A 51414-nucleotide genomic window follows, 5' to 3' on the forward strand; every position below is an offset into this window, starting at 1 on the left:
ATGACAGATACTACAGAACTACAGCGATCAGTGATACAGGTCCTGCCACCATCGGTCCACGACGACTACGCACTGTCCGAACCGATGCGGGCTCTTGCGGAGGGGAAATATATCATCGTGCTCGAGGAAACAGCCGACGAGAAAGACGGGGCGATTGATCGACTCCGCTCACTTCTCGGGTTTACGACATTGTGTCCGCCACCGAACGTGTTACTCGAAGGCGGCACCGACGACCACGGCGAACCCATCCACGAGGGTGATATCCTCCGGGTTCAGGGCGAAGAAACGCACCTTGAGAACATCTACGACGCCGTCGACGCGACCGTGATGGCGCGGGAGGTAGAGGCGTGACCAACACCGACACCGCCGACTCGAGCGACGATCTCCCGATGCCTGTTGCGTTCCCATCGATTAGTCGCAACCCACGGCGAGCGATTCCGATTATCGTCGCGCTGCATGGTCCGTTGGACCTGATAACAGCCTACTGGATGATGAGCGTCCGCGGGCCGGGCGTCGAGTGGAACGCGATCGCGTCGACGGCCTTCGAAGCCGGGCCGCTCGCCTACGCTGCGTTCGGCGTCAGCGGCACCGTGTTGCTGGCGGCTGCACTCTGGTATGGCCGCGGACTATGGGAGGAACGCTGGATGCCGCCGATCGCCGAGATACTGATTCTCATTGGTCTGTTCGGACTCGTCGGAGGGAACACGCTCGCTGCACTGGGGGTGGCGTTCTGATGTTCGACGTACTTGAGCGCTGCGAGGTCGCCGTCGAACCCGACGCGACGGCAGCCCGAATCCGTGAGTATGCCCGCCAGAACCCAGACGTTCGAAAAGACGAGTACCGAAATCCCGACCACGATGGCACTGTCTACGGCGCGTGTTACGCGCTGAACGAAGCCTATTGGAACGCTGCGGGTGGGAAAAACGCCGACCTCGGGATCTACTGTCTGTCCTGGGCGGACATCTACGACCACGCGGGCGGCACGCACTGGTATCTCCGCGACGAGACGACCGGCCAGTGGATCGATCTGAGTATCGAACAGCCGTCGGAGGGGGCGACGATTCCCTACGAGCACGGCCGAAAGCGCGCCTGGATGTACGGCTACGACCCGGCCGATCGGACGAAACGGATTCTCGAGGCGCTGGAACTCGAGGTGAGTGAGTCGTGACCAAAGACGTCCTCATCTACTCGTCTCGAGACGATGTCGAGCACAAACTCGCAGAGAACGTCCCAGACCACCACGACTACGCATTCTGGACGGTCAGCGGGACGCCACGACAGACCGGTCCCGGCGCGTCAGTGCTGTTCACTGACGGCGATCGCGTCTACGCACGGGGGAGGATCATCGAATGCGCCGAGGGCGAGTTGCGTTTCGAGCCACTCGAGCACGTGAATGAACCACTTCCCTGTGAGTCCGTCGCGTATCAGGGGTTCAAGTACGTCGAACCGAGCGCCTGACCGACACTGACCACTACCAATGACACTCACAACAGCCGTTACCGACGGGTATCGACGCGCAACCGACCGATTCATCGAGACGGACTGGACCCATGCCGCGGGCGTGTTCTTCGCAACACAACTCGCAACCGCGGTCTGGATGCTGTACCTTCTCGTTACCTTCGAGAACAACGCCGGCACTCTGACCTACAACGAGATTAATTTGGGGTTCTCAAGCGGCCTTTCGAACGGTCTTATCGCCGCGCTCTTGATCGGTGCCATTCTCGCGCCGGTCACCTACGCGATTTGCTGGCTGGTCTCTCGGCGCTGGTCGGGCTTTCGTCCGCTCGCAACCACGCTCTGGGTGTTCAGCGGCCCCGTACTGATCTCTGTGGTTATCGTCCGGGCGATCCTCGACCGCGGCCTCGGGGAAACACTCGCCGAACTCCGTGGGGCACCGGGCGAGGTCGTCTTTGTCATGGCACTGTTCTTCGCGTCCGCCGCGTTGCTGGCCGTACTCGTCGGCGGCACCTACGCACTGGCAACGGGATCGGTCCGTCCCTCGAGACGCCAGCGCAGAGCGCTCCTTGTCGTTGTGCTCCTCGTTGTCGCCGTGCCGATCGGCGTTGGTGCGGCGTTCCCGATGAACGACGACACCAGCGAGTACGACCACGACTCGCACACCAACAGCGAGACAGACGCACTCGAGAACGCCGACACCGACACGGACGACGACCCACTGACCGACGAGGAACTGTATGGCGGCTCACTGACCAACCCCGAGACCTACGATAACGGCCACTACACGCCACGAATCGAGAACGCGACTGCGCTCCCGAACGAGAGCGACGACGTGGCGGTGCTCCCGGTCGCCGAGGCTGACCGTCCGGCAGCCAATGAATCGGCCTCCTACCCAATCGGGGCCGTCCACGCCGACGGCACGAACGTTTCGGTCTCGAATATCGAACTCGAGGTTGGCGGTGAGACGGTCGTTCCGAAAGCGCACTATCACATCACGATCGACGGCGTTGATGAATCGACGGCCTACCAGCTTGGGACTGGGTCCTACTGGGCGTACAACGAGACGACGGTCCGCGAGAGCGGCCATGCGTTTGCTGGCTCTGGTCCATACGCCGGGCTCGAGGGTGGCTTTTACGTCACGATGGAACAGACCGAATCCGCACACGTCTACTTTGATGTCGTGACCGAGGACGGGGAGATCCACCGCTACGTCGTGGAACTCGAGCGAACGGACGTCTAACCCCATGCTCGAGACCGTCGAGACGCTCACTTTCCTCGTCATCGTCGCCGTGATCGCTGCCGCCTCTGTCCGCGATCGGCTCTCGAGTGACAACCAGGACCCGATCGCCGACGTTCACGACCAGTTCGCCGCAGGCGAGATCGACGAACTGGAACTCGAGCGCCGTCTCGAGTTCCACGTCGACGACCGAAATGAGAAGATCCGCGCCGTCGTCGAAGACGTCAACGGCGTCGGCAAGGCAACCTCGAAGGCGATCGCCCGAGAGTTCGACTCACTTGATGCACTTCGAGCGGCCGACCAAGAGCGACTCGAGGACGTGCATGGCGTTGGCGAGAGGACAGCCGAGGCGGTGCTCGGGCGGGTACGTGAGTAGTACGTAGGCCCTATCTATCGGAACTGGTAGAACCACATCCACCATTCGTAGTTCCGCTCGAATTCGTACGAGCGTTCGTATGTCCAGTACTGCAGTTTTGATGCTTCCCGGCCACTCAGTTGGCCCGAATGGCTGTGAACACTCGCATCATGGCTCGGTTTTTGGTACTTGTGGTAATTCCGCGCCCGTTTCGCTTTCGACTTTTCTAAAAATTCGCGGTGATACCCGCATGAACTGCATGAACACGAGTACGTAGTTCTTGACGCTGGCATATTATTCACGCACCTCGTCGATACTCTCCGCGACGTTTTCGGCCTGGATATCGCTGTAGGCCTTGTGCGTCGTTTCGATCGACTCGTGGCGCAACGCCTGTTGTGCTAACTCTGAGTGGCCTTTTTCATACAACTCAGCGCCCAACGCCCGGCGTGCGCCGTGGGGTTGCAGATACTCCGCGTCGCCGTCGACGTCGATCCCGGCCTCCTCGGTCAGTTGTTTCAGGATCTGGCGGCCGGCCTCTTTGGTGATCGACGGCGGGGCGACTCGCTTTTCGCGACAGATCGCATCGATATCGCTGCCCGGCTCCGGTCGTTCTCCCGTGGCCGTCTCGACGGCGTCGTACTTGCTCGCAGCGTGATCCGTCGGGAACAGCGGCCACTCATCGGTCGGTGGCTCTTGGACGCGCTCGAGACGCGAGAGCGCGTCGTGAGCGGCTTCAGTTAGTCCGACGGGTTCGCGGTCGCGGGACTTGCCAAACACTTCGAGACGGCCACGCTCGAGGTCGATGTCCTCCCATTGGAGCCCCTCGCGGTCGGCGTCATTCCGGTCGCGAAAGAGTTCCGCGCCCCGAAGCCCGAGTTCGGCGAGCAAGACGACGATGGTGCGGTCGCGATAGGCTCGCTCGAGTGGAACATCGATCACCTCGTCACGGGCCATACGGACCCGTTCGTCGGCGTACTCGAGAAGCCGGTCGCGTTGGTCGGGCTCCCAGAACTGAGTTTCTGCACTGCCCGTGTCCTCGGGTAAAAATTCCTCGGCGCGTTCGGTCTGTGCCGGATTAGTGTCGAGCAGCTCGTCGCGAACACAGAACGAGAGGAACGCCCGGACGTAGGCGAAGTACGTGTTCGCCGTCGAGCCGGCGATCTCGCCGTCGCGGCGACGGTCGTTGAGCCACTCGCCGAAGGTCCGGCAGTCTCCCGAATCGAGATCGGCGACCGAGTCGACGCCTCGGCTCTCACAGAACGCGGCGAAGTCCTCGAGCACGGGTTTCATCGTCGCGCGGGAGCCGCCGGCCTCGAGTTTCTTCTCGAGGTAGCGTTCAACCGTGTCTTCGACGGTCTGGCCCTTGGGGTTGCGGTCTCGAGAGTTGCGCGTCTGGTTATTCGAAGTCATAATCCGTTGATTCTCCCAATAGGCCGCGGAGTATGTGAGTGATTAGTGGAAGCGTTAGAAGGCCACCGACCGCACCCAGTAGAGAGGGGATTGGTGATGGAATTGAGAATACAATCCCGGATGCAACGAGGGCTAACCCGAGGACTGCGACCGGAACTCGGTGCCTCAATGTCGCTATCCCCACTTTCACCGCCAAACCCCCGGAGTTTCCGTTTTGCATGAACCTCACTGTGGGGTACAGCATCGACCCTAGTAAAACTACTTGGTCAAACTGGTATTTAGACAAGTAAGTGGCGTATCGATTCTATCGGCTGTTTGTGGAGGTTTCGAGTGTTCTACCGGCAGATAGAGCAGTGCTAAATCATATAGCGCTATACAGAACCATCGTGGTTTTAGCTAGAAATGAACCTGGAGAAAAGAGCCGTCTCGAGAACGAACAGTACGGTTCATCCGGGGGTTTTTATCCAACGCCAAGCGACGAATCTGTGCTGTATGCCCGAAGTGACACGCGACTACTACCATCGGCCAGACTGTGATAACGACCTCATGCGGATGATCGGTCACAAAACAGAGACACGCCACGAATCGCCAGCGCAACTCGAGGAGAAGGGCTACGAACCATGCCCCGACTGCTATCCTGAGCGGGCAGACTGAAAGGCCCCGAGCGCCGCCTGCTCCGGCTCATTCCCGGCCTCACCACCTTCAAGTGCGGCCTTCCGCTCGGCGTGACACGACCGCACCCGATGCCCCGACGGGCGCTGGCACTTCCGACCGGCGCTGGCCCCACAGTAGGGACAGGGGACCTTGCGGGCCGCCTCATCCTGTTCGTCGTGTTCCCCGTCGATCGGACCGGAGGTTCCGTCGGCGAGGCCCTTCGCTCGCTCACGGACCCGGGCACGCCGCTGCGCTCGCGTGCCGGTGTATTCCTCCGGCGGCTCCCATGGGTCCACGGCGTACCAGCCGTTCGCACAGTCCTCGAGTCGCAGCCACTCCGATGGACTCGGCGCGTTCGCGTCGATGTTCACGAACTGGTCGGGCGTCGGGTGGGGACGCTCGTCGGCCTCCGCGAGCGAATCGTCACCACAGGCACACGCGACCACGAAATCGCCGTCGCCGGATTTCATCACCCGGACGTCGTCGCTCGGGATCGTGTGCGTTCTCCCCGACAGTCGACACTCGTAGGTGACGATCGGGCCGGCGGTCACGGCGATGTACCTCCAGTGAACGCCTCGAGTCCGGACTGGCGACCGCCGTCCTGATTGCGTCGTTCGCGGTCATCCTTCCATTTGAGCATTTCCTCTGTGAACGCGTGCTCGTCGTAATACCGATCTACCGCGTCGTCGACGTCGTCGACACCAAGCCCGGAGAGGATCTCTCGGGACTCCCATCCACGCAACGCCTCGAGCCACAGGTGATGGCCCCGCGAGTGGGGCTGTTTCTCGACGCCGACCATTACGGTCTCGACTTTCTCGGCGAACGTCTCTGGCGGGAGGTAGAAGATCGGTTCAATGAAGTGGTCGCGAAGCTCTTTCCGGAAGGGTTCGAACGCCGGCACGAGCAGCGCCGGGAGCGGAAGGATGAACAGCAGCGTCCCGCCCGGCTTCAACAATCGCATCGACTGCTCGAAAAACGGGACGAACATGTCGAATTGTCCCTGTGCGATCCGGAACCGCTCACGGTACTGGTCGCGTTTCGCCGCGTCGATGTCCTGGTAGCAGACGAACGGCGGATTCGCGAGTACCCAATCGAACTCCCCTTCGGGTGGATCGAGCAGAAAGTCGGCATGGTGGACATCGATCTCCGCGTCCGGATGGCCGGCTTCGAACTCGTCGACCAGCTCGGAGTTAGTCTCGACGGCGACGCACTCCGGCAGCGGATAGTCGAACTTCCGGGCCGTCGACCATCCGTCGCCGTTCGTACAGTAGCGATGAACGGCATCGTAGAGATTGCCCGTCCCGAGTCCCGGCAGCAGGAGTCGCCCGCGGCGATCGTCGTCGCCGACATGGCCGGGACGCTCAGCACCGAAGGCCGTCGACGCCGCGAGGTTGGCGACCGGTTCCGGCGTCGGGACGTAGCCGTTTGCGTCGCTCATGCCGACCACTCCGTGACGGTCGCCTGTTCGCTCTCTGGATCTCCGGGCTTGGGGTCGGGTGACCCGGTTTCCTCAGTTGCCTGCTCGAGCCGATCCAGATAGTGCCAGTAGCCGTTCTGGAATATCGTGGTGGTATCACAGCTATCGAAGCCAGTCTTGTAGGCCCACACGAGACCATCTTTCCCGCCGGGATTCCCGACGTGAGCCCGGAGGTCACGTTCGCGAGCCTCGGCAACGATCTGGTCGCCATGCGCCCGGAGCCACCGCTTCGACCCGCCGACGAACACGCCCTGACAGCCTTCGATCGCTTCGAACTGGTCGGCGATCGGCAGTCCCGGTTGAAGAACCCAGTAGCGCATGATCTCGCCAGCGCCGAGACACATCGGGCGGTCGTAGAGCCATTCCCGGTGCGTCTCGATCGTCGCTTTCGCGTCGCCGGGGACGTCGGGTAGTACCACGAAATCGGGCTCGGTCGGCATCTCGGTCAGTGCCTCCTCGAGCGTACTGACCCAGACGTCGCCGTCGAAGTGACCACCGTACGCGCCGTTGTCGAGAAAGTACGGCCCGTCGTGGGGCGTCATCTTTTGGGGCGTCCATCCGTAGCCGTGCGAGTGCGATGGCGCGTGCTCGCGGGCCTTCCGGAGGTTATCAGGGGACGCACCGGTGTAGTAGAGCCTCACGGCGACCACCCCTCGGGAATATCTACCCGAAGTTCCTCGAGCGAAAGTCGTGGAACCTCAGCATCGGTATAGACCTCGAATGGCGTTCCCATCTTCCGGATTCTGAAAAAGCCACACCGAGTCTCCGCATCGCCTTCGGGCGGCATACCAGCAATGCTGCCACCGTCGAAGACCTGTTCCTGGTAGTCGTAGTCCTCGCCGCCGACGCCGATCGACAGTGTCTCGTGGAGACTCGTCGTGAGCCCAACGACGCGTTCGTCGACGACCTCGCGAGCAGCCATGATGCACGCCTCGGCTGCGAATTTCAGATACCGGTCGTCAACGGCAATCGGAGTCGGTGGTTTCACCGATCCGATTTCCTCTCGAGCGGACAACCACACGCCAGACTCGAGATCGTGTTCGCTCGGCCAGCCGCGTTCGACCGTCTCTGGATCAATGACGATCGAAAATTTGCCCGGAGGAACGAGCGACTGCGAGTTGTAGCACCCGTCTGCAAACGACTCGAGACCGTGCCAGTAATCATGAATCCGATTGACGCGCCGAAGGTGACCGTCTTCGGGCGGGTTCAATTCGACGCCTTCGCGAATATTGTCGGTCGTCCCGTACTCGTCGGCGTACTCTCCGAGGTTGGCCTGTTGGCTCATTTCCGCTCACCACCATCGGCCCGTGCCGGCTCGAGCGCACGATCTTCGACGAGTTCCTGGTGGTCCTCGTAGCCGAGCCGATCGGCGACCTCGTCGAGCGCGTCGTACCCGCGCCGGAGGACGTCGAGCGGGTGTTCGTCACTGCTGTCAGGGATCGCCTGCGTCAGGTCGAACGCGTCTCGGAACGCCGTTTCCGAGTCGGGGACCTCCGATTCATCCAGTTGCAACGCGGCTTCGGTGACCGTCTGGAACGCGTCGCCGGATCCGATCCCGGGCGCTGCGGGTTCGCACGCCTGACAGAGCGTCATCTCCCGGTTGCCGAGGCGCTGGTCTAACTCCCGCTCGGTCGTCGAGCCGTGCCCCCAGAGAACGTAGTCCTCGTAGCTCTCTTTCTTCATGTTCCCGTTGCGGGCCGAATCGATCACGCGAGCCTCGAGCGACTGGATGTACGCCCACATGTACGGCCACTCGTCGTGGATCACGTCGAGTTCTAACCACCGGTCGGCGTAGGCCCCACAGAGACAGTCGCCGCTGTGAGAGAGTTCGTCGACGACCGCAGAGCGCGGGATACCCTGGTCGTCGATGTAGTCCCGCACGTCCGACGGCGTCCACGCAGCTAGCGGCGACGCATACAGGTGGCCGTCTTTAATCTCGAGTCCGTCGGCGTTGACCTTCTCGTATCGGGCCTCGCTTTCCTCGCGAGTCGCACCGGAGATCAACAGCGTCGTGCCGTCGAACTGTTGCAGGAGCGTTTGTAACGGCTTGTCCTTGTTGTTGACCCATTCCCACTTGTGGGCCGTTTCGTTCGCGCCGGGGAAGCCGTAGGTTTCGATCCGTGTGGCGTATTCGTCCTCGTCACGCCGGACGTCTGCCACATGCAACTCGAGTCCGAGATCGTCGGCGAACGCCTCGACGTACTCGGTCGTCTCTCGCAGCCCGATCGACGTATCGATGTGGATGATCCCATCCAGCGCGAACGGCGCGTTGTGGTAGGTGTAGTAGGCCGCAGCGACCGAGTCGTAGCCGCCACTGACCAGCGCAAAGGCCTGGTCCCAGTCTCGAGACTGCGCGTCATGCAGGATTTCATCGGGATCGTTGGTCTCGGGTGTGTCCGCCTCGAGCGAGCCCCACGACTCGGGGGCGTCGTCAGTCCGATCGCCGAGTGACGGTTCCGACGGCCCACTACCGGGGACCGGCGTTGCCGGCTCGGTATCCCCAGCGTCGGCACACGGCGCGGTACGACCGCACGGACAACGGAAACAGTCGGATGGATCGCAGGTCACGCCGACCACCTCTCGAGGGCGGCTTGCCCACTCGCGTCGGTGTCGATCGCGCCGTCGGCGTGCTCACGTGCCCACTGTCGAGCCATCGTAATCGCAACCTCGAGCCCACACTCGCTAGGCGTTTCGACCACAGGCATGACCTCGGGATGCTTCGAACCCGGCCCGTGGGCGTGGGTCCAGGGTGCGAGTGCGACCGTTGCGTTCCCGCTGCCGTTCCACACGTGGATATAGAGGTACGGCGCGTTCTCGGGCGTCAGCTTCTCGAGGTCGTCGCCACGGCCGCGTAGGGGACACTCATCGACGTCGTCGCGGGCGTAGTAGACGATCGTCTCTCGGTCGCCGTGGAAATACCGCTCGAGGTCGTAGCCCGCGGGCATGTCGAACACGGCCTCACAGACTTCGGGATGGGACCACTCCTCAGGAGCGGTCGTTTCCATCCACACGACGGCCTTCTCGACGCCCTCACAGACGGCCGCGCGTTTCGCGTCGGTGTAGGCCGCGCCCGTCACGTCGCCGGTGTCGTACTCGAGTCGGAACAGGTTCTCGGCGGCCCCCGCGCGGGTGTCGATCACCTTCGCGTAGGTCTCGTCGACGAACTCGTGGACGGCGACACACGCCCGGTCGTCGGCGTCGGCCCAGACGTGTGCGTTCCGCGTCGCGTCGGGATCGTAGTGCCAGCCGTTGACTGAGTTGCACAGCTCGTAGCCGTCGGGAAGTGGCGGTTTCGCTGGCATCGGTTTACCCCTCCGAGACGACCTCGCCGATTTCGTCGACGCTCGAGACGTTTTCGGGCCAGTTGAGTTCGTCGTTGCACCAGGACATCCCGCGACCGACGCCGGTCACGAACTCGGACGTCTGCCACGGTGTGAGGACGTCGGCCGGCAGCCGCTCGAAATGAGGCACGAGCGCGCCGACGTAGGTCTCGCTCCCGATAAGCACGACCGCGTCGAAGTCCCCCTCCGCGAGTACGTCCCGGAGATCATCGGCCACGTCCCGGCCCCATGCCCGGACCCGCGTGTCGGTCATGTTGTCGAGCGTGCGGTCGTACTCGGCGATCTCCGTCCGATGGTGGACCAATCCGTACTCGGCGGACATGATGTAGTAGCCGTCCGAGTGCCGCCCGTAGCGATCCTTACAGGTGTGAACCGAACTCGAGTAGAGTTCGCGAGCGGGGACCGTCTCGCCGGCGTCGAGATCCTGCTTGCTCTCGCCACAGGAGACGACGGTACACACGCGGGGCCGGTTCATCGTTCACCTCGAGCGCGGACGGCGTCTTTCCGCGGTGCATCGGCGTAACCGGCGACATGCTCACAACACCACTCACGGGCGGCCTCGATCGAGTCGAAGACGTCGCTGTCGCGGCACGATCCGATCCGGCTCACCGAGTCGACGTGCTCGCCGGCGTGGAACTGCCGAAGCGTCTCGATGTAGGCGTAGTGGCGAATCACGACGTACTTGCCGTCGATCGCCTCGCCGGGCCGGTGGGGGTGGACCTGAACGCTCGAGAGGACACGGTCGTCCGCGTCGTCGAAGTCGGCGAACGTGATCTCACCGGGAAGGCTGTAGCATTCGCGGCCGTCTCGCGGATCGTACCAGATCGTTTCTGGTTCGTCATGTCCGGCGTATCGGGTGTGCGCTCGGTGGGTGTGGTTCTCGAGCGTAACGCCGATCTCCGGCGCGTCGGTGCCGGTCAGGTCGGACGTCGTCTCGAGGGTGGACTGGTCGGCGTTCATCGGCTGTCCTCCGTGAGCCGCCAGCGTGGGCGCTCGCGAAGCTTCACCGTCGACTTGACGACCGTCGCGCCGAAGTCAGGTGCTCGCGGGTGGTCGTTGCCGTGGGTGACGGTCAGCGTCACGATGCCGCCCGAGACGTCGTCGACGAGCGCGGTAAAGCGCGGGTGGTCGTCCCACAGGGCGTCACTATGGGGATCGGCCACGGCGTCAGGGTCGGCCCGCGCTTCGTTGCATCGCCACGTCTGTCCGCGTTCAATCTCGAGTCTGTCTGTCGCAGTCTGTCGTTGCATTGGGGAACACCGGGCGTTTGCCCGTATCGTAGCATAGTTACGATACGTCATAAAAATACCGGAGACCAGCGGGTAGGCGACTCGAGTAACGCGAAAAGAACGAAATCGGCAGGCTATGGTTAGTCGTCGAACGCGAGCGTTTCCGAGTTACAGAGGAAACAGCCGCATTTCTCGAGTGGGATTTCACCCGCGCTCGTCGCGACGCCGTCCTCGTCGATCGCCTGTTTCACACGCTGTGCTCGCTCGACGATCGCCGCGAAGCGGTCCGGGTCAAACTCGAAGTAGCCGTTCTCGGGGTAGGTGCGAACCTCCATGTCCTTTTTCGAGACGTAGACGACTTGGCCGTAGTCCGCGCCGGTCGCAGCCATGTAGACGTGAATCTGGTCGAGATGCCGGTCGTTCGGCGGGTTGAAGTTGTACCAGCCGCCGCGGGACTTGAAGTCCGTGACCGCGTTTCGGTCCGAGTCGTAGCAGTCGGTGTGGCCGACGAAGCGGACGCCGTCGGTTTCGTACTCGACCGGCTTCTCAAATTCGGCGTCGGCGAGCTGTGGGCCAACGTGCTCCTCGATGAACTCGTGGATCAGCGTCCCGGTCTGGAACGTGCCGAGAATGTCGCTGTGGTCCTTGAGTCCGAGTTTGCCGAGATACGCCTGTCGCTCACACGCGGCGATCTGGGATGGGTGGAAGGTCACGGCGTCGCGTTCGACATGGCTTTCGTCGTCGTTTGCATCCTCGAGCGCGGTTTGCAGTCGCGTCTCGAAGTCAATCGGTTCGGGTTCGGTCGTCGTCATAGGTTCCTGAGTCGTCATTGGGGAACACCGGGCCAGTCTCACTGGCCCTAATCGTAGCATAGTTACGGTTAATCATAAAACTACCGGAACGACACTGTTGGCACTCCGAAAGTAGTGAAATCGGCGGCGTCGAGATACCCGGTGTTCCCCAACAACGAGTGTATGCGACGCCGCCGGTCAACCCTCTGCGACGACGGGTGAAAAAGCCCGCGTTCGATCCCCGTAATTCAAATACCCACTCGAGCAGTCGAAATCGATCGCCGTCGTGCGGTTTGATCGGTATCTTTATTATGTATCGTAACTATGTTACGGTTGGGTAGTAGAGAACTACCCGGTGTTCCCCAGATGCACGGCAAACCATCGAATCTGACCGCTGAATCGTACAACGAACAAATCGAAAAACTCGTCGCGCTGAAATCAGCGCTGGCGAGCGCGACGTGTGTTGAATCGTTCGATGTGAACGTCGGTGAAAACGGCCGCATTCGCGGGCGTGTCTCGCTGCGTCACTCCGAGCCGTTCTACCAGTTCAACGAAATCGTTCTCGACCACCCGGTCAGTATGGCCGGCGTCTACAGCGAGGACCGCGTCGAGGATACTCCCGACGGTAGCAAGCGCGAGGTTGCCGAAATCCGCGTTCTCGTCGTCGAGGAGTAAGCGAACCGCCACCTGATTTTTTCGCGCCGGCTCGAGACAGTCAGCGACAGCTATTTATAGGGCGTCGTAGCTATGCTACGGTACGGGCAAACGCCCGGTGTTCCCCATGCAAGCATTAGCCGTGAACGAACTACAGTCGCGCTTCGAATGTGTTGCACAGCAAACGGCCCGGTATGAGGACGGGTCAGTCAGCGTCTCGGTCAAACGCGCCCTTGACGTACTCGGTCAGACCGGCGTCGCACAGGCGATCCGATTCGCCGAAACCGACGACGTCTTTCTCGTCGGCGAGCTGGTCGGCAGCGAACTCGACGGGCGGAAGAATCCGATGGGGCGGAATATCAAAGACCCCGGCCACGACTACCGCGTCATGATCCCACCCGCGGCGTTCGACCACCTCGAGATTGACAAAGAGCAAGTCCAAGCTGGCGAGGCCGATCTCGACGTGTGGGTGTGTACCGACCCGGAGATCGACGAGTCGGTGATTGCAATTAGTCCGCACATCCGACAGACCTTCATGGTCGACCTCGAGCCGCTACTGGGTGAAGACGAATGAGTCTAAGAGGGCGATCCAGACAATTAGCACAAAAACGATTCTGGAAAGAGTACGATCCAGACGAGTACCAGTGTCCCGACTGCAACCGGACGCTCGATGCGATTCCGTCTGACTCTTTCGAGGTTCACCACAAGAACGGTGACGCATTTAACAACTCGATGGAGAATTTGGTCGGCCTTTGTCCGCTATGCCACAATATTCGCGAAGGGAAGCGTCCCGGTATTGATTCTGTCAAAGCCCTCCGGAACGTTGTGTTTGCCGCCCGCGACAGTGGGCCAGTAGATCAAGAAGACCGTTCAAATACAAAGGGTGATGCTATCCAGCCGGCCAGCGATAGATCGGATACATCGGTCAACTCGGGGCACCAACAGGGGCCATCGTTTGAACGGGTGACAGTAGTAACGACACGCGATCAAAAGGGCTCCATCGTGATTCCGGTCGAGCCCGCAGTGAATCAGTCGGGGAATGCCGGCGGCGACGGGATCCGGTTCGCTCGCAGCGACGAGTTCGTGCTAACCGGCGAGGTCGTCGACGAGAAGCCTGACGGCCGAAAGCACAAACTCGCGCGAGCGATCAATCGCTTCGGTGCCGGCGGAACCAAATCGGTCGCGATACCGACCGATGGTCTCGAGCACTTAGGAGTCGGTCGGGATGCGGCCGGCGACGGTGTCGATCTCGAGCTGTGGGTGTGCGCTGACCCCGATGAGGACCGACACCTGATTGCTGTGACGCCAGTGATTCAGCGCGAGATGCAGTTTACGACCCCAGAGCGTGGTTCCGAATGACCGACCCACGCTCAGCCGCCGACCGGCTCGAGGGATTCGCTGCCGAAGCGAATAGTCTCGAGAACGCCGACGCAACGCGCTATGACAGCGAGGTTGCGGTCTCGGTTGTCGGTGACGAGTCAGATCTCGTCGCCGACCTCGAGCCGATTTTCGAGACGGCTGTTCGGTATGGGATGGTCCCCTTCGACGGGAGCGCCGGGTCGAACGTGGCCGATCTCCATTTCAAACCCGCGGACGTAGTCCTCGGGGACGGTGATTCCGAATGAGTCCGCGTGTCGATCTCGCCCAGGAGCAGGTCGATCGGACGTCCCTTCGACTGCAGGAGTGTGGGGTCCACGACGTCGCGGTCCTCGAGACGCTGGCCGATCTTCCCGATCTCGAGTACGGGAGTGGCGAGTTGCCCGACGAGGTCGCAATCATCTGCCGAAAGTGTGACGACGAGATCGGCGACGGCGAAATGATGGGGACGCACTACGGATCGATCTATCACGATGGGTGCGTGCCGGACGTCTCTGAGGGACCGCTCCCGCTCGCGCAGTATCTGGCAGGCGTCACGGACGGGACTCGCGGACCGGAGGCCACCCGATGAGTGACAGCGTCCACGTCGGACCGATCGTCTTCGCCGACGCGATCGCCCGCGGACAGCTCGTCGAGCACGGCGAGGTCGTCACGTTCCGGACCGACGATCGCACGACCGGCGATACCTGGTGGCGCGAATCGCGACTCGGAGAGAAACGGGGCGACTGTCGCGTTGAACACATCGACGCCGTCGATCCCAGCGACGACTCGGCGCTCGAGCCCTACCGCGAACTCTCGGGCTTCGACACGGTCGGCAACTGGCAAGACGCGATCCGGGAGTTGAACGGCGCGATGGACGATGGATACCTGTATCGGGTGACGACCGATGAGTGAAACGATGATCCAGCCCCTCGAGATGCACCCGCTTCCGACCGATTACGAGACCGCCCGCGACGTTTTCTCGGATCATCCCTCGTTCGACGATCGTGAGGGTGTCCCCCATCCCGACGTGCTACGGTCGACGTACATGACCGTCCTCGCGGAGACACACGCGTGGCGCGTGTTCCGCGTGGATCTCTACGGGTTCGGTGGCTGGGTGTTCGTCTGGAACCACCAACGCGGCGATGGGTTCCGCATCCCAAACGACGAGGGGCAATTCGAGATGTTGGCCGAAGCGTTAGCACAGACGCTCGAAGACTGATCGGTTCGTTTTACTTTCACCGCGGTACGGGAACCCTTATTCGTGACACGTTCCTGTACTGGAATGTGGCCCGAGAAGTTGTTTGCGTTACGACCGACGACGCATCGATCCATAACGACTGCCGATGTATTGAGACGATCGGCTACCAGATCATCGAGGATAATACGTGGACAAAAACGCCAGCAGAGGTCCACGAAAGTATCGAGGATGGCAAAGAGTACTACGTCGAGCACAACGGCTCGAAAACCTACCTCGAGCCAGCCGAACGAAACGGGACGAAGTACGTTCGCACAGAGCCCAACGACACGAGCAGGGACAACCTGCTCCAGCAGCCGAGTTGCTGAGCGGCCACCGACTATTCTTCCGGCACGAGCCACTCGTCCAGTTCCTCGAGCGCATCCTCACGAACAACCAGATGATCGTATTCGTAGTCGTTCAACACACCGAGGGCGGGTTTGCGAAGTGTGACGAAGAAATGGGTCTCAGACAGCGGCACGGTTTCGCCAGTGGCCGCACAGACGCGTGAGCCGCTCTGGTTGGTCGTCCGCCGGGCGACCGTCGAGACCTCCCACTCAGCGTCGCGATCGGGCGGCGAGCGACCACGAAAGCGTTTGGTTCGGGACTGCTGGTCAGAATCAGACATAGCGAACAGCTAGGCCTGGATCGTCGTAGTTCCACCGGCACAAAAGCGAGGATGGGTGCCGTTCACCTGCTTTCGGTCAGCCTGAGAGCCAACCAGATGGGCGGTCACTCTCCAGACAAATATTGATTGGGAGACCTTCACACAGTGTGCAACGAGGAGACGGTCGAAGGACTACGACGGCTGATTTCGGATCTCACACGGCACGCAGAGACCCATCTGTCGAAGGTGTCCTTATCCGTATTACATGTCTATTATTCAGATAGGATTCCGGCCCGTGACACATGCGATCCCCGCCGGAATCGGTGATTCGAATGAGTACGGACCGACAGACGACGACTGCGATCGCACAGGCACAGCCCACCAGCGACCCACTGGCCGGCCTCGGCAGTGACGAAGTCCTCCGGTGTCGCGACCCCGAGACCGGATGGACGTGGTTCTACGCACTCGAGACGAACCCCGATCTCGAGCCCGAACCCAACACCGAGTTGGCCCGCTTGCTGTGGCACCATCGCGTCGACGGGCGGCCGGTCCCGGTGCGCTATCACGAACGCGACGGCTTCGAGCCCGAATTGGTGAGTCGGACCGACGTCGCCGAAGTCGTCGGGAGCGAGTACATGCGCGTTGCGAGGGTTGGACAGCGCCACCTGGACCTGCGACGGGGTGGTGACGATGGGTGATGGTGTGGTATCCTCGAGCGGTACTGTACGCGTACCTCGGTACTCGAACGCTCGAGTCAAGGAGTATATCCGAGAAGGGATGCATGAGGACCAAGAGCGGGTCAAGGTCATCCGTGATAGGACGGTTCTGACGGGAACCCTGACCGGCGAAGGAACGTCGGAGATGACGCACGAGCAGACGTTGGCTGACTTCCCCGCGACCCACGCCTACAACGTCATGCACGCCCTCGCAGATCACTTCAACTGCGAGGTGGTCGAACGATGAGCGGTACAGAACGCGACCGCATCGAACTTGAGAATGGACTCTACGACCGTGTGGACCTGCGTCTTCAGGATGTTATCCACGCGCTCAACAATGACGATCCAGAGGGCGCTATCGTCAACTTGCATGAAGCGCAGAACGAACTGCTGAAGAAACATCCAGAGATCCCGAGGGTTCACGTAACCGTCCCTGCTCCGAACATCGAGCGCACAGAAGATTCGGACACTGAACGGGGTGAGACCGATGAGTAGCGAGATCGATCGGCCGGAACGCCGAACCAAACCCGCCCCGAACGGCGACACGATCTACGAGGCCGGCGACTGTCGATTCGTGTCCTCGTCGTCGGGGACTGTCCACGAACGCGCTGCGTGCGACCACGGCGAGTACGAATACGAATATCACCCGAAATGCGGCCAGCGGTTGCCCGCCGGGTCGCTGTGGTCCCATGTCGATGCCGAGAATCCTGCCGAGGCCGTGTTGAAGTACGACCTCGAGCCCTGTGGGAAGTGTCTCAAGAATAGCTACCGGCTGAGTAACTACAGGAGCGCGATCCACAGTTCGCTCGCGTACTCGTCGCCGGCGGACGTGCCCGACGATGTCCTTCGACGGGCAGGTCTCGAGCGGTACATCGACGGGGGTGACGATGAGTAGTCCCGTCCTTGCCCCCGACGCGACGATGACCGCCCACTGTGAGGACTGCGACTGGGAGTACGAACGCTCGCTCGAAGCCGGCGACCTCTCGCCGACAGAGAACCAGGAGATCGCCGAACGCGTCGTCCGCTCGCATCGCTACAAGTGTGCGACGACGGACGACGAGTGGGGCGAGACGGCGACCGTCGAGTTCGACGCAAGCGGAGGTGGCGGGGTATGAGCAACACCACGAACGAAAAGGGCGACCGGAACGAACGCGAAGCGGCCGATATCCTCGGTCGCGTCTACGGTAAGGGCAACGTCGACAAGGTCGACGCCTACTCGAATACGGACCCACTCGGATTCGTCGACGTGCTCGCCGCTAAAGATCCGTGGCCCGTGCGGTTCGTCCAGGTGAAAACAAATCGCTTCCCACCGAAACAGCAACTCGAGTACGCGGCGACGGTCGACAAGTTCGACGAGTCGGTCACACCCGAGGTGTGGGTCCGCGTCGATCGGGACGGGTGGCGCATGTACGAGTTCGTCGGCGAACCTGACGAGTGGAACTGCTATCTCGAGATGGACACGTGCGACTACGAGGAGACGGTCGAAGCCTTCCGCGAGGCCGTCGGCTTCTACGGAGGTGGCACGTAGATGTCCTCGAACGAGTGTCCTGCCGACACACTTCCTCACCGACGCGACCGCCTGCTGGATAGCCCGCCAACCGAACGCGTGACCTACCGGGAACGCACGGGCACGCTCGAGGCGATCGACGCCCTGGTCGATCGTGGAGAGTACCCGAATCGGAGCGCGGCGCTGCGTGCGGCGACGCGACAACTCGTTTCAGCGGAACTGCGGGGTGGTGACAATGCCTGAATTCGAGGACTATTTCGTCGACTCCGAGGCCTCCCGTGAGGGCTATCTCTGGAAGTACTACGACAAGCACGGGCAGCCCCAACTGACGTACAACCCGAATACGGTCACGTTTCTGCACGACGTGTTCGGCCACGAGTATACGATTATCAGCGGTTTCGAGAGTGATTCGGAATGACCGACCGATCCAACACCAAGTACGGCGACCAACTCGAAGACCACGAGTGGGACGACTCCGACAGAGAAACCGAACCGGACGCCCTCGATCGCACGTCGGTCGTCGACCACACGATCGACGTGATCTACACGACCGATCCGAGTGAAACGAGAGGCTACGGTCGCGAGAAGTACTCGGCGACGATTCGGTACGACGACGAGACCGGCGATCCGTACATCCTATTCGTCGTCAAACACCGCTGGAAGGGCAACTACTGGCGGGACGTGACCGATCTGGATTGGCGGGATACGCCCGACCCTGTCCGCGAACAGATTGCGGCCGCCCTGCCGGTCGACGGCCCCGACGCGCTGGATTCGGGGTCGCGGTTGATCGACGAGGGCGGCGAGAGTCGGTGGGAGAAGTACCACAAGCCCCGCGTCGAAGCGACGAGCGGCGGAGAGATGTGGGGCGTGAGTTCGCTGAAAGAGGCACTCGAGCGCGCCGAAGCCGCGGCCGAGCAGTTCGATGGCGGGAGCGACGCCGAAGTCCGCGCCGAGAGCGTCGTTGACGAAATTCGGGATTCAATCGAAGAAATTCAGGTGAGCGACAGTGAGTGAGCGACAAGACCCACTCGACGATCTCGAGCGCCCGACGCTGGCCGAGAAGGTCGGACCCTATCGAGGTTACGGCGACACCGAGTTGGCGCTGTCCCTGCTCGTGTTTCACCAGAAGTTCGCTGTCGCGGTCGGTGCACTCGGCTCACCAGCCGATCGGTTGACGTTCGACGTGCGGTGTCGGCCCGCCGATACCGGTGCGGATTACGTCTGTGAACACTGCGAGGAGGCCGTACGTGGCGTCTCGCGGCCCGATGGTGACGTGTTGTCCTGCCCGCTATGTGGCGAGACGCCGGGAATGGTAACACTTGGACGGGGTGTTGAAAGCGAATGACTGAGCCGAAGCCGATCCGCCGCGTCGAAGACGTCGCGGGCGGCGTCCGCGTCGTCACGCGCAACCTCTCGGACCTGTACGACTACCGATCGGCCAGCATCCTCGAGCGCGAGTATCCAGGTCTGTTCGTGACGTGTGTCCCCGCAAAGGGTGGCCCCGAGAAAGTCCGAATCGCCAGCGCCGCCCGCTACGGCGACGGTTCCGAGTGGCAGATTCACGGCGCGAACGGGATCTATGCAGAGGTGTCGATCGACGAGCGCGAGCTGTCCGACGCCGAACGCGCCTACTGTGACGAGCACACACTCTACCAGGACACCGAGTCGGTAGTCGAATTTTCGATGCCCCACCCCGGGGAGATTCGGGCGGCGATCGCCGACCACGACCTCGCACGAGTCCACTGTCTTGAGGCCGTGATCGAAGACCATGACCGTCGCCACGACGTGCTCAGCGAGATGCAAGAGCGGATCGAGAGCGAGCGTGTGCGAGCGAATCAGTTACACCCACGCGAGGGGATTCTTACTGACGTGGCCCCGGAGTGGGACCCTAAAAACGACCACAACGACGGGAAGACTCGCGAGAGTCTGTACGATATGGCCCGCTCGCGGAAGGACGCTCACAAACAGGATTTCGAGTCCGTCGCCGGCTTCGAATACTGGGCGTTCTGGTACGCCCGTTCGCGGGTGCTTGACTGGTACGAACCCGATCTCGAGCCGTGGGATATCATTGGCCTCGACGTCGTCGGGAAGGGCGACTGGACCTACTGTCGGGAGTGTGGTGCGGTTGCTCCTGGTGAGACGTTCCTGCATGTCGACCTCGAGCGTATCGATCGGACGCGCCGGGTCTGTGAGCGGTGTGCGGATCTGAACGCCGACTCGGACCACTGCAAGACCTACACTCCAGAGAACGTCGCCGAAGCGCGAGATGAGCGGGCACAGCGCGAGGGCGGTCAGCGAAACCTGAGCGGTGAGTACTGAGTCTACGAGTCGCGACGCGCTTCGAGCATGAGTTCGGCGATGCGCTCGGGCTGTTCGATTCCGAGTTTGACAAGCGCGTCATGAAGCTCGCGCGTTTCTTCGTCGACGACGTCCGCCTCCGCGAGCTTCGGGGCGATCGTCGTCCGGAACGTCTTCTCAAATTCGTCCCATGTCTCGCCACGAGCATACAGCGGTTTCTGTCGGACCGCGCTGTATTCGAACGCTGGCCCCGTCTCAGACGGGTCGCTCTCGAGTGTATCGGCGATCTCTCGCTCTGGGTCCGACCCGGCCACATCCTCGCTCTCCGATGGTCCCTTGCGTGGCGTCGTGTCAGGAGCCGTGTCGTCGTCCTCACTCTCGAGGTCATCAAACGGGTTGCTCATCGGTCGATCCCTCCGTTCGCGACGATATCGGCGAGTTCGTCGTAATAGGGTATCTGGTCGCACTCTGGGTCGTAATCCTGCAGTGGCTGATTGTCCTGCAGCGATCGGGAGAGTGCCGCTCGGTGTCGAATTCCTGGTAGTGGTGCCTCAATCTCCTCGCGATCGATCTGTTCGAACTCATCGGCTGTGATTCGAGCGAAATTCGGAACTGTTTCTTGGAGTGGCTGTCCGGGGTTGACCTCGTAGCTGGCCGTGTTCAGGTTCTCGAGCAGCTCGCGATCTTCGGTCTGTTGGTCGATCTGGTCGGAGAGTTTGTTCGGCACAACCGCGAGCACGTCGACATCGATGTACTCGCGTGCGGGCTCGATGAGTCGTTCCATCGTCCGCTTGTAGCCGCCGATCGCACTCGAGCCGGGTTCAATCGGGATCATGACGTTGCCCGTCGCGACGAGCGCATTGTTGTTGAGCATTCCCGGATAGGCCGGGCAGTCGAACACGATGTACTCGTACTCGTCGCCAAGCAGCGGGTCGACGATCTTCGATTTGACTCGTGCGGACCCTTGCATCGCGCCTGCGAGGTCTTTCTCGACATCCTCAAGCGTGTTCGACGACGGCAGGAGATCGAAGCCGTACTCGGTCGGTTGGATGAGGTCGGCGGGCGTCGCCGTTCCCTCGAGAATCACGTCGCCGAGATTTACGTCGCCCTGGTATGCATCCTCGAAGCCGAGGCCGTTGGTCGCGTGGCCGTTCGGGTCGAGATCGGCAAACAGGACATCGCCCCGCTCTGCGAGCTGGCGGGCAAGATTCATCGAGGTTGTGCTCTTTCCAACGCCGCCCTTGAGAATGACGACGCTAACCGCACGCGAATCGTTCGTAGCTACCATATTGTGTGACTCCGCCCACTGCAGTAGGCACAATAGGAACCTATTGTGCCGAGTACTGTTTCAGCAGGCGATGTAAGCATAATTCGGCAGGCCCTTAGTTCTACTGTAATAGGTACAGTAGGTACCTCAGCTAAGGTAGCTACTGTAGCTATTCCACCTATTGTAGGTAGAGTATGTGCAGTAGGCACTCGAGATAGTGTAGGAGTCACAGGCGGCAGAGCCGCCCCAGTTGATGCTGGTATTTGGCAGCCGGTCGAGACCGGCACTCGAGAGTAGGAGAGTCGTAACCAAAGGCGTTGTGTACAGCGGTCGCCCCAACGATTGGTCGGGACGGGAAACCATTCTAAACGACTGGGAATCGGGTAGAAGTTGATAATCGCCGGCCCGAACAAGACAATGTCGTGTGCACCCACGCGACATGCGATCCAATTACCTACCGACACCCTGCGATGATCCAGGCGGCGGGCACGACCCACCCACCCCACCCGCCGCCAGACCATCCGCGATTTGATTCTCGAAATCTGAATAGCGTGCACTCTCCGGCCCAGTTTTGATGCGGTGTGGTGGTGAAATCCTATCTGTCGCGTGATTCCTGTGCGCGACAACCGTACCGAGTGCTCTGTCATCCATGACTGGTCCCACCATCCCACTCGGTATTTTGAGACACTGTATATGAAGTGAAACCACTAGGGGCAACTCAACACGTCTCGGAGACGCGAGTAGGAGCGAACGTGAGCCGTTTTCGCGCCCCGAAAGTCACACCCTCGAGTCGCCACCCGGCGCGTCGCATGAGTGTCAACAGGTCGTTCGTAGCGGTGTGAGACTGCCACGTTTCCTCGAGACACTCGATTTCGATCGTCGTCGGTCGCCACCCCTCATCGGCACCGTCGACGTGGACGAACAGGCCCTCGAGCGAACAGAGCATATTCACAAGCTCTTGCATCGTCGGATCGTCGTTCGCGGCTTCGAGGGCTTGCTCGAGTTTCGAGGGGGCGGGCTTCCACGTGAACAGTTTCGTGGTAGGCTCGAGCGGGTAGACCGGTCGGTCGTCCGATTCGGTCATAGCGGGCTGTCACCCCGCGGGATGAACTGCAAGCACTGTGGGCGGTCGTCACGGTCGGCGTCGGCGAGGATGCCGTAGGCCTGGTCCTCGTCGTAGGCTCCGACATCGGTCGTCTCCCACACGTTGTCGTCGTTGTTGACCTGTACGCAGCCATACCAGCGGCCGTCGACCCATGCGAGATACTCGACCGACCACCAGTACTCGCGGGTGACGCGGGCGACGAGTTGCGGGTCGCTCGAGGTTCGAAGGCGATCGGCCTGCGATTCGATTTCGGGATTCCGCTCGAGGTAGTCCGATTTGGTGATTCGTTTCATGGCTCGTAGGGCGTTGTCTCGAGTCTGATTTCGAAGTCCCACGTCACGGCCTCGGTCGGCCCGAACACGCGCTCATGCTCGGCGTCGGTCGGGCGTTCTTCGATCGGGATCTCCTCCTCGGTCATGAGTGTCGTGACCGACGGCTCGTGTGGGTCGTCGGCTTCGAACATCGGTGTCGGCGATTGGAAGACAAGTCCGCTCGGCGCACCGAAGTCGCCGTCGAAGCCGATCGCGAACTGTTCCCCAGAGAGCGACATCATGAGGTCGTCGTTGAAGTACGCCCGCACGTGCCCGTCGGGCGTCGGATACCAGTCGTCCGCATGGGCGACGTTTCGATCCGCTTCGACCGGCGGGAGGTCGTGCATGTCCCACACCGGCGGAAGGTCGTCGGTCTCACTCATGGCTGTCCCCCATATTCTCGAGTGCGGCCGTGAGCATCCCGCCGCCGAACATTGCGACCGGGAGCGCACAGACGCCGACCAGCAGGCCACGTCTCCAAGTCCGTGAGCGGGTCGCAGCGACGAAGCCAACGCCGAAGGCAAGCCACGCGATTGTGGCGACATCGGTCTCCGAAAGCTCGTCAGTGCTACTCATCGCAGACCACCTGCTCGCCGTTGTTCTTGGCGTCGACGGCTCGTGCGAAGTTGGCGATCGCCTCGGCGGGCGAGAAGCCCCGCGCCTCGAGCGTGGCGTCGTCCTGTGTCGCGACGTATTCCCGGCCGTCTTCGAAGACAGCGATCGTATAGTGGCCGTCGGCGTCGCGGATATCGCGGTCGGCTTGCGGTGCAACGTGGGCGAAGTCGTCGGGTCGCTCGGGGATGGTTTCGGTCATGATTACGCTGGCACCTCCGCGTCCGTCGCGGCCTGGATCTCGACTGTCTCGACGTGATAGACGTCGTCGTAGAGCATATCCGAATCGACGGTTCGCTTCCACTCGAGCGTCGGGTCGCGATTGCGACCCTCGGCTTCGTCGTCTCGTTCCCACCGAAGGGTCCGCGATGGGCCGTCGATTGCTTCGGTGATGAGTTGTCCATCGCCGACCGATTCGATCGGTCCCATGAGTGTCGCCGGCCCCTTTCCGGCGATCACGATTCCGTCGCCGGGCCCGAGTGACTCGAGGAGATCGATGTACTCGGCGACCTGTCGTGGATCGGGTCGCCACCCAGCGCCGTGGCCTTCGAAACACCGTGTTTCCGGTGGGTAGCCCGACGAGCAGTAGACAGCACCACACGTCTTGCACAGCCAATCGATGTTCGGAAAGTCGTAGTCGTCGGTCGTTGCGAGAATCATCCCACTTTCACCTCGCCGACCTGTTCGGATGCTTCGACGCGGCGGACCTCGGGCTTCGATCGAACCCACTCGATCGCCTGTTCTTCAGTCGCGTCGGCTTTGGTGAACGTCTCGTAGCGTTCGTCAGAGGTCGCCTGTGAATCGGGCACGACCGCCTGGATTTCATACTCGGGGAGTATCACGAACGACTCTTGGTCGGCGGCGTGATCGACCGGCACAAACGCCGCGTCCATCAGGTCGAATATCTCGCCCCAGTCGTGGCCCTCGTCGCGGAGTTCCTCGAGCACGCCACGGAACGGGTTGTCCGCGGGGATCTCGTCGAACACCTCCGCGTCGGGGACGGTGATCGCTTCGGCCTCCGTGGTTTCGGGGTCGGGGAGTCGATCGTCGGTGCTCATTCCGAATCAGCCTCCTTGAAATTCGGTGCGAGGACGAACCACATGTGCTCCGTCTCGACTCGCAGCGGGTAGTCCTCGCCAAAGCGCAGCGTCACCTCTGCGCGTGGCGAGAGCGCAGCCGCGATATCGGTCAGGTAGTCACTCGCGTAGCACGCGGCCACATCCGGTCCGTCGACGGTCGCAGTCCCATCCAGATCGAACGTGTACCAGTCGCCGTCCACGCGAGTCGCGACATCCACCCAGTCGTCGGTCGTCGATAGTCGAACGGGCTGGCTCGAGGGACCGGCCACGCCACCGACAGCAGCCTTGAATCGGCTCGCCGGAGCCGTCACGGTCGTCGGGTACTCGGGTTCGTCCGGCGCGGCCATATCTCGGAGCGAAGTGCGGTCCCGGAGTGGCACGTAATCGATGTACGACGCCGCCGAGACAGTCAATTCGTCCTCGCCGTCCCGAAGCGTCAGCGTTTGCGTTTCGGGATCATCGAGTTCGATCACACCGCGGTTGAACGCGCTGTGTTCAACGGCGATCGTGACCGCCTCGTGGTCCGTTTCGTATTCGACCGGGATCGAAACGCCGCCCGCGATGACGTGTGCCGCGTCGGTGATCGTCGCCTCGATCGCGTCGGCTTCGAAGCGGAGTGGGTAGGCGTCGACGAACTGACCGAGCGCACCCGTCGCGCGGGTGAGTGCGTTGGTGTTGACCGTCGCCTCGAGTCGGTACTGGTACATCTCGAGTCCGCGCGAGAGTGGTTTGGTGGCGCTCATAGATGGATTTCTGCCATATGTTCGTGGTGTTGTTCGGGTGTCGCACTCGTCTCGTCGCACAGCACGCAGTCGATCGATTCGGACAGTTCACGCCTCACGGATCGACACCTCGTCAGTACGATCGTCGGTATGCCGGTAGAATGTGAACCAGTAGTCGCCGTCGCCCCACCGCCATTCGCTATCGGCGACGCTCGATCCCATACCCGTACTCGTCTTCATGACGAACCGGACGCCGTCGAGCGTGAACGTCCACGGCAGTTTCTTGCCCGCGGCGAGTTTCTGGCCGAGATTCGGGACCGTGCTGCTCTCGACTTCGACCCGGCCCGCACCCGCGTACTCGGCGGCGACTTCGCGTTGGGCGTCGGTGAGTCCGGGTTCCATCGCGCGGTCGTACTCGGTGGTGTCGATCTCGGCGTCGCCGTCGACGACGGCGAATAGGTTCTCGAGGGCGCTGCCGAGCGTCGGGCCGTCGATGGTTTCGGTCGACATTACGCACGCACCTCCACATCCGGGTTGTCGGTCGAATCATGGTCGGGGTGGACCGTTCGAAGCAGGTCTGCAAGCCCCTCGAGTTCGCCGTCCGAAAGCACAACTCTGTGGTGCAGGCGGTCTTTCTGTATGTCGAGTTCCCACGTGTCCTCTGCCGTCGGCGGGGCGGCATCGATCGCAACCGACCCGCCGTCGATCTCACAGTCAGCCGGTTCGGAGTTGGCCGCGACTTTCGTGACGAGTGCCAGCACGCTCTCGAAGTCGTGGCGAGACAGTCGCAGTTCGCCGAAGCTGTGTTTCGTCGCGACCTGGATTCGTGCGGGGAAGTCGTCGTCCGAGTCAGTCAGCACCGGGCCAGCCGCGTTGTAGTCGGCGTCAATCCGGTAGACGCTCATGCATCCACCTCCGTACCGGACTCGAGATTCGTATGTTCGATCACGGTTTTGTTCGCCCGGAGATAGTGGGTTTTCGAACTGTAGACGAACGGTCGAATCGTTCCGTCGTCGCCGGTCGGCCAGCGCTCGAGCACGAACCGCGTCTCGGTGTCGAGTTGGTCGGCATCGACGCCTGCATCCTCAAAGTTGACTGGGTGGGGCACCAGTGCGGGGAGCACGCGGGCCGCCGTCTCGGATAGGTCCTCGTCGTCGCGCTGGTAGGCCGTCAGCAGGTCGTGGGCGTCACCCTCGAGTTCGATCGTTGCGGGCATTACGCATCCCCTTCCGGGAGCCGTTCGGCTTCCCACTCGCGGCGTTCCTCGAGTGCCTGTCGACCGGCGTCGGTCAGCTCGTAGGAGTTGGTTCGGTCGTCGATCTCCCCCTTTTCGACGAGGCCGTCATCGACGAGTGCATCGAGATTCGGGTACAGCCGCCCGTGGTTGATCTCTTTGGCGTAGTAGGCCTCGATCTCAGCCTGAACATCCTGGCCGCTGGCCGGGCCAACGTCGGCGATCACGAACAGCAGGTCGCGTCGGAAGTGCGGGTATTCAGGGTACTTCGGGTTCTCATCGGTCGTCGTCTCGGTCTGGCGTTTGGCGAGTGCCATGTGTCATCGATTGATGTTATATAGTAAGACCGTCTCGCCGACAGACTGGTTTCTGAGAACGAAGGTCGCAAAACAGCCGCGTGTGACGCTACCGCCAGTCTTCGAGATCAGCCTCAGAACTGGTCCATCAATTCCTCGGTCCGCTCCTTGCGCGCTTGCTGTTCGTGGATTTCGCGGACGTTCTCGAGGTGGAAATCGATTTGCTTCCCCGGGCCGGTCCCGTCGGTCGTCACGATCCCACGCTCGGCCAGTGGCCTGATCCCCTTCTCGATATTCGAGTCCGACTGGATATCGATGTCACGGGCGATATCTTCGCGTGTAACCGGGCCGCCACGACGGAGAACCCCAGCGATGACCGCCCGGACATACCGCGGGGAGCCCTCGTCTTTGGCCTCCTCGATCGCCACTTGGACGTACTCGTCGTCGACGAACGATTCGTAGTCGTCCGGTGCGTCGACGGTCGGCTGGTTGGTCTCGAGGTCCGCGATGCGCTCTTGTGCGGCTTCGTACTTTCGCCGCCACTTGCCCGACTCGTCGCCGGTTGTGACGCCGACGGCTTCCGCGAGGCGTTCGGTCGCTTCGCGAGCCGTCTCGAGGTCGGCGTCGGTCGGCCGGTCGGCCAACTCCTCGCGGAGAGATTCGACTTCAGACTCTAACCCGGCGATCCGATCCTCCCGTTCTGCGAGGTCGCGCTCGAGTCGATTCTTCTCGGCGACGAGCTGTTCGACGTTTTCGCCGGGGCCGTCGTCGGACTGGCCGTTTTGAAGGGCATCGGCCATCTGCCCCGCGAGATCGCGCAGGTCGCGAGCGTTCTCGAGTTCCTGTTCCAAGTCGTCGATTCGTTCCTCGCGGTCCGCAAGCTCTCGCTCGAGGTCAGCGATCCGATCCTGCCGGCGCTGTTCTTGCTCGCTGATTTCCTCGAGATCGGCGACGAGATCGTCACTGATCGATTTCAGTTCGGGACGGTCGAAGTCCTCGAGTCCTGGCGTCGCACCCGCGTCGAACGTGCGCTTGCGTCGGAACTGCACCCGCTCGATGCGCTCGCCCCAGTCGGTTTGGACGAACGCCTCACCATCGTCTAACTCGGCGATCGCGTCGCGGTAGTCGTTCCCGAGAACGCGCCCAGCAACCTTCGTATCGTTATCCCACGTGAGCCGGTGCCAGACGAGCCAGTTGGCCTGCGTAATGAAGTCCTTCTTGACATCGGCGGGCCGCTGGCTGATCCCGACGAGGCCGAGGCCGTGTTTGCGGCCACGCTTGGCGATCTTGACGAGCATCTGCCCCGTCTCATCGAGACCGCCCGATTCGGGGATATACTCGTGGATCTCCTCGACGACCAGCAAGAACGGCTTTTTCAGGCGTTTCTCTTTGGCGAACAGGTGCCGGGCCGTCTCCCGGATCAGGTCGTTCGCGTCGTCGGCATCCAAAAACCCAGAGACATCGAGGATGATCGGAACGTTGTCCTCGAGTGCCAGCATCGCCAGTTTTTCCGCGTGTTCAGGCCCAACGCGGAGGTCACACTGTTCGTCCGCCCCGACATGGAGTAGTTCGTACTGCTCTTTCAGGCCGTAGTACTCGCCGTCCGTATCGACAATCAGTGTTGGGTAACCCGCCTCAAGGAGTTCTTCGATCACGACGCTTGCGGTGTTGGACTTTCCACTCCCGGATTTGCCGGTGATGAACGCACGGCCCGTGAGTACTTCGACCGTCGGAAGCGAAAAGTCGTTCTCGCCGACGGGGAGCTGTTCGTCCATCGAATCGTCGGTCGGCTGTTCGGTTTCCGTGTGCATGGGTTATCGCCACCCCGTGAGGTCGCAGGCGTCGGCAACGTCGATCGTGAGCCACGTCGTGAGCACGCCCGGTTCGGTATCGATCGGCGTCACCGCGTACTCGTCCGGGTGGTGATCGTGTTCGACCAGGGCGTGCTCGAGGGTGTAGTCGGGCAGAGCGGGCTGTTGGGGCTCGAGGTCGTCGCAGCCAGGATACTCGAACGGGTCGGATTCGTTGCTACTCACAGTCAATCGCCTCATGTAGATCAGCTTTCGACCATCGTTTTCGGCCGCTATAGGCAGCGTCCCGGCGGGCAGTCAGTTCCCGCCGGGCGGCTTCGAAGGCCAGCGCCATGCCCCGGTGGACGTCGTCGTCCCGATCGGCATGGGCATCGACCCACTCCTCGAGTTGATTCACGACTGGTGGGAACACCGCGGCCCGGTGGGGATCGGCGTGGCGTTTGCGAGCGCGGATCGCCGCGGATACGTCGTCCCGATCGGGCAAGTCGACCTCGTAGTAGGTCTCGCCGTCGATCTTGGTCGGATCGGCGTACATCGCTCCCACGGGCGCGTAGTTGCAGAACGTGATCTCGTTGCGTCCCGCGCCGTCGGACGTATCGGTCGCCATCGAGACGCCGAGATAGGCGACGTAGCTACCGTCGGGGAGTCGTTCGACTGCGTGGACGTACAGCCGATTCCCGAGTCGAAGCGACGCGATACCGCGGAGTTTCTCGAGGTCGGCGATCACCGGCGGGTCGCCACGGAGATCGACGTGTTCGGGGACGGTCATTCTAACACCTCGCTGGGTTCGTCCTTCCGAACGAACCCGATCGATTCACCACACTTCGAAACTCGCCGAACGCCTCTTTCGCGGTCTCGACAAGTTTGTCGACGGATTCCTCGCGACCTTCGCTCTCGATTTCGAACGACTGACAGCCGTTCGGACAGCCCGCGACGACGACGGTTTGCTTCCGATCGGTTGCGTGACGATGGTCGCTCATTCGCTATCACGCACCATGTCCGTGCTGAATGGTCGAACACGGGGAGACCCTAACCAAGCAGGGACTACGGGGATATTGACAGCCGATTGCAGGAGTGATATGAGAGCCACACAGAAAGCAAACCGAATTGTGGCCGTCTGTACCGACTGTAGTTCGACGTACGCTGCTCGCCTCTGGCCAGATGGAGAAATTCGGTTCATTGGAACGGGGGCAGACTGTCCCTGTGGCGGGACAGACCTTCGACAAATCAAGTGATCACTCCCGTCGCTACTCATTGTGATCACACTCTATGTCGCGTTGCCGTTCAGCATCCCTACTTCGCGGAGGATTCAGCCGCTCAGCGAGTTCCTCTAACTCGCTCGGGATCTCCTCAACCGGCATCTCCCGGATCTCGTCGACGCGATCTGCTAGCGACTCGTCGATACCTCCGAGAGTAACTGTCTCGGATCTCGCCGTGTTTATCGCCCCTATCGGCTGTTCCTCGCCCCCGATGTAGATCTCAGCCAACATTGGGATGTGGCGGTCCTTCTGGAATATTTTGAGTTGGGTGCCATTGATATCGATTGTCGCTCCGTCGGCAGCGTTGCTCGTGACCTGGACATCCATCTGACGATGCTTCTCGAACGACCGTTCCCAACTGCCGCGGTCAGTATCGTCGCTACTCATTCCGAATCGGCCTCCTCGAGTTCGTCGACGGCCTCGAGCGCCGATTCGAGATTCGCCCGGACGTTTCCCCAGTTCTCGTTTCGCGACTCCGAGACGACCGTCCGAAGGTGATTCGAGAGTCGGTCGTCATCGATCGTCCGCGGGTCGTACACCTCGTCGTGTGCCTGCCACGCGTCTTGGAGATCGCCGAGCCACTTGCGCTGGTTCTCGGTCAGCCCGTGGCGTTCGATCTGTTCCGCGCCGTACGTGTCCGGCGTCGCGTACAGGTACTCGTGGCGATTCTTCTCGAGTAGTTGGATCGCCAGGTAGTACACCGGACCGTCGTAAATCTCGTCGAAGCGGTCGGCGTGTTCGCTCGTAATCTCGCGGGGCATTGCCCGCCCGTGGCCGTCGCGACGAGCGGTGATCGCCTGTTCAACTTGGGCGATCGCCCGGTTCGTGTTCGCGAGCGTTGTGCAGAGATCCGAGTGGGCCATCCGAAGCGAGGCCGTCGGACCCGCGTTCGATTCTATCCCTGCGAGTTGGGAGACGGCTTTCGCAGCGCGTTCGTTGACCTCCGCAACGCGATTCTGGGCGTACTCGAGGTCCTGTCGATCGTCGGTGTCTTGGTGGCTCATTGGATGTACCTCGGGTTCTCCTCGTTTTCGTCGCCGTGCTCGAGCTGGTAGATCGCCTTCCGAACGTCCGCGTCGTCGGCTTCGATCATGCCCGAACCCTCCGTTCCTCGCGGTCGTCGGTCTCGGTCGATAGATCCAACTCGTCGGGGTCCATCGCCGCGAGTTTGTCTTGGGCCGACTCCTGGTGCAGTCCAAAGCGGTGCAGCCGCTCGGCGACCGTCTCCGAACTGACCTGTCCGTCGCAGGCCGTCTCGGCGATTTCGGTGGTCGAGTAGCCCCGCTCGTCGTAGAGTTCGGCGAGCGCCCGGTAGTCGTCATGCGGTTGCAGGTGGCCCGCCCGTCGCAGTCGATCGGCCACTGCCGAGCGCTCGAGACCGAGGTCGATCGCGATCTCGAGTGGGAAGTAGCCCCGCTCGTAGAACGTCGCGAGTTCGTCGTCGGTCCACCCATCGTCGCCGGTGAGTTTCACGAGTCGCGTGTCGACGTCGTCGTCGTCGTCGAGTTCGTCGGGTCGGCAGCCCTCGGTGTCGGAAGTGCCGGGATCGGGGAACGCGGCAGTGTGATCGTAGGCCGAAAGCGTCAGTTGGTCGTCGGTACTGTCGGTCGGGGTTGGGTTGCGTGTCGCCATGGGTCGGGTCGTGTGCTGGGTGGTCATCGGTCCGATTCTGCCGGAGTGCCGCCATCAGTGAATGCGGTAAGACTCGTCTCGCCGTCCTCGAGTAGCCGGTCGGGTTCGTCGACCGTGACGCCGATCCGTTTCTGTGCCAGCGCCACGTAGTCGGGGTTCAGTTCCGTCCCGATGAACCGGCGGCCGAGACGCTTGGCGACGAGACAGGTTGTGCCAGCACCCGCGAACGGGTCGAGGACGATCCCGGACTCGGTCGTGTCAGTGTTGCAGTCACAGGCTTGCTCGAAACCGTCCGGTTCGGTTTTCGTCGTCGCGAACTCGCGGAAGTAGCCATCCAACACAGCTTTCGCTTCGGCCGCGAGTTCTTCGACTCGAGACGTGTTGTTGCCCGTGCCAGTCTGACAGTTCTTCCCGTGGCCGGCGTCGGCGAATCCGAGTGCGCGGGAGGCTTCAAGATGTTCCGGCGTCAGATCGGAGCGGTGGTAGAGTTTGAGCGCGCGTTTCAGTTGCGGTCGGTCAACATCGTCGGGTGAGAGGTCCCACGGCTCGATCTCCTCGGTCGCACGGCGGTAGGGTGTTCCACACTCCGCGCAGACCTCCGGCGGGCACGAGAGTCTAACCGCCCGCCGCGGGAGCGCTTCGGGAAAAGTTGCGAAGTGAGCTTCTGGGTACGGTTTCGGGTAGATTTCCCACACGTCCGGGACAGGTTTGCCGTCAGGATTCACACCGTAGGTATCGTACCAGTAGCCGTCGGCAGGTACGAGGTGGTAGATCATCTCATGGCTTTTCGTCGCCCGATCCGTGACGGGTTCGGGAACGCCGCCGCCCTTTTTCATCCAGACGATATCATTGCGGAGTATCCAACCCGCCTCGAGTAGTGCGAGCGAAACGCGCTGTGGGATCTGAAGTTTTGACTTTTCGGGGACGCCAACGCCGCGCTTGTCCTTGACGTCACCACCAGTCTCGGTTTGGTGCGAGCCGTTGATCATACTCGTCGAGTCGTCGCCCGGATTGCCGCGTGGTTTCGACACATACGAGTCGCCAAGATTGAGCCACCAACTTCCGTCGTCGCGAAGGACGCGCCTGATTTGGTCGCCGATCTCGACGATCGAAGCGACGTAGTCCTCTGGCGCTGGTTCTTGACCGAGTTGGTCTGCCATATTGTAGTCTCGGAGTTTCCAATACGGCGGGCTCGTGACCACGCAATGAACCGAAGACTCGGGCATCTCCGCAAGTCGGTCGGCGGCGTCGCCTTGATGGATGTCGTTCGTGTAGGCGTCGATCTCGGTGGTCATCGGTCCGATCCCTCCGGAGTGCCGCCGTCGGCGCGGGCGCGGTCCCACGACGGCGCGTCCGCAACCGTCGTGTAGGCCGTTTTTGGGCTGTACTCCCCGCCGAGGCGAACCGTCTCACAGACGAGGTCGATCTCTTGAAGATCGTTGAGACACCGGTAGGCCGTCGCGTTCGAACAGCCGAGTGCGTCCTCGAGTTCGGTGGCAGTCAGCGGCCCGTCGGCACGCTCGAGGGCGATGTATGCACGGGCGCGGTTCGGTTTCACGAACGCCAGCGCGTCGGGGAGGTCGCCGCGGCCGTCGAACTCGTCGGAGGTTGGAACCTCAGTCATCGCTCTCGATCACCTCCGAGTACTCAGGGACCTCAGCGTCGGGGTCGGCTGTGACGCCGCCACCGAACGTCGACAGGCTTGGCGTCTCGTCGACCAGGAGATGCCGGCACAGCGCCCGGGCGAGGTTGACCGGGACGGCGTTGCCGATCTGTTCGGTGACGGCCTTCTTGGTGCCGCCCGCGAGCTCGTAGTCAGCCGGGAAGCCCTGTGCCTGTTTGAGTTCGTCGGGCTCGAGCATCCGGTAGCGCACGTCGAGTCCGTAGGGGAACACCTCGGGGACACACAGCGCGAAGCGGTCCCGTTTCGTAACCGTCGGGAGTGGATCGACGACGTCGTTCGGCGTCGCGTTGCCGTAGTACTCGACGAGGAACGGTTCCGGCGTCGCAAGGCAGGCGGGTGCAGATTTCCGCGCCGTCACCGTCATAAGTGGTCGGTCCACCCTGCGGGTTCGCGGAGCCTGTCCGCTGAAGCTATTGTACAGCGGGCAGAGATACGGACTCGAGAGTGCGAACGCGCCGCCCTTCTCGGTCGCGATCGTCGGCAGGACATCGTCCGTCGGGTCCCGCAGCGCCCCGCCATGTGAGTAGTGGATCAGCGTCGGCGTCACGAGGTGGCCGTCGTGGTTGCTCGCCGTGACCGTGTGCAGTGGGCGCGAGTCGGCCTCGTACAGCGGGTTCGAATGGAGGCCGCGGCGCGCACCGTTGCGCGGCTTGATGAGCGGCGTCGCCTCCGCGGTCGCCACGGAGATCGCGCCCTTCGTCGCGACGGTCGGGAGTGGCCGGTCTGTCGCCGCCGGAACGCCACCGGACTGCTGGCGAAGGCAGAACGTCTCCGGGCTCGAGAGTTGCAGTTTTCCACCCGTCGCGACGGTTGGGGCCGGTCGTTCGGAGACATCGCGAGCGACCGAGTTGCTGTGCTGTCCGAGTATCTGCGGCGTCGCGAGCGTCGTCCGGCCGCCCGGAACACGCACGAGGAACGGTCGGTCGACGGCCGCTGCGACCGTCGCCGCGTGTTCGGCTGGAACGACCGTCTCGCGAAGCGCTCGGAGTTCGTCCTTGCCGATCGTCTCGAGGGCGTCGGCCAGTGGCGTCAGTCGGTCGTCGCAGTGGCGTCGCAGACCCTCGGCGATACGGGCCATCGTGTTCGTCGAGAGTGGCTGCACACGCGGGTTCTCGAGATCCCGCGTCCACAGCGAGTCGCCAAGATCCGACCAGTCGATGATATCTGCCGCGGTTCGGCGATCGGGCTTGTCGGGATCGCCGTTGACGTGCGTCGGTTCGGGTGCGGTCGGTCGCGTGTCCTTCGAGCCCATGATGAACAGGCGCTTTCGGGACTGTGCCTCGCCGTAGTCGGCGGCGTTCAGGACCGATCCGTAGTCCTCGTCTTCGTCGTCGTACAGCACCGAGTAGCCAAGCGCCTCGAGCATCCCGATCCAGCGCTGGAAGATCGACCCATCGCGGGTGGACTGGCCGTCGACGACAGGAGCCCAGTCGCGGAACTCGGGGACGTTCTCGAGGAGGATATGCTCGGGCTGGAGGTGTTCGATCCAGTGCAGGACGTGCCACCCGCTCGCGCGTTTCTGTTCGTTGACCGGCTTCCCACCGCGAGCCTTGGAATGATGGGTGCACGAGGGGCCGCCGACCAGGAGGTCGACCTCGCCCGGCGAAACGACGTCCGGCGGGTGTAGTTCCTCGATTTTGGCGTGGTAGTGTTCGGCCCACGGGTGGTTCTGTTCGTGCGTGGCAATCGCCGGTTCCCAGTGGTTGACTGCGTGCAGTTCGACGTTCTCGGCGAGCCACCAGTGAACGCGGGTGTGACTCATCGTGATCTCGGTGGGTGTGAGTCCGGTTTCGTGGGCGATCGTCTCCGCGTGCGTGTCGATGATCGCCTTGACGAGTCCCGTCGAGAGTCCGCCAGCGCCTGCGAACAGGTCGACCGCGACGAACGTGTCGGTCATCGCAGCCCTCCGTCAGGCAGGACAAGCGCCTGTCGTGCCCTTCTCGTCGATTCAGGCAGGTTCGGGAGTTCCGTGAACTGCCGTCGGACGCCGTCCTCACAGCGAAGATACGGCTCGGTCTCGTTTCGATAGGCAGCGCTCTGTTTGAAAAAGAACGCCGCGCCGACGCGCCGGCACGCATCCCGAATCGGCCAGACCCACTCGTGAGCCATGTCGCGGTAGTCCGGGCCGGACTCGCCACCGACGATCGCCCAGTCGATCCCCTCAAGGGATACGTCGCCGACCGGCCCGATCAACGGCTCGAAGCTCACGAACCGCGTGTGAGCGTCCGTCTCGCGGAGCATATCGATGCGGTCGGTCACGCGGTCGTCTTCGACCGATGTCCCCATCCAGACGTTTTCGGGCCACTCGAGTTCCATGTGGGCCGCCCGTCCGGGGCGCTTCGTCAGCACCTGAAAGACGTGTTCCGGGCAGTTTCGCATGACCGCAAACACGTCCCGGATGAACGACTCGGAGACCTCTGCATGGAACAGATCGCTCATCGAGTTGACGAAGATCCGCTTCGGTTCGTCGAGTTTGTAAGGCTCCTCGAGTTTGTCGGGGCGCTCGGTGACGTTCTCGGCGGCGTGCTCGTTGGTCCACTCATGATCGGTGTGGTTGTACTGGCGGCTGATTCGTTCGGCGTAGCAGTTCTCACAGCCCGCCGAGACCTTCGAACAGCCGTGGACGGGGTTCCACGACTCGTCAGTCCACGCGATGTTGGTATCGCTGTTCATCGGAGTCCCCCGCCGGCGTTGGCGGCTTCACGTGCCAGATGTCGATTATCAGTACAGTCGGGACAAGCGTTCGCAGTATCGCTGTTGTCCCCTCGTCAGTCCACGCGATGTTGGTATCGCTGTTCATCGGAGTCCCCCGCCGGCGTTGGCGGCTTCACGTGCCAGATGTCGATTATCAGTACAGTCGGGACAAGCGTTCGCAGTATCGCTGTTGTCCCCGAAGACACGGGCAAACTGTTGGGTGACCTGCGCGCCACAGTTCTGACAGCGCGGCGCGGTCGTCGTAGACTCGGTCGTCGGCGTCCACCGTGGACGATCAGTGCTCATCGTTCGCCCTCCGCGTCGAGTTCGGTCGCATCCCACGGCTCTGGCTCGGCGTCTTTCGGCTGGTAGAGCGGATGCACCGGGTGGCCTGCTTTCGTCGTGTCAAGCGCGTAGAGGTCCGTCTCGAGAGATTTAGCCACTGCTCGAGCGCGGTCCTGTAGCGAGCCGTTCGCACCCCACGCGGCGACGACCTGCGCGGCGTCGGTGCACACATCCCGAAGGTGGTCGTCGTTGTCTGGACCGATCGGGTTGGGATGGTCACGAAGGTTCGACGGGTCGGGCGTGCGGAGGCCGAACAGATTCGCGACGACGAGCGAGCCGTAGCCCCAGTCCTTGGCGAAGCCAAGACAGCGCCGGATCGTCGGGTCGTCTTCGGATGCATCCGCCGTGCTCGGGTTGAGCATGAGGAACGCGACGGTCGGCTTCGCAGCGTCCCAGGTGCGCGTGAGTCGGTAGCGGTACTCGCCGTCGTCGCTCAGAACCGCGTCGCTTCGGTTGTCTTGGAGTAGGGGTGAGTCGTCGGTGCCGCCGTCGGCCCGAAGCTCCCGATCGTCGCTCGGCGGCGTTCGCTGCCAGTCGGTCGATTCGCCGCAGGTCAGACAGCGCCCGCTCGGAGCGTCGTCGGAGTGGACGTGGCGATGTTCGCCACAGTCGGGACAGTACCAATCGGTCGGTGGGGTGCCGCCGTCGGTCATGACGACCGGCTTCGTCTCGACGGTCTCGAAGTCGGCCGTCTGGAGGTAGTGCTTCGTGTCCGTTTTGGCGTGGGTCCAAACGTGCTCGCACTCGAGACACATCACGTTGTATTTGTCCTGCTGTTGCAGCTCGCCGCCGCAGTCGCGCGGGCAGTCCTCGCCGTCCCAGAAGTACCCGCCACCGTCGGTCACGAGCCGTTTCTCGTCAGCGGTCGCCGGTCGGTAGCCGGGTCGTTTCTGGCCGTCGTCCTCGAATCCCCAATCGCGCTCGAGGTCGCCCTTGTCAGCGAGATCGCGGAGACGGCCCTTCGCGGTCTCGGGGACGATCGGGAGTCCGGCAGCGACCATTTCGGCCGTGACGCCGCCGGCCGCGAGCGTGTCGCCGTTCTCGTAGCACTCCCTGACGCGCTCGCGGAGTTCGGCGTCAGAAACCTTCTGCGTATTGTAGTGATTCGGGTGGCGATCCATCTTACTCGCCACCCCCGTTCGTTGCCGCGTTCGCAGGTGGTCGCACGTCGGTTGCTGTGAGTGGCGACGGGTCGGGGCTTCCCTCGAGTCGCGCGAGAATACGGTCGAACGTGAGTTGCTCGACCGTCTCGTCGGTCTCGGTCCGAAGGAGGTACGGCGCGTCGGCCTGCGTGGTCGCTGGGAAGATGTATTCCGTTGGCTCGACGCGCTCGAGGACCAGGACTTCGCCAGCGTCGAGTCCTTTCACGTCGGGGTGGAGAGTGTCGGCGTCGTCCGCGTCGTCTCGTTTCACCGGGACGCGAACGGGCGTGTGTGGGATGTTGAAAACCGGGTGTGGCTCATCGTGGTCGTCTTCGTGAGCCACGATTTCGTCGCGCGTGGCCGATTCAGTGACGGTCTTGCCGCCATCCGTAGCCGGGACGGGTTCGGCCGTGGCGTTGGGTGTCTGCCCGTCGGTCAGCTCGCGCTCGCGTTGGTCGATGTACTTGTGGACCTTCGTCTTGTTGTAGCGGCCGTCGATGTGGCGCTTCTCGGCCTGCCGGTAGGCTTCGAGCCGATCGAGGTCGTCGATCCCGTCGATCATGCCCTGCCAGACGAAGTCGTCGTTGTGGGTCTCGAGGAATCGAACCGGGTTTTCGGGCGCGGCCGCGAGAATGTCGTCGTCGCACTCGTAGCGGTCGCTCGAGGCGTTGTAGGCGTTGACCGTCATCGGCGAACAGCCTCCTCGAGAGTAAGTAGCTGGTCGTACGCGCGATCGTAGGCTGGTTCGGCTGCGAGCGCGACCTCCTCGGACGTGTGCCGGTCGCGTGGCTGACGCGTGGTCTGTGAACGATTCTCCGACTGCGTTTCGGTCCGACTAGATTTAAGTCGGTTACGCTGTAACTGTCGCATGGTTCGCTAATTCACTTCCCAGTGGACCACGAACCACATCGCACCATGCCCAAACATGGTGCTTCTCCGATGGACCAACCATCTAGAGAGTGATTCGTGCTGATTGAAACATACAGTTGAGATTACTTAGTTGTTCGCATTGTGCAGTTGCACAACGTACATTGTGCATCTGCATAACGCTTTTCCCGCCGGCCGATAAGAAACAATCAGTGCCATCTGACCGCTTCCAACACGATTCTAGTTCTGGCGATTTCTCCCCACAGACATCTTCAGGAAAGATTTTGCGTGTTGTTCGACGGCTTGAGCCCGCGTCAACGGGTGAGATCGCAGACGAACTGGAGGTACATCGAAACACGGCCCGATATCGATTAAAGAAACTCGAGGATCAACGGAAGGTCGAAAAAGAAGAAATTGGCGGAGCGTTCGTTTGGCGGTCGAATTAAGCTTCATTTCTGGTTGTCGGGAAAGGGTTTATACTCCTGTCTGTTGTAATACCTGTCATAATGGCCGCTAATTCTGAACACGCACCAAGCGGCGGGATGGGCAGTCAAACTGGCAAATCCGAACGGTATCAGAGGGTCGATGATCGACAATCTGAGATATCCTCGGCGATCGCCGATCTCGAAGCAGAGGCCGCGAACGAACAGGTCGAACAATTGGTTGCCGTTCTCGATTCGATGAGTATGGAACTGCGACGACTCGAAGCTCGAAACCGGAAACTCACGAGAAAACTCGCCGATCTCGATCGGCGTGTACCCGACGGCGGAATCAAAGCCGACAGTAGTACCGGCGGCACGAGCCCGCGCGACCAAGCTGTTCTCGACGTGCTCGCCGAGCGCGGCCCCTGTAAGATCGAAGTGAGTGAGTTGAAGCAACTGTATCGACGCCACACCGATATCAAGAACTCGCGGACGCTCGACGACCGGGTGAAACACCTGACGAGAGACGGTCCCTTTGAGTTCGTCAGTCCGGCCCTCTGGGAGTACGTTCCCGATTCGAGTTAGTCGGCCGCTGCCTGTGTGATCGGTTGCTGCGTGACGGTTGGCCCCATCGAGACACGTTTTTCCGGTTTCTCCTCGGCCTCATCACCCATGAGTCGGATTGCAACCGTCATCCACGGTTGGAACTCGCCAATCTCGAGTAACGCCCACGGGTCTTGTGGCCAGTACAACACCCCGCCAGCCGGGTCGTCGGGGTCGGCGTAGCGGTCGGGCGGGAGCATCGACTCGAGCAGCGGGTCAGTCGTGTCAAGTAGCCGGCCGTCGTCAGTCGTAAGCGTCGGTACAACGGGCTCGTGGCGCTCGCTCCGCGTGGGGAACGAAATGCTGAGTCGCCACCCCTCGCGACTGTGGGAAACCAGCGAGAGGGCTGTCAGCCGGTCAGCGTGATTTCGAACGGTACGGGCTGTTACGTCGGCCAGGTCGGCGAGTTGTTTCTGCGAGAGTGGTTCGTCTGCCTCAAGAAGGATCGAGAGGAGTTTGCCGACCGATCGCGGGAGATCGGGGACAAGTGCATCAGCGTCGACGCCGCGCAGCGCCACGCGAAGTTCGTCCGGTCGGATACGGCGTGGATCGTCCTCCGAACCGAGACGGCGTTGCAGAGCGTGAGCCGCGTCGTGGGGTGTCGCGACGAGAGCGTGCAGGATCGATACTGCACGATCCGTCAGTCCGATGTTCTTCTCGCGAAGAATACGCGCTGTCATCCGGCCGAAATCGGCACGTTTCGGGTCACGAACGCGAATATCAATCGAGAACGGCGGTGCGTCCTCGAGCGTTTCGCGCGGTGCCTCGAGGAAGTGCTCGAGGTCCTCGCGGAAGCGGTGGACGTCGGGACCACGGATCACGAACGACCCGATGAGTTCTCCAGTCGGCATTTCGGCGTCGATCGACGCGGCCACCGGTGGCCGGTCACAGTTCGGCACGTCGAACAGTTGCCGGTAAGGTGCGAACTTGCGGTACTCAGACTGGATGGCTGCCGAGATCCCAATCGATTTCGCCAGCGGTCGGAGCTGTGTCTCGAGATTTCGGCCACCAGGAACGCGTATCTCCCGGACGAGGTCGACGCCGACTGTCTCGAGCAAATGGACGATCGACCCGGCAAGGCCGTGTGCCGATCGGATGATCGACGCCCGGAATCGGTCGCGGTCTTGGTAGTCTTCGTTCCGAAGCGCCGTCGTCATATCCTGGACTTGCCGCCCCCACTCGACGAGATTGTCCCGAAGCTTCTGTGGGTCCGATGCGGCATGGGCCGAGAGACCGCCGATATTCCGCACATCACGAAGCAGTGACGGCGGTTCCGTGATATCCCCGAGTCGATCAACTGGGAGGGCACGGTCTAAAAATTCCTCGCTCGCTAATGCGGCTGCAAGCGTCGTCGTGTATGGTAACGGCTCGGCGGCCCGCACTGCCACAACGGCCTCGTCGCGTTCATCGTCGTAGCTTACCAGCCGTACTTTTCCATTGCGGCCGTTTTCGTCCTCTATGTCGCCGCGCACTACCGTCACCGCACCGCTGCGGGCGCACGCGGCGGCTGCGTGGTGCGTGCTGGGGCTGGCATACTCCGTGCGGTAAGGCCGTTCCCCTGGCGGCTGGTCGGCCTCGCCGTCCTCCCCACCCACTCCCTCCTGCGGGGTTACACGGCACTTGGTAGAGGAATTTCCGGAAAAAAATTCCAGATCGTTGATGTTTGCTTGGCGTCCCGATTCCGCGAGGATCTTCTCGAGCGCGAGTCGACCAGCGGCCTGTAGAGAAACCATCTGACTGCCGTCAGGCCCGTAGGTCGTAACGAGCCCAAGCTCAATCAATGAGTTCTCGTCGTTCCGAATGAGTTGCGAAATACGGCCACTTGTCACGTCGTGGTCGGCTTCGATATCGGCGCGAGCGAGCACGTCGTCGGGTTGTGCGGCCAGTTGGCGCAGTATTTGGACCTTCCGACCGTCGGGATCAAGCACCCGGCGGGCAGCGTTCGCAGTCTCCTCGACTCGTTCGCTGCGACGGTCTTGATTGCACCATTCGCTAAACCCATCGAGATCCGATCGGTGCCGGTCAGCGAACCGTTGGAGCGTGGTTGGCGAGCCGATAACGCGGACATCCAGTGCCGACGCGAGCACGCCTAGCAAGTCACAGATATCGATCCGCTGGTCGCGTCGTATTTGCTCGGGATCGACGAACGAATCACGAACGATAACGCCGACGGTCGGCGCGTCCTCGAGTGCATCGAACAGACTCGCAACGGTCAACAGATCTTCGACGGCGGTCAGTGGATTCGTTGCCATCTCCGGAATCAACTCGGAGACGAGCTGCCAGATCGATTTGGTCTGTCCGGCGACGGCCGTCGCGATCGGGGTCCGTAACCAGAACGGAACGCCCGCGTCACGGAGCGCATTGTAACACTCGTCGGTTCCCATGCCGCCGAATCGATCGCCGATCGCCGTTGCAAGCGCCTGTTGGAACTCCGACTCGCCAAATAGGTCGGCCCAAACGTCGGTGATCGGCGTCGCGTCGAGTTCGATAGTCGCGATCGCTGATGCTGGTTTCGTCTCGGTGACTGTCACCGCGCCGCGGATGTGGCTCTCCCGATCGGGACGGTCGGCCCATCCCTCGAGTGTCTCGTCGACGTACTCACGGCAAATCCCGTGTTCGGAGTTTTCGAGTGAGACCTGGTCGGCGAACACGTTCTCGCCGATCCCGCTGTACTCGTCGGCCCACTGCGAGAACTTTGCATCCTCGGCCGCGAAGGTGTGTTCGGCGAGGTCTGCGTACCGATCGGATCCGATCGGCTTGAGGTCCATCTTATCGGCGTCGGTTGTCATCGACGCGGTTCGGAACTCGACTTCCTCGCGCTGGGATTGGAACGAACCGAACTCAGAGAGGATCTCGTTGTACTCGTCGGTCGCACCTTGTCGGTTAGCGAGCCGCCGGGCTCGCAGTTCGGCCGCACCGTCGGCGGTTTCGTGGTGATCGAGCGCCTTGAGTCGCGATGTCTTGTGATCGTGCCCGCACGTGGGGCAGCGGGCGGCGTAGTTCGTCTTGCGGTCGTGAGTCTCGAGTATCCAAAGGTTCGAACACTGGTTGCAGCCGACGACGTCGAAACCGCTCATTGGAAAATCACCGCACCATCGGCTATCTGCGTCTGGAAAATCGCACTCTCTGCGGGGGGTATGGATGCGTGGCTCATGCGTTGACAGCTCCGACCGCAGGATACGCACTCACCACTACACAACCGATAGCGGACTTACGAACGCGAGTCTCGCCAGTGGTCGTGGGGGAAAGCTTAAGACGAAGCCCGAACAACAAGGGAGTATCCAGCTTCCTTGTGTCGGGGCTTCCGCCTCGCACCCTGCGGTTGATTTTCCTTAGCTGTGCATATCCGAAACGAACGAACTGGCCCGTCTTAAATCTAGTCGGACTGTCTGACGTTGTATTCATTCACTTCCCAGTGGATTGAGCTGGCAGAGTGCCAGCCGGCGACTGCCCAAACAGCCGCCAGAGTCTCCTGCGCCCGCTGCCCAAACAGCGAGGACCCGATACTCGCACGCGACATGACTACAGCGCGACCTCCGTGACGCCGACCGTCTGACAGACTGGTTCTAACCAATCGGGCATCGTCTCCGGTTTCGAGGTTGGGCCCTCCGAGTCGTAGACGCCCTCGAGTTCGCCCGTCGCGAGGACGACGTCGACGACCCAGGTCGTATCGACGATCTCGATTTGGAGCTGTGCGCTCGCGTCAACATCGCCGACGACCGTCACCTCGCAGGTTGCGACGGCCTCGGGGAGTCGTTCGGCCCCGAGATCGCGGAGATCGATGTGATGGATCTGTTCGGTCGGGTCGTCGGTGTCGGGTTCTGTGACTGCCATAGGTGTGGGAACGAACGGGAGCCACTTAGTGAGGGGAGGGTAGCTTCCACCCGTTCCACCCTCTGCCGTCGGGCGATTTTTGTCTTCCACCCAGTGTCGGGACACTGTCGCTGCCCGATCGTGTGCAGAAGGTCTTTGGTCGCGCGCGGTGTCTGTCTCTCGTGTTGGCATAGCGATCGTCAACAGTGTCGCCCTGGGCGGCGTGGCCTTAGCACGCCCGTCCGCTTCGTTTTACGGACAGGTTACCCCGCCAGAGCGTCGCGTCTGTTGACAGCACCCTCTTTAGGCCCACTACACTTAAAACTTGACACGCTGTAGTCCCAAATAGGATCTATGGAATACCAGCACGCTAACACATCGTTGTGCCTTTATCCGCAGTGGGTGAGTGCCAGACAATGGGTAACCGTCGGCGAAAGCGAGGTGCGTGGATGAACGTAGCCGCCGACCCAATCCTTGAATTTCTCGACGAGCATGAGATTGCAGTCCCAAAAGGCGTCTTTGATAACGAACTCGGCGCATCTGCATCATCGATTGCTCGAGCTTTGGACGATCTCGAAGCCCGAGGATTAATTGAACGAGACGACAATTTTTCGTCGTACTACCGACTAACCGACAAGGGACGCGCCTATCTCAGTGGCGAACTCGACGCAAGCGAGCTTGAAGCCGATTCGGGCAACGAGGGATGACGGGCGAGCGCGAGGATGCGATTGAGCGGTATGAACGCACAATTGATCATCAGATCGCACTTCTGGATGGCATCGACGACAAAGCACAGAAGGTAGTCCAATATACTGGCGCTGTGCTCGGGCTAGTGCTGACGGCCATTTCGATCATACCACGAGTAGAAGGGATTACGTTTGGCGATATACCGCTCGCTTCACAGACAACACTCATTCTCGGTATTTTTGCGTTATTGGGGGCTATCGCGCTGGGGATGATAACCTATCTGAGCAGTGTAATTGAGTACGGACTTGGGGGCGAGTTTGGACATTCGGTTGCAGCTGGTGATATTGAATCGCCAGTTTATGAAGAAGTGATTTTAAACTCGTACTCTACTACCGTGGAGAATAACCGCGAAGTAATAAATACGAACGCAATTAGATTCCGTTGGACACTGGAGGCACTTATTACAGGTATTGCTCTGTTGGTCCTTTCTGGTCTCTACTTTCTCTTTCAGGTCCCACTATTGCACGCAGTAGGTGTTGCAATCTTGTATTCCCTTCTCTTAGGCCGACTACTCCTCTATATCCACAGGGAAGAGTTTTTAGTGTTGGATCGGGAATGATATGATATGAGTGAATCGGAGGCCCAAAAGCGGGAGTTGGCTGAAAAAACCGAAGGGCTCTTCGTTGATGATGATGGCCGTATCCGCGCAAAGATGGTCAAAAACTCGAAAGGCGGGATCTCGTCGGACGAATAATTTCCTTTCCAGGCGGTAGCTTGACTTTGACGATACTCGTTCGGATCGAGACGAGAAACCCTTCGTCCGGCTCGCGGATACGAAAGCCACAACGACGGATGAAGATGGCAACTCCCGAGCCCGAATGGCAACACTCAGCAAGGGCGGTGAACGAGACTAGATATCTATGAGCGAACCTGAGTCAGACAATTCTGAAGACACAAAGCCGAGTGGTGTGGAAGAAAATGATGATGGCCGAGTGTCTGCCAAGACAGTCGCCAACTCGAAAGGCGGCTCGACATCGAACGAATAATCGTTGTCACCGATCTCGAGACGAGCGAGCTTGAGGACAATTCGATAGCGAAGACTAACAACTGATTTCACGAAAACCGGTAGCTATAACCACTGTCTCGCTGCTTCTCGCTACCCTTATATTCTGACAAGACACAAAACAGATATGTACGATTTAACGGGGTTTCAGCGCGACCTGCTATACGTAATCGCCGGGCAGGACGAACCCCATGGCCTCGCGATCAAAGACGAACTCGAGAACTACTACGAGAAAGAGATCCACCACGGGCGACTGTATCCGAATCTCGATACGGTCGTTGACAAGGGGCTCGTCGAGAAAGGGAAAGCCGATCGGCGGACGAACTACTACACGATCACTGGCCGCGGGGAACGGGAGCTCGAAGCGCGTCGAGAGTGGGAGGAACAGTACGTCGGCGAACTACTGTCTGACTCGTAGGTGATGATCGATAATTGCTCGGCTACGCCGACCACTCGTATTCTGGCGGCTTCTACGTCACAATCCCGAGTTCCTCGAGCACCACATCCGACACCTCGTATTTTGGTTCGTGAGCCGGGCCGGACTTTGTGATGAACCCATACCGTTCGAATTTCGGGAGCCACCCCCGAAGCGCACGCGTCGTGACTGGATCGTCCGCGCGGTCGCGATAGACGTCGTAAATCTCGCTGCTGGTTGCCGGCCCCACGTCGGCCGCGGCCTCGAGCGCAAGCCGCTGGTCACGCGAGCAATCCGAGAGTCGGGAGCGAATCACGTCCTGGTCGGCGTCGCCACGCGAGCGGCCGATGATCGATTTCGTGACTGTATCCCGCCCGTCGTGATCGGCGTTCCGAACGCTGTGATAGAGTAACGCAATCGCGTCCCGTGCGTCCGAATCCGCACACCGAGCGATATACCGGAGTTCGTTGGTCCCGACCACGCCGGGTTCGACACCAATCTGTGCGCGTTTCTCGAGAATGGAGACGAGTTCAGAATCGCTGTAGGCGGCGAATTTGATATCCTCGAGCGCGCCGATGCGGGAATCCAATCGGGTCGCTTCTTTGTCGAAGCGTTCGAGATCGAACGCCGGCCACGGATCGTTCGAAATCAAAATGAGTGTCACGTCGTCGATCGCGTACAGCTCGTGCAAGACAGTAATCTCATCGAGTTGGTCGGCTTCGTCCAAGACGATCACCGTCGGCCCGTCGACGGCCCGCTCGATCGCGGCGGCCAGGTCATCCGTCGACACGGATCGGCGCTCAAGTGCCGATCCCGCGCCGAGTCCCTCGAGCACGCGGTTGAGAACTGACCGGCGTGCGTGCGAGGAGAGACAGTTGATAAACACCGAGCGCGGGAGTTCTTCAATCACACATCGGACTGCACAGGTCTTGCCCGCACCCGATGGGCCGTAAATGAATGCGCCGTTGGGTGCGATGCCGTGGGTGATCGGCTTGAGGACCGACGTGAGATGGTCGATCTCACCATCGCGTTGCGTGACCACCTCCCGATCGGGCTGGATGTCCGTCTGAAGGACTTCGTAATCCGTAATCATACGTGACTGTTCGGCTGACGGGACTATAGTACCGACGGGGCGGGTTCCAACAGTTCCGATAGCGGCTGCTAGACTAGTCGAACTGAATTCTATAGTTGAACCTACTCGGGTAGATGACCGACCAAATAATTGAAAGAGCGGTTAGATTACGGACTCCAGTCGAGGTCGTAATCTTCGCTTGCGACAGATGTCTCAGTTTCGTCAGATTCGATTACTGCGACAACCGAGACTGTACCCGACTCATAGTCACTGACGCTTGAATAGCTACTGTCTATCTGGACGTCAGCACTAGAATCGGTTGAGATTGTGACTACGTCACCTACACTGAGGCGAGAAAGCTCCCCTTCGGCAGAACTCCAGTCGGGATTATAGAGATCATCATTCCCTTTGTCCCGGGGCGTACCAGTGATATTGACGTAATCTGAGTTTCCAAGCGATGTGACCTCAACTCGGATTTCATCGGCTTGTTCGTCGACACTAACTGTGACACCTGCCTGTGCTTCTTGCCCAACACTCCCGCCGAGGTCGAGCACGAAGGCAGCGATCACTGCTGCAAGAATCACAGTAATGGCTACCATGAGTATGACACCTATGACAGGTGACACTGCGCGTTCTTCCTCGTCACCAACTAGTTTTGATTTAACATCCATCATGGAGTGCTAAATCCTTCATATTCTGCGCTGGAAACCTGCGTGCGCGTTTCACTTTCCTGAATAACCGCGACAGCCGTTACAGTCCCGCTGGAGCCACTGAGGCCACTGCTCTGATTAAGTCTAACAGTATCACCGACGCCCAGCTTCAGGTCTGCGATAGTGGTTGTTCCAGTTGAGGAAGCAGCCGCAGTTGTACCAACGTCTCCACTCAGTTCAACGTGGTCGGAATTACCCAACGAAGTCACTTCGACGGTGACGTTTCCGTTAGCCGTTTCATCAACCTCCATATTCACGCCGGCCTGTGCCTCCTGACCGACACTCCCGCCAAGGTCGAGTACGAACGCAGCAATAACGGCGGCGAGAATAACCGTGATCGCCACCATAAGTATGACCCCTATGACAGGGGAGACCGCTCGTTCGTCGTTTCCACCAATCAGCTTCGCGCGATATTCTTTCAAATCCATGTGTTCTCACACACCGGTGTGTGAACGGTGAGAAAGCTTATCAGCGTCCTCGTCAAATCGAGGACTGCGGACAGGGGTTGGAATCCACCACGTCCCCGCTTTCTCGAGCCGTCGTCACCGATGCTAATTCGTCAGAGGACACTGGGTATATATAAACATACCTGATAGTCAGGATTCGTTCTCCGAGAAAGGCTTTCAGAATTGATAACCAGCCCGTCGTGGAAGCCCTACAGCACCCTCTTGAAGCGCTGCCGTCGGGCGATTTTCCCTATTTTCTTCAAAGCGGTACGGATTTGATCGTTCAATCCGTTTGCCCTGTATGTCCGATGTCGAGCCACTGGTCTCGGAGCGTGCGCTTGCACGCACCTACAATCATCCCTCGTATAGCGATCCCGCCGACGCGGTTGACGACTACCGCCGCGTGCTGGCCTACGCGAGTCGCCACCCATCACAGGGCTCGAGTGCGATCGCATCGGCGCTGGATCTCCCACGGGGTCGCATTCGGCCGTGGCTCGACGGGGGTGCGCCGGATGCTGTCAACGCAATCGACACCGCGCGCGAACACGGCTGGTTGCAAGCGGAGTTTGACGATCCCGAATTTACGGGTCTGAATACCCTCGTTGCGAATGTCTTTTCGGGCGGATCAATCGCCGACGAATACTACCGGCCGTCGTTTGTCCTCAACCATCGCGGGGAGGACAGCCACGTGATCGACGCCCTTGAGCTGGCCCGCGTCGACTACGAAGTGATCGATGATCGCGACGGCCGGGGCGATGAGGCCCGCCCCACAGAGGATAGCACTGTTCTGGGCCGGGTCCTCGCAGTCCTCGGCGCTCCGGTCGGCGCGAAAAGCAACCAACGACTGTCTCTACCGTCGTATCTCGAGGAGGCACCCGACGACGTCCGCGAGCAATTTGCCTACGCCTATCTGGAGAACCGCGCGATTGAACACGAGGGCAAAGCAACGCTGACAGTGCGCGAGGATCGAAATCGGACGTATCTCGAGGATCTGGCGGCGTTGATCGACGATGTGGCTGGCGGTGGCGTCGAGTTTCGCGAACGCGATATTGTTGTTTCGGCCGACGCGGCCCGTCAACTCGGTACGGTCCGCTAATCTCAACCGCGTGCGTTCGGTCCTGGCCCTTCTATCGATCTGTTTTGCAGGCGAGTGAATGGCTACAATGGTCCGTACTCGAGCCGCCGGGATTCGGATCTGAAAATCACATATTCAATCTGGCATCTCATACTCGAAAACGCTACCCGGTAACTGTTTGAACCATAGTAAAGAAAGTGGAACTATCCCCAAAGCTATAAGTGGTCGGCTAGCTAGGCACTAGACGAACTCAGGTTACGCCGTCGCAGAAACGGCCGCGTGCTGTAACACGCGACCTGCGTTCCCCCAGATGTGAGAGAACATGAGTACGAAACCCGCAGACGTTGATAAACGTACCGACCGCAAACCATCCGACCCGATCGACCTCCTCCGGGAAGTCGAAGGCAGCCGGACGACCGTTCGCCGCGTTCGCGAGCTACTCGAGGGCGATCGCGACCCTTCCCAAATCAAAGCCGGCGACTGGTTCAAGGCGATCGAATACGTCCGCGAGGAAACGGGCGTTGAACTGGTTCTCTACACCGAACACACGTACGCCGACGCGCCCGACGAGGCGTGCATCAAATCGCTGGCCGACGACGGCGTCTGGTGCATCCTCGCTGGCTGGTCCAAACGCGCCGGGTTCTCGACCGACAAACTGGCGCGCTTCGACGTTGAAGAAACGCTGCGCTTCAAGCAGTCGACCGACCCGATCCCGGAACTAATCGAACTCGAGACCGCGAAAGCGCGCGTGAAAGCGTTCGCGGGCGAGCGATGACACTCTCGCTTGAGGAGGCCTTGCTGTCGGGGCTCCCGATCGGCGTCGGCCAGCTCGCACACTGCGATTGTTGCGGCGCGTGCCTCCGACCGAATCATCGCGTCGAAGTCCTGGTGACGATCGCCGGCACCGAGATCGATCCAGCGACGACTCGATGTCTCTCGTGTGCTCGTGGTTCGATCAATCCCGAAACTGAGCGCCCGTGTCTGTTAGCGCAGGGTCGCGTTGCCGGCACCGTCGACGGCGCGGGCCACTCGCAGTTGATTCTCTCGAGTGCGATCGTGATCGACCGCTTAGAACCCGACGAGTGACTACGCCTGCCAACCGAACACTCTAGTTCTTTCACCAACGACAAAGATACTACGAATGATCCAATTCGAAACCTCGGACCTTGTGGATATCGCACATCACGATGCCGAATCGTCTGAGATAGATTCCGACGCATGCGTTGCGTATGTCGGAAACCGTCCACAACCAATGGTTGCGATCCATCTGTATCTCGGAGGCGAGTGGCTTCTCGAGTATACGATCACAGACTCGGATTCCGCATTTGTTGCCATCGAGTTTAGCGATGATACGCTCGTCGTGGCGGACGAATCAGGGACAGTCTGGGTGTATGAAATTGACACATGGGATCTTATCGACACCCACGATTTCGACGGCCTAATCACCGACAACTCATCACTCAGGGCAATCGGGCGGCTGTACGAACAGTAGCACCCCACCGAACTCTTTTCGTTCCTGGCGAGCGTAGCCACTCTTGAACCCCGTCCCGGCCAAGGTCACGGGGGCTCGCGCGGCCTATCGGTTTTTGACGACGGTGTACTCGTCGGCTTCGTCGAGTTCGATCTGTGTGTAGATTGCTCGTTCCATCGCGTCCTGGTAGTCGCCGTCGACCGGCCCGTTCTCGAGCAACCGGTCGAGTGTCGCTTTCGGCAGCGTAATACTCACACGCTCTGTTTCCGACGAGTCGTCACCGTCGGGCTCGTCGCCCATACCCACACCGTGACACGGCCGCTCCAATAATGTATGGCATTTTGTGTACCGAAATGAATGCACAGTAGCTCGCACCTACTCGCAGAAATGCTCGTATCCGCGCGAACACTCGCGAAAACGCGACTGTGAGGGTAAGCTACAAGTATGCGGCCGTGTAGGTTTCTAGTAACACTCGGATCGGGTTCGGCCCGGCGACGCACCGCCGGATAGGTCACGTTTGACCAACGTCATCGCGACGGCCGCTCGCCGATTTCGAGACATAGTCGATTCTATCGCAAACGCCGTGACAACCCTCGAGAGCCATGAGTACGCCACAATCCGCCCTCGGAAGCCGGGAGAATTTCTGGTACGACGAGTCGACACCGCTCGACGAACTCAAAGAGACGTCGGTGGGCCAGTTGAACGCTCACGAACTCCGGCGACTGATCCGTGAGACAACGCCGTTCAACATCGCCGTCGACGCGATGGGAGAACCCGAACTCCGAAAGTGGGTTCGGGATCGCCGCGAGAATCCCAACCGCCCATCGGAGTGTGTTACCGAGTACGAACGCGCTCGGTGGAAATCACACAAAGTTCTCCGCGAGGTCGCCACACCGGTCTCGAAAACGGCGAAACACGCCCCACCCGACCGCGGCCTCGAGCCGCTGTTTGCGTGGCTGTTCGCTGACTCACACCAGGATCTAATCACGGACCATGACCCACTGTCAGTCCACACTGAACGGTGCGAGGTCGAACTAACGCGGCCGGTCGAGCACGTTCCGCGGGAGTACAGCGGCGCGGAGTTTGGCGTCACCGAGTACGGCCAGAAACGATTCCGACGGCGCTTCGATCCCGAACATGGCTATCTCGGTGGCGTTGACTTCGAGGACCTGTCGCTACGGAAGTTCATGGAGGTTACCGAGGATGTCCTTGGCGATCTCCAAGTGAGACACTCGTTCCGGCAGTCACGA

81 protein-coding genes (1 of these 81 only partly in view) are annotated in these 51414 nt (G+C 61.1%); 35 read left to right on the plus strand and 46 right to left on the minus strand.

From position 1 onward, the window contains the following. The 6 genes from CP557_RS21495 to CP557_RS21520 all read left to right on the plus strand — a co-directional run. On the plus strand, positions 1-351 hold a 351-nt coding region (locus CP557_RS21495), incomplete at its 5' end, for a DUF7526 family protein (RefSeq protein WP_097382076.1). After that, on the plus strand, positions 348-734 hold the full coding sequence (locus CP557_RS21500; RefSeq protein ID WP_097382077.1) for a hypothetical protein: 387 nt from the start codon (positions 348-350) through the stop codon (positions 732-734). The genes CP557_RS21495 and CP557_RS21500, both read left to right, overlap by 4 nt. Continuing rightward, positions 734-1168 (plus strand): hypothetical protein, encoded by a 435-nt coding sequence (locus CP557_RS21505; RefSeq protein WP_097382078.1) that lies wholly within the window; start codon positions 734-736, stop codon positions 1166-1168. Before CP557_RS21500 ends, CP557_RS21505 begins: the two co-directional genes overlap by 1 nt. Beyond that, positions 1165-1458 carry a hypothetical protein gene (locus CP557_RS21510; protein ID WP_097382079.1) on the plus strand — a complete coding sequence of 98 codons (294 nt, stop codon included), beginning with the start codon at positions 1165-1167 and terminating at the stop codon, positions 1456-1458. Before CP557_RS21505 ends, CP557_RS21510 begins: the two co-directional genes overlap by 4 nt. Positions 1459-1477: 19 nt before the next feature. Further along, positions 1478-2698 (plus strand): hypothetical protein, encoded by a 1221-nt coding sequence (locus CP557_RS21515; protein ID WP_097382080.1) that lies wholly within the window; start codon positions 1478-1480, stop codon positions 2696-2698. A gap of 4 nt (positions 2699-2702) precedes the next feature. Further along, positions 2703-3071, plus strand: a complete 369-nt coding sequence (locus tag CP557_RS21520) for a helix-hairpin-helix domain-containing protein (protein WP_097382081.1) — start codon at positions 2703-2705, stop codon at positions 3069-3071. A gap of 273 nt (positions 3072-3344) precedes the next feature. Here the strand turns inward: CP557_RS21520 and CP557_RS21530 are convergent, their stop codons facing one another. From CP557_RS21530 to CP557_RS21580, 11 genes are all read right to left on the minus strand, one after another. Then, positions 3345-4460 carry a tyrosine-type recombinase/integrase gene (locus CP557_RS21530; protein WP_097382083.1) on the minus strand — a complete coding sequence of 372 codons (1116 nt, stop codon included), beginning with the start codon at positions 4458-4460 and terminating at the stop codon, positions 3345-3347. Positions 4461-5092: 632 nt separating this feature from the next. Next, positions 5093-5665 (minus strand): zinc finger domain-containing protein, encoded by a 573-nt coding sequence (locus CP557_RS21535; protein ID WP_097382084.1) that lies wholly within the window; start codon positions 5663-5665, stop codon positions 5093-5095. Next, positions 5662-6552, minus strand: a complete 891-nt coding sequence (locus CP557_RS21540; protein WP_097382085.1) for an Eco57I restriction-modification methylase domain-containing protein — start codon at positions 6550-6552, stop codon at positions 5662-5664. The genes CP557_RS21535 and CP557_RS21540 overlap by 4 nt, the downstream gene beginning before the upstream one ends. Then, the gene (locus CP557_RS21545; RefSeq protein ID WP_245853151.1) at positions 6549-7232 is read right to left on the minus strand and encodes a hypothetical protein; all 684 of its coding nucleotides are present in this window, start codon (positions 7230-7232) and stop codon (positions 6549-6551) included. The genes CP557_RS21540 and CP557_RS21545 overlap by 4 nt, the downstream gene beginning before the upstream one ends. Further along, positions 7229-7876, minus strand: a complete 648-nt coding sequence (locus CP557_RS21550) for a hypothetical protein (protein ID WP_097382087.1) — start codon at positions 7874-7876, stop codon at positions 7229-7231. The genes CP557_RS21545 and CP557_RS21550 overlap by 4 nt, the downstream gene beginning before the upstream one ends. Further along, on the minus strand, positions 7873-9159 hold the full coding sequence (locus CP557_RS21555) for a phosphoadenosine phosphosulfate reductase family protein (protein WP_169924435.1): 1287 nt from the start codon (positions 9157-9159) through the stop codon (positions 7873-7875). The genes CP557_RS21550 and CP557_RS21555 overlap by 4 nt, the downstream gene beginning before the upstream one ends. Continuing rightward, the gene (locus tag CP557_RS21560) at positions 9156-9893 is read right to left on the minus strand and encodes a hypothetical protein (RefSeq protein WP_097382089.1); all 738 of its coding nucleotides are present in this window, start codon (positions 9891-9893) and stop codon (positions 9156-9158) included. The genes CP557_RS21555 and CP557_RS21560 overlap by 4 nt, the downstream gene beginning before the upstream one ends. Positions 9894-9897: 4 nt before the next feature. Further along, complete coding sequence (locus CP557_RS21565) at positions 9898-10407, minus strand: DUF6884 domain-containing protein (protein ID WP_097382090.1); 510 nt, start codon at positions 10405-10407, stop codon at positions 9898-9900. Further along, positions 10404-10892, minus strand: coding sequence for a hypothetical protein (locus CP557_RS21570; protein ID WP_097382091.1), 489 nt, complete (start codon positions 10890-10892; stop codon positions 10404-10406). The genes CP557_RS21565 and CP557_RS21570 overlap by 4 nt, the downstream gene beginning before the upstream one ends. Further along, positions 10889-11182 (minus strand): SNF2/RAD54 family helicase, encoded by a 294-nt coding sequence (locus tag CP557_RS21575; RefSeq protein WP_097382092.1) that lies wholly within the window; start codon positions 11180-11182, stop codon positions 10889-10891. Before CP557_RS21575 ends, CP557_RS21570 begins: the two co-directional genes overlap by 4 nt. 119 nt (positions 11183-11301) lie before the next feature. Further along, positions 11302-11991 (minus strand): PD-(D/E)XK nuclease family protein, encoded by a 690-nt coding sequence (locus CP557_RS21580; RefSeq protein WP_245853153.1) that lies wholly within the window; start codon positions 11989-11991, stop codon positions 11302-11304. A 327-nt stretch (positions 11992-12318) separates the two neighbouring features. Here CP557_RS21580 and CP557_RS21585 point away from each other — a divergent pair, with 327 nt between their 5' ends. The 8 genes from CP557_RS21585 (at position 12319) to CP557_RS22750 (ending at position 15528) form a co-directional block, all read left to right on the plus strand. Further along, positions 12319-12627: a hypothetical protein gene (locus CP557_RS21585; RefSeq protein ID WP_097382094.1), complete on the plus strand. Its 309-nt coding sequence runs from the start codon at positions 12319-12321 to the stop codon at positions 12625-12627. Between the two features lie 106 nt (positions 12628-12733). Further along, entirely contained in the window at positions 12734-13180 is a 447-nt protein-coding gene (locus CP557_RS21590) for a hypothetical protein (protein ID WP_169924436.1), read from the plus strand. Then, on the plus strand, positions 13177-13965 hold the full coding sequence (locus CP557_RS22330) for an HNH endonuclease signature motif containing protein (RefSeq protein ID WP_143825116.1): 789 nt from the start codon (positions 13177-13179) through the stop codon (positions 13963-13965). Before CP557_RS21590 ends, CP557_RS22330 begins: the two co-directional genes overlap by 4 nt. After that, positions 13962-14231 (plus strand): hypothetical protein, encoded by a 270-nt coding sequence (locus CP557_RS21600; RefSeq protein ID WP_097382096.1) that lies wholly within the window; start codon positions 13962-13964, stop codon positions 14229-14231. The genes CP557_RS22330 and CP557_RS21600 overlap by 4 nt, the downstream gene beginning before the upstream one ends. Further along, complete coding sequence (locus CP557_RS21605) at positions 14228-14554, plus strand: hypothetical protein (protein WP_097382097.1); 327 nt, start codon at positions 14228-14230, stop codon at positions 14552-14554. The genes CP557_RS21600 and CP557_RS21605 overlap by 4 nt, the downstream gene beginning before the upstream one ends. Continuing rightward, the gene (locus CP557_RS21610; protein ID WP_097382098.1) at positions 14551-14877 is read left to right on the plus strand and encodes a hypothetical protein; all 327 of its coding nucleotides are present in this window, start codon (positions 14551-14553) and stop codon (positions 14875-14877) included. Before CP557_RS21605 ends, CP557_RS21610 begins: the two co-directional genes overlap by 4 nt. Beyond that, on the plus strand, positions 14870-15184 hold the full coding sequence (locus CP557_RS22745; RefSeq protein ID WP_169924437.1) for a hypothetical protein: 315 nt from the start codon (positions 14870-14872) through the stop codon (positions 15182-15184). Before CP557_RS21610 ends, CP557_RS22745 begins: the two co-directional genes overlap by 8 nt. A 65-nt stretch (positions 15185-15249) precedes the next feature. Beyond that, complete coding sequence (locus CP557_RS22750; protein ID WP_169924438.1) at positions 15250-15528, plus strand: DUF3892 domain-containing protein; 279 nt, start codon at positions 15250-15252, stop codon at positions 15526-15528. A gap of 11 nt (positions 15529-15539) precedes the next feature. Here the strand turns inward: CP557_RS22750 and CP557_RS21620 are convergent, their stop codons facing one another. Further along, positions 15540-15827, minus strand: coding sequence for a hypothetical protein (locus tag CP557_RS21620; protein WP_097382100.1), 288 nt, complete (start codon positions 15825-15827; stop codon positions 15540-15542). Positions 15828-16138: 311 nt separating this feature from the next. On the opposite strand from CP557_RS21620, the gene CP557_RS21625 reads away from it, so the two are divergent. From CP557_RS21625 to CP557_RS21675, 11 genes are all read left to right on the plus strand, one after another. After that, positions 16139-16504: a hypothetical protein gene (locus tag CP557_RS21625; protein WP_097382101.1), complete on the plus strand. Its 366-nt coding sequence runs from the start codon at positions 16139-16141 to the stop codon at positions 16502-16504. A 79-nt stretch (positions 16505-16583) separates the two neighbouring features. Next, positions 16584-16769 (plus strand): hypothetical protein, encoded by a 186-nt coding sequence (locus CP557_RS21630; protein WP_097382102.1) that lies wholly within the window; start codon positions 16584-16586, stop codon positions 16767-16769. After that, entirely contained in the window at positions 16766-17017 is a 252-nt protein-coding gene (locus CP557_RS21635) for a hypothetical protein (protein ID WP_097382103.1), read from the plus strand. Before CP557_RS21630 ends, CP557_RS21635 begins: the two co-directional genes overlap by 4 nt. Continuing rightward, positions 17010-17417 (plus strand): hypothetical protein, encoded by a 408-nt coding sequence (locus CP557_RS21640; protein WP_097382104.1) that lies wholly within the window; start codon positions 17010-17012, stop codon positions 17415-17417. Before CP557_RS21635 ends, CP557_RS21640 begins: the two co-directional genes overlap by 8 nt. Then, positions 17410-17637 (plus strand): hypothetical protein, encoded by a 228-nt coding sequence (locus CP557_RS21645; protein WP_097382105.1) that lies wholly within the window; start codon positions 17410-17412, stop codon positions 17635-17637. The genes CP557_RS21640 and CP557_RS21645 overlap by 8 nt, the downstream gene beginning before the upstream one ends. Then, positions 17634-18050 (plus strand): hypothetical protein, encoded by a 417-nt coding sequence (locus CP557_RS21650; RefSeq protein ID WP_097382106.1) that lies wholly within the window; start codon positions 17634-17636, stop codon positions 18048-18050. The genes CP557_RS21645 and CP557_RS21650 overlap by 4 nt, the downstream gene beginning before the upstream one ends. Next, positions 18051-18272, plus strand: a complete 222-nt coding sequence (locus CP557_RS21655; RefSeq protein ID WP_245853155.1) for a ribbon-helix-helix domain-containing protein — start codon at positions 18051-18053, stop codon at positions 18270-18272. It begins immediately after the preceding gene. After that, positions 18265-18447: a hypothetical protein gene (locus tag CP557_RS21660; protein ID WP_097382107.1), complete on the plus strand. Its 183-nt coding sequence runs from the start codon at positions 18265-18267 to the stop codon at positions 18445-18447. Before CP557_RS21655 ends, CP557_RS21660 begins: the two co-directional genes overlap by 8 nt. Further along, positions 18444-19043: a hypothetical protein gene (locus tag CP557_RS21665; protein ID WP_097382108.1), complete on the plus strand. Its 600-nt coding sequence runs from the start codon at positions 18444-18446 to the stop codon at positions 19041-19043. Before CP557_RS21660 ends, CP557_RS21665 begins: the two co-directional genes overlap by 4 nt. Next, positions 19036-19374, plus strand: a complete 339-nt coding sequence (locus tag CP557_RS21670; protein WP_097382109.1) for a hypothetical protein — start codon at positions 19036-19038, stop codon at positions 19372-19374. Before CP557_RS21665 ends, CP557_RS21670 begins: the two co-directional genes overlap by 8 nt. Then, positions 19371-20348: a hypothetical protein gene (locus tag CP557_RS21675; RefSeq protein WP_097382110.1), complete on the plus strand. Its 978-nt coding sequence runs from the start codon at positions 19371-19373 to the stop codon at positions 20346-20348. The genes CP557_RS21670 and CP557_RS21675 overlap by 4 nt, the downstream gene beginning before the upstream one ends. Positions 20349-20350: 2 nt before the next feature. On the opposite strand, the gene CP557_RS21680 is transcribed toward CP557_RS21675, so the two are convergent. The 27 genes from CP557_RS21680 to CP557_RS21815 all read right to left on the minus strand — a co-directional run bounded on the left by CP557_RS21680 (position 20351) and on the right by CP557_RS21815 (position 38208). After that, complete coding sequence (locus tag CP557_RS21680) at positions 20351-20731, minus strand: hypothetical protein (RefSeq protein WP_097382111.1); 381 nt, start codon at positions 20729-20731, stop codon at positions 20351-20353. After that, positions 20728-21615, minus strand: a complete 888-nt coding sequence (locus CP557_RS21685; RefSeq protein ID WP_097382112.1) for a ParA family protein — start codon at positions 21613-21615, stop codon at positions 20728-20730. The genes CP557_RS21680 and CP557_RS21685 overlap by 4 nt, the downstream gene beginning before the upstream one ends. A 697-nt stretch (positions 21616-22312) precedes the next feature. After that, complete coding sequence (locus CP557_RS21690; RefSeq protein ID WP_097382113.1) at positions 22313-22678, minus strand: hypothetical protein; 366 nt, start codon at positions 22676-22678, stop codon at positions 22313-22315. Next, positions 22675-22992, minus strand: a complete 318-nt coding sequence (locus tag CP557_RS21695; RefSeq protein ID WP_211290276.1) for a hypothetical protein — start codon at positions 22990-22992, stop codon at positions 22675-22677. The genes CP557_RS21690 and CP557_RS21695 overlap by 4 nt, the downstream gene beginning before the upstream one ends. Then, positions 22989-23393, minus strand: coding sequence for a hypothetical protein (locus CP557_RS21700; RefSeq protein WP_097382114.1), 405 nt, complete (start codon positions 23391-23393; stop codon positions 22989-22991). The genes CP557_RS21695 and CP557_RS21700 overlap by 4 nt, the downstream gene beginning before the upstream one ends. Next, entirely contained in the window at positions 23386-23586 is a 201-nt protein-coding gene (locus CP557_RS21705) for a hypothetical protein (protein ID WP_097382115.1), read from the minus strand. The genes CP557_RS21700 and CP557_RS21705 overlap by 8 nt, the downstream gene beginning before the upstream one ends. Further along, complete coding sequence (locus CP557_RS21710; protein WP_097382116.1) at positions 23579-23824, minus strand: hypothetical protein; 246 nt, start codon at positions 23822-23824, stop codon at positions 23579-23581. Before CP557_RS21710 ends, CP557_RS21705 begins: the two co-directional genes overlap by 8 nt. Before the next feature lie 2 nt (positions 23825-23826). After that, entirely contained in the window at positions 23827-24282 is a 456-nt protein-coding gene (locus tag CP557_RS21715; RefSeq protein WP_097382117.1) for a hypothetical protein, read from the minus strand. Beyond that, complete coding sequence (locus CP557_RS21720) at positions 24279-24680, minus strand: hypothetical protein (RefSeq protein ID WP_097382118.1); 402 nt, start codon at positions 24678-24680, stop codon at positions 24279-24281. The genes CP557_RS21715 and CP557_RS21720 overlap by 4 nt, the downstream gene beginning before the upstream one ends. After that, positions 24677-25444 (minus strand): beta clamp domain-containing protein, encoded by a 768-nt coding sequence (locus CP557_RS21725; RefSeq protein WP_097382119.1) that lies wholly within the window; start codon positions 25442-25444, stop codon positions 24677-24679. The genes CP557_RS21720 and CP557_RS21725 overlap by 4 nt, the downstream gene beginning before the upstream one ends. Before the next feature lie 87 nt (positions 25445-25531). Beyond that, positions 25532-25933, minus strand: coding sequence for a hypothetical protein (locus CP557_RS21730; RefSeq protein WP_097382120.1), 402 nt, complete (start codon positions 25931-25933; stop codon positions 25532-25534). Further along, the gene (locus CP557_RS21735; protein ID WP_097382121.1) at positions 25933-26328 is read right to left on the minus strand and encodes a hypothetical protein; all 396 of its coding nucleotides are present in this window, start codon (positions 26326-26328) and stop codon (positions 25933-25935) included. Before CP557_RS21735 ends, CP557_RS21730 begins: the two co-directional genes overlap by 1 nt. Next, a complete protein-coding gene (locus CP557_RS21740; RefSeq protein WP_097382122.1) occupies positions 26325-26639 on the minus strand; it encodes a hypothetical protein in 315 nt (104 codons plus the stop codon). Before CP557_RS21740 ends, CP557_RS21735 begins: the two co-directional genes overlap by 4 nt. After that, the gene (locus tag CP557_RS21745; RefSeq protein ID WP_097382123.1) at positions 26639-26974 is read right to left on the minus strand and encodes a PadR family transcriptional regulator; all 336 of its coding nucleotides are present in this window, start codon (positions 26972-26974) and stop codon (positions 26639-26641) included. Before CP557_RS21745 ends, CP557_RS21740 begins: the two co-directional genes overlap by 1 nt. Positions 26975-27087: 113 nt before the next feature. Further along, positions 27088-28728, minus strand: coding sequence for an ATP-binding protein (locus CP557_RS21750; protein WP_097382171.1), 1641 nt, complete (start codon positions 28726-28728; stop codon positions 27088-27090). A gap of 39 nt (positions 28729-28767) precedes the next feature. Further along, positions 28768-28989, minus strand: coding sequence for a DUF7511 domain-containing protein (locus CP557_RS21755; RefSeq protein ID WP_097382124.1), 222 nt, complete (start codon positions 28987-28989; stop codon positions 28768-28770). Continuing rightward, the gene (locus CP557_RS21760) at positions 28982-29533 is read right to left on the minus strand and encodes a hypothetical protein (protein ID WP_097382125.1); all 552 of its coding nucleotides are present in this window, start codon (positions 29531-29533) and stop codon (positions 28982-28984) included. The genes CP557_RS21755 and CP557_RS21760 overlap by 8 nt, the downstream gene beginning before the upstream one ends. A gap of 478 nt (positions 29534-30011) precedes the next feature. Then, positions 30012-30410 (minus strand): hypothetical protein, encoded by a 399-nt coding sequence (locus tag CP557_RS21770; protein WP_097382126.1) that lies wholly within the window; start codon positions 30408-30410, stop codon positions 30012-30014. Further along, positions 30407-31027 carry a hypothetical protein gene (locus CP557_RS21775; RefSeq protein ID WP_097382127.1) on the minus strand — a complete coding sequence of 207 codons (621 nt, stop codon included), beginning with the start codon at positions 31025-31027 and terminating at the stop codon, positions 30407-30409. Before CP557_RS21775 ends, CP557_RS21770 begins: the two co-directional genes overlap by 4 nt. Positions 31028-31112: 85 nt before the next feature. Continuing rightward, positions 31113-31655 (minus strand): hypothetical protein, encoded by a 543-nt coding sequence (locus tag CP557_RS21780; protein ID WP_245853163.1) that lies wholly within the window; start codon positions 31653-31655, stop codon positions 31113-31115. A gap of 23 nt (positions 31656-31678) precedes the next feature. Continuing rightward, the gene (locus CP557_RS21785; protein ID WP_097382129.1) at positions 31679-32950 is read right to left on the minus strand and encodes a DNA-methyltransferase; all 1272 of its coding nucleotides are present in this window, start codon (positions 32948-32950) and stop codon (positions 31679-31681) included. Next, a complete protein-coding gene (locus CP557_RS21790) occupies positions 32947-33279 on the minus strand; it encodes a helix-turn-helix domain-containing protein (protein WP_097382130.1) in 333 nt (110 codons plus the stop codon). Before CP557_RS21790 ends, CP557_RS21785 begins: the two co-directional genes overlap by 4 nt. Further along, entirely contained in the window at positions 33272-35236 is a 1965-nt protein-coding gene (locus CP557_RS21795) for a DNA cytosine methyltransferase (protein WP_097382131.1), read from the minus strand. The genes CP557_RS21790 and CP557_RS21795 overlap by 8 nt, the downstream gene beginning before the upstream one ends. Further along, a complete protein-coding gene (locus CP557_RS21800; RefSeq protein WP_097382132.1) occupies positions 35233-36012 on the minus strand; it encodes a DUF5131 family protein in 780 nt (259 codons plus the stop codon). The genes CP557_RS21795 and CP557_RS21800 overlap by 4 nt, the downstream gene beginning before the upstream one ends. A gap of 123 nt (positions 36013-36135) precedes the next feature. Then, positions 36136-36339 (minus strand): DUF7563 family protein, encoded by a 204-nt coding sequence (locus tag CP557_RS23205; RefSeq protein WP_097382133.1) that lies wholly within the window; start codon positions 36337-36339, stop codon positions 36136-36138. Then, a complete protein-coding gene (locus CP557_RS23210) occupies positions 36336-37499 on the minus strand; it encodes a DUF1643 domain-containing protein (RefSeq protein ID WP_245853165.1) in 1164 nt (387 codons plus the stop codon). Before CP557_RS23210 ends, CP557_RS23205 begins: the two co-directional genes overlap by 4 nt. Before the next feature lies 1 nt (position 37500). Then, a complete protein-coding gene (locus tag CP557_RS21815; RefSeq protein WP_097382134.1) occupies positions 37501-38208 on the minus strand; it encodes a hypothetical protein in 708 nt (235 codons plus the stop codon). A gap of 391 nt (positions 38209-38599) precedes the next feature. Here CP557_RS21815 and CP557_RS21825 point away from each other — a divergent pair, with 391 nt between their 5' ends. Then, positions 38600-38833, plus strand: coding sequence for a helix-turn-helix domain-containing protein (locus CP557_RS21825; protein WP_097382136.1), 234 nt, complete (start codon positions 38600-38602; stop codon positions 38831-38833). A 3-nt stretch (positions 38834-38836) separates the two neighbouring features. Here the strand turns inward: CP557_RS21825 and CP557_RS22335 are convergent, their stop codons facing one another. The 3 genes from CP557_RS22335 to CP557_RS21840 form a co-directional block, all read right to left on the minus strand. After that, entirely contained in the window at positions 38837-39280 is a 444-nt protein-coding gene (locus tag CP557_RS22335) for a hypothetical protein (RefSeq protein WP_143825117.1), read from the minus strand. A gap of 110 nt (positions 39281-39390) precedes the next feature. After that, positions 39391-42489 (minus strand): DUF5817 domain-containing protein, encoded by a 3099-nt coding sequence (locus CP557_RS21835; protein WP_097382138.1) that lies wholly within the window; start codon positions 42487-42489, stop codon positions 39391-39393. A gap of 445 nt (positions 42490-42934) precedes the next feature. Then, positions 42935-43246 (minus strand): hypothetical protein, encoded by a 312-nt coding sequence (locus tag CP557_RS21840; protein ID WP_097382139.1) that lies wholly within the window; start codon positions 43244-43246, stop codon positions 42935-42937. A gap of 428 nt (positions 43247-43674) precedes the next feature. Between CP557_RS21840 and CP557_RS21845 the strand changes: the two genes are divergently transcribed. The 4 genes from CP557_RS21845 to CP557_RS21855 all read left to right on the plus strand — a co-directional run bounded on the left by CP557_RS21845 (position 43675) and on the right by CP557_RS21855 (position 45393). Next, entirely contained in the window at positions 43675-43932 is a 258-nt protein-coding gene (locus CP557_RS21845; RefSeq protein WP_211290278.1) for a phenylalanine--tRNA ligase subunit alpha, read from the plus strand. Beyond that, a complete protein-coding gene (locus CP557_RS21850) occupies positions 43929-44531 on the plus strand; it encodes a hypothetical protein (protein ID WP_097382141.1) in 603 nt (200 codons plus the stop codon). Before CP557_RS21845 ends, CP557_RS21850 begins: the two co-directional genes overlap by 4 nt. A gap of 6 nt (positions 44532-44537) precedes the next feature. Further along, positions 44538-44666, plus strand: a complete 129-nt coding sequence (locus tag CP557_RS23360; protein ID WP_281255590.1) for a hypothetical protein — start codon at positions 44538-44540, stop codon at positions 44664-44666. 436 nt (positions 44667-45102) lie between these two features. After that, positions 45103-45393: a PadR family transcriptional regulator gene (locus CP557_RS21855; RefSeq protein ID WP_097382142.1), complete on the plus strand. Its 291-nt coding sequence runs from the start codon at positions 45103-45105 to the stop codon at positions 45391-45393. 52 nt (positions 45394-45445) lie between these two features. Here CP557_RS21855 and CP557_RS21860 read toward each other — a convergent pair whose 3' ends face one another. The 3 genes from CP557_RS21860 to CP557_RS21870 form a co-directional block, all read right to left on the minus strand. Next, positions 45446-46483: a Cdc6/Cdc18 family protein gene (locus tag CP557_RS21860; RefSeq protein ID WP_097382143.1), complete on the minus strand. Its 1038-nt coding sequence runs from the start codon at positions 46481-46483 to the stop codon at positions 45446-45448. A 146-nt stretch (positions 46484-46629) separates the two neighbouring features. Next, entirely contained in the window at positions 46630-47133 is a 504-nt protein-coding gene (locus CP557_RS21865; protein WP_097382173.1) for a type IV pilin, read from the minus strand. Continuing rightward, positions 47133-47600, minus strand: a complete 468-nt coding sequence (locus CP557_RS21870) for a type IV pilin (RefSeq protein WP_097382144.1) — start codon at positions 47598-47600, stop codon at positions 47133-47135. Before CP557_RS21870 ends, CP557_RS21865 begins: the two co-directional genes overlap by 1 nt. Before the next feature lie 319 nt (positions 47601-47919). On the opposite strand from CP557_RS21870, the gene CP557_RS21875 reads away from it, so the two are divergent. The 4 genes from CP557_RS21875 to CP557_RS21890 all read left to right on the plus strand — a co-directional run bounded on the left by CP557_RS21875 (position 47920) and on the right by CP557_RS21890 (position 50185). After that, complete coding sequence (locus tag CP557_RS21875; RefSeq protein WP_097382145.1) at positions 47920-48714, plus strand: hypothetical protein; 795 nt, start codon at positions 47920-47922, stop codon at positions 48712-48714. 301 nt (positions 48715-49015) lie between these two features. Then, on the plus strand, positions 49016-49468 hold the full coding sequence (locus CP557_RS21880; RefSeq protein WP_097382146.1) for a hypothetical protein: 453 nt from the start codon (positions 49016-49018) through the stop codon (positions 49466-49468). Further along, positions 49465-49779, plus strand: coding sequence for a hypothetical protein (locus CP557_RS21885; RefSeq protein WP_097382147.1), 315 nt, complete (start codon positions 49465-49467; stop codon positions 49777-49779). The genes CP557_RS21880 and CP557_RS21885 overlap by 4 nt, the downstream gene beginning before the upstream one ends. Before the next feature lie 55 nt (positions 49780-49834). Beyond that, positions 49835-50185 (plus strand): hypothetical protein, encoded by a 351-nt coding sequence (locus CP557_RS21890; protein ID WP_097382148.1) that lies wholly within the window; start codon positions 49835-49837, stop codon positions 50183-50185. An 84-nt stretch (positions 50186-50269) separates the two neighbouring features. On the opposite strand, the gene CP557_RS21895 is transcribed toward CP557_RS21890, so the two are convergent. Then, positions 50270-50464: a hypothetical protein gene (locus CP557_RS21895; RefSeq protein ID WP_097382149.1), complete on the minus strand. Its 195-nt coding sequence runs from the start codon at positions 50462-50464 to the stop codon at positions 50270-50272. Between the two features lie 302 nt (positions 50465-50766). Between CP557_RS21895 and CP557_RS21900 the strand changes: the two genes are divergently transcribed. Beyond that, positions 50767-51414, plus strand: the 5' portion of a protein-coding gene (locus tag CP557_RS21900; protein ID WP_097382150.1) for a hypothetical protein. 114 nt of this gene lie beyond the right edge of the window; 648 of the gene's 762 nt are visible here — the first part of the coding sequence; the start codon lies at positions 50767-50769; its stop codon lies off the right edge, out of view.

The sequence above is a fragment of the Natrinema ejinorense genome (genome assembly GCF_002494345.1).
GTDB lineage: Archaea > Halobacteriota > Halobacteria > Halobacteriales > Natrialbaceae > Natrinema > Natrinema longum.

Excerpts from the sequence above, each read along its gene's own strand:
- CP557_RS21660 (WP_097382107.1), top strand. The coding sequence starts at position 18,265 with ATGCCTGAATTCGAGGACTATTTCGTCGACTCCGAGGCCTCCCGTGAG.
- CP557_RS21725 (WP_097382119.1), bottom strand. The coding sequence starts at position 25,444 with ATGAGCGCCACCAAACCACTCTCGCGCGGACTCGAGATGTACCAGTAC.
- CP557_RS21890 (WP_097382148.1), top strand. The coding sequence starts at position 49,835 with ATGATCCAATTCGAAACCTCGGACCTTGTGGATATCGCACATCACGAT.
- CP557_RS21665 (WP_097382108.1), top strand. The coding sequence starts at position 18,444 with ATGACCGACCGATCCAACACCAAGTACGGCGACCAACTCGAAGACCAC.
- CP557_RS21700 (WP_097382114.1), bottom strand. The coding sequence starts at position 23,393 with ATGAGTGAGACCGACGACCTTCCGCCGGTGTGGGACATGCACGACCTC.
- CP557_RS21855 (WP_097382142.1), top strand. The coding sequence starts at position 45,103 with ATGTACGATTTAACGGGGTTTCAGCGCGACCTGCTATACGTAATCGCC.
- CP557_RS21780 (WP_245853163.1), bottom strand. The coding sequence starts at position 31,655 with ATGGCGACACGCAACCCAACCCCGACCGACAGTACCGACGACCAACTG.
- CP557_RS21650 (WP_097382106.1), top strand. The coding sequence starts at position 17,634 with ATGAGCAACACCACGAACGAAAAGGGCGACCGGAACGAACGCGAAGCG.
- CP557_RS21635 (WP_097382103.1), top strand. The coding sequence starts at position 16,766 with ATGAGCGGTACAGAACGCGACCGCATCGAACTTGAGAATGGACTCTAC.
- CP557_RS21775 (WP_097382127.1), bottom strand. The coding sequence starts at position 31,027 with ATGAGCCACCAAGACACCGACGATCGACAGGACCTCGAGTACGCCCAG.
- CP557_RS21590 (WP_169924436.1), top strand. The coding sequence starts at position 12,734 with ATGCAAGCATTAGCCGTGAACGAACTACAGTCGCGCTTCGAATGTGTT.
- CP557_RS21705 (WP_097382115.1), bottom strand. The coding sequence starts at position 23,586 with ATGAGTAGCACTGACGAGCTTTCGGAGACCGATGTCGCCACAATCGCG.
- CP557_RS21860 (WP_097382143.1), bottom strand. The coding sequence starts at position 46,483 with ATGATTACGGATTACGAAGTCCTTCAGACGGACATCCAGCCCGATCGG.
- CP557_RS21680 (WP_097382111.1), bottom strand. The coding sequence starts at position 20,731 with ATGAGCAACCCGTTTGATGACCTCGAGAGTGAGGACGACGACACGGCT.
- CP557_RS23210 (WP_245853165.1), bottom strand. The coding sequence starts at position 37,499 with ATGGATCGCCACCCGAATCACTACAATACGCAGAAGGTTTCTGACGCC.
- CP557_RS21790 (WP_097382130.1), bottom strand. The coding sequence starts at position 33,279 with ATGACTGAGGTTCCAACCTCCGACGAGTTCGACGGCCGCGGCGACCTC.
- CP557_RS21740 (WP_097382122.1), bottom strand. The coding sequence starts at position 26,639 with ATGCCCGCAACGATCGAACTCGAGGGTGACGCCCACGACCTGCTGACG.
- CP557_RS21605 (WP_097382097.1), top strand. The coding sequence starts at position 14,228 with ATGAGTCCGCGTGTCGATCTCGCCCAGGAGCAGGTCGATCGGACGTCC.
- CP557_RS21695 (WP_211290276.1), bottom strand. The coding sequence starts at position 22,992 with ATGAAACGAATCACCAAATCGGACTACCTCGAGCGGAATCCCGAAATC.
- CP557_RS21630 (WP_097382102.1), top strand. The coding sequence starts at position 16,584 with ATGCATGAGGACCAAGAGCGGGTCAAGGTCATCCGTGATAGGACGGTT.
- CP557_RS21710 (WP_097382116.1), bottom strand. The coding sequence starts at position 23,824 with ATGACCGAAACCATCCCCGAGCGACCCGACGACTTCGCCCACGTTGCA.
- CP557_RS21880 (WP_097382146.1), top strand. The coding sequence starts at position 49,016 with ATGAGTACGAAACCCGCAGACGTTGATAAACGTACCGACCGCAAACCA.
- CP557_RS23360 (WP_281255590.1), top strand. The coding sequence starts at position 44,538 with ATGAGTGAATCGGAGGCCCAAAAGCGGGAGTTGGCTGAAAAAACCGAA.
- CP557_RS21785 (WP_097382129.1), bottom strand. The coding sequence starts at position 32,950 with ATGACCACCGAGATCGACGCCTACACGAACGACATCCATCAAGGCGAC.
- CP557_RS21685 (WP_097382112.1), bottom strand. The coding sequence starts at position 21,615 with ATGGTAGCTACGAACGATTCGCGTGCGGTTAGCGTCGTCATTCTCAAG.
- CP557_RS21690 (WP_097382113.1), bottom strand. The coding sequence starts at position 22,678 with ATGACCGAATCGGACGACCGACCGGTCTACCCGCTCGAGCCTACCACG.
- CP557_RS21875 (WP_097382145.1), top strand. The coding sequence starts at position 47,920 with ATGTCCGATGTCGAGCCACTGGTCTCGGAGCGTGCGCTTGCACGCACC.
- CP557_RS21640 (WP_097382104.1), top strand. The coding sequence starts at position 17,010 with ATGAGTAGCGAGATCGATCGGCCGGAACGCCGAACCAAACCCGCCCCG.
- CP557_RS21585 (WP_097382094.1), top strand. The coding sequence starts at position 12,319 with ATGCACGGCAAACCATCGAATCTGACCGCTGAATCGTACAACGAACAA.
- CP557_RS21760 (WP_097382125.1), bottom strand. The coding sequence starts at position 29,533 with ATGACCGTCCCCGAACACGTCGATCTCCGTGGCGACCCGCCGGTGATC.
- CP557_RS22745 (WP_169924437.1), top strand. The coding sequence starts at position 14,870 with ATGAGTGAAACGATGATCCAGCCCCTCGAGATGCACCCGCTTCCGACC.
- CP557_RS21520 (WP_097382081.1), top strand. The coding sequence starts at position 2,703 with ATGCTCGAGACCGTCGAGACGCTCACTTTCCTCGTCATCGTCGCCGTG.
- CP557_RS21815 (WP_097382134.1), bottom strand. The coding sequence starts at position 38,208 with ATGACGGTCAACGCCTACAACGCCTCGAGCGACCGCTACGAGTGCGAC.
- CP557_RS21735 (WP_097382121.1), bottom strand. The coding sequence starts at position 26,328 with ATGAGCGTCTACCGGATTGACGCCGACTACAACGCGGCTGGCCCGGTG.
- CP557_RS21625 (WP_097382101.1), top strand. The coding sequence starts at position 16,139 with ATGAGTACGGACCGACAGACGACGACTGCGATCGCACAGGCACAGCCC.
- CP557_RS21505 (WP_097382078.1), top strand. The coding sequence starts at position 734 with ATGTTCGACGTACTTGAGCGCTGCGAGGTCGCCGTCGAACCCGACGCG.
- CP557_RS21840 (WP_097382139.1), bottom strand. The coding sequence starts at position 43,246 with ATGGCAGTCACAGAACCCGACACCGACGACCCGACCGAACAGATCCAT.
- CP557_RS21560 (WP_097382089.1), bottom strand. The coding sequence starts at position 9,893 with ATGCCAGCGAAACCGCCACTTCCCGACGGCTACGAGCTGTGCAACTCA.
- CP557_RS21845 (WP_211290278.1), top strand. The coding sequence starts at position 43,675 with ATGAACGTAGCCGCCGACCCAATCCTTGAATTTCTCGACGAGCATGAG.
- CP557_RS22330 (WP_143825116.1), top strand. The coding sequence starts at position 13,177 with ATGAGTCTAAGAGGGCGATCCAGACAATTAGCACAAAAACGATTCTGG.
- CP557_RS21850 (WP_097382141.1), top strand. The coding sequence starts at position 43,929 with ATGACGGGCGAGCGCGAGGATGCGATTGAGCGGTATGAACGCACAATT.
- CP557_RS21600 (WP_097382096.1), top strand. The coding sequence starts at position 13,962 with ATGACCGACCCACGCTCAGCCGCCGACCGGCTCGAGGGATTCGCTGCC.
- CP557_RS21515 (WP_097382080.1), top strand. The coding sequence starts at position 1,478 with ATGACACTCACAACAGCCGTTACCGACGGGTATCGACGCGCAACCGAC.
- CP557_RS21570 (WP_097382091.1), bottom strand. The coding sequence starts at position 10,892 with ATGAACGCCGACCAGTCCACCCTCGAGACGACGTCCGACCTGACCGGC.
- CP557_RS23205 (WP_097382133.1), bottom strand. The coding sequence starts at position 36,339 with ATGAGCACTGATCGTCCACGGTGGACGCCGACGACCGAGTCTACGACG.
- CP557_RS21885 (WP_097382147.1), top strand. The coding sequence starts at position 49,465 with ATGACACTCTCGCTTGAGGAGGCCTTGCTGTCGGGGCTCCCGATCGGC.
- CP557_RS21580 (WP_245853153.1), bottom strand. The coding sequence starts at position 11,991 with ATGACGACTCAGGAACCTATGACGACGACCGAACCCGAACCGATTGAC.
- CP557_RS21835 (WP_097382138.1), bottom strand. The coding sequence starts at position 42,489 with ATGAGCGGTTTCGACGTCGTCGGCTGCAACCAGTGTTCGAACCTTTGG.
- CP557_RS21730 (WP_097382120.1), bottom strand. The coding sequence starts at position 25,933 with ATGTCGACCGAAACCATCGACGGCCCGACGCTCGGCAGCGCCCTCGAG.
- CP557_RS21610 (WP_097382098.1), top strand. The coding sequence starts at position 14,551 with ATGAGTGACAGCGTCCACGTCGGACCGATCGTCTTCGCCGACGCGATC.
- CP557_RS21745 (WP_097382123.1), bottom strand. The coding sequence starts at position 26,974 with ATGGCACTCGCCAAACGCCAGACCGAGACGACGACCGATGAGAACCCG.
- CP557_RS21675 (WP_097382110.1), top strand. The coding sequence starts at position 19,371 with ATGACTGAGCCGAAGCCGATCCGCCGCGTCGAAGACGTCGCGGGCGGC.
- CP557_RS21655 (WP_245853155.1), top strand. The coding sequence starts at position 18,051 with ATGTCCTCGAACGAGTGTCCTGCCGACACACTTCCTCACCGACGCGAC.
- CP557_RS21770 (WP_097382126.1), bottom strand. The coding sequence starts at position 30,410 with ATGAGTAGCGACGATACTGACCGCGGCAGTTGGGAACGGTCGTTCGAG.
- CP557_RS21715 (WP_097382117.1), bottom strand. The coding sequence starts at position 24,282 with ATGATTCTCGCAACGACCGACGACTACGACTTTCCGAACATCGATTGG.
- CP557_RS21800 (WP_097382132.1), bottom strand. The coding sequence starts at position 36,012 with ATGAACAGCGATACCAACATCGCGTGGACTGACGAGTCGTGGAACCCC.
- CP557_RS21620 (WP_097382100.1), bottom strand. The coding sequence starts at position 15,827 with ATGTCTGATTCTGACCAGCAGTCCCGAACCAAACGCTTTCGTGGTCGC.
- CP557_RS21750 (WP_097382171.1), bottom strand. The coding sequence starts at position 28,728 with ATGGACGAACAGCTCCCCGTCGGCGAGAACGACTTTTCGCTTCCGACG.
- CP557_RS21645 (WP_097382105.1), top strand. The coding sequence starts at position 17,410 with ATGAGTAGTCCCGTCCTTGCCCCCGACGCGACGATGACCGCCCACTGT.
- CP557_RS21895 (WP_097382149.1), bottom strand. The coding sequence starts at position 50,464 with ATGGGCGACGAGCCCGACGGTGACGACTCGTCGGAAACAGAGCGTGTG.
- CP557_RS21530 (WP_097382083.1), bottom strand. The coding sequence starts at position 4,460 with ATGACTTCGAATAACCAGACGCGCAACTCTCGAGACCGCAACCCCAAG.
- CP557_RS21575 (WP_097382092.1), bottom strand. The coding sequence starts at position 11,182 with ATGCAACGACAGACTGCGACAGACAGACTCGAGATTGAACGCGGACAG.
- CP557_RS21870 (WP_097382144.1), bottom strand. The coding sequence starts at position 47,600 with ATGGATTTGAAAGAATATCGCGCGAAGCTGATTGGTGGAAACGACGAA.
- CP557_RS21565 (WP_097382090.1), bottom strand. The coding sequence starts at position 10,407 with ATGAACCGGCCCCGCGTGTGTACCGTCGTCTCCTGTGGCGAGAGCAAG.
- CP557_RS21540 (WP_097382085.1), bottom strand. The coding sequence starts at position 6,552 with ATGAGCGACGCAAACGGCTACGTCCCGACGCCGGAACCGGTCGCCAAC.
- CP557_RS21720 (WP_097382118.1), bottom strand. The coding sequence starts at position 24,680 with ATGAGCACCGACGATCGACTCCCCGACCCCGAAACCACGGAGGCCGAA.
- CP557_RS21550 (WP_097382087.1), bottom strand. The coding sequence starts at position 7,876 with ATGAGCCAACAGGCCAACCTCGGAGAGTACGCCGACGAGTACGGGACG.
- CP557_RS21865 (WP_097382173.1), bottom strand. The coding sequence starts at position 47,133 with ATGGATGTTAAATCAAAACTAGTTGGTGACGAGGAAGAACGCGCAGTG.
- CP557_RS21795 (WP_097382131.1), bottom strand. The coding sequence starts at position 35,236 with ATGACCGACACGTTCGTCGCGGTCGACCTGTTCGCAGGCGCTGGCGGA.